We start from the raw sequence: 57,416 nt of genomic DNA on the forward strand, positions 1-57,416 counted from the left end.
TTCCTAAATAGCGGCAAGGCCAGTATTTGGGCAGCTCAATCGAGGGGAAGAGGTATAGAATCGCGGCGGGTGCTTGAGGCTATTTGTCTTGAGCATTGGCGAAAGGCAGATAGAGAAAAGCCCCAGATCGCTAAGCGTCCTGCAAGACGCTTAACACAACAATCTGAGGCCTTCACTATGAAGTCACATCATAACGATAGCCTCTTACCGACCTTCGGGTCAAGGAGAAGCCGGTTATGAAGGAGCACAAGGCGAGGATTATCGCCCTGATCGTCATCTGTATTACCGTCATTATGGCGGTGTTGGTCACAAGGAAGGATCTCTGCGAGATCCGAATTCGGACTGAGCAAACGGAGGTCGCTCTCTTCACAGCCTGTCAATCCGTTAAGTAAGAGCATCGGCGGGGAGCAATCCCCGCCACTCTTGATGTGGCCGAATATTCTCAACGCACCCAATTCTTTCACTAACTCACCAGCATCGCCTGTGCGCTATACAGCAAATCAAGATGGTCCCGGCATAGCGCCTCCAGCGACGTACGCGACTGATGGCTGGTCAGACTCAACGCCCCCCAGTACAGCCCTTCCCTGTCGGCCAGCGGCACGGCAATCACTAACATGCCAATTTCAAACTCCTGCTCGATGGTGGCGTACCCCTGACGACGAACCTGCGCGATGCGCTCCATTAATTGCGCGACGTCCGTCACCGTATAAGGCGTACGCTGCTCGCGGGTAATCCGCTGGAGTACCGCCTCGCATTCCGCTTCCGGCAACGATGCCAGCCACAGACGGCCCCCCGCCGTGCAATGCACCGGCACCCGCTCCCCCAGGCGCACAGAGGTCGAGTTAAATGGCGTATGTTTGCTGCGGGCGATATAGACCAGCTCGTTGTCATCAATGACCCCAACGGACGCATGTTCCTCGGTGCGGCTGGCGACATACTCAACGATCGGCCGCACCATGCGCGGGAACTGGGCAGAATCGACGTAAGCCTGGCCCAGACGGAGGTTTTTCGCCGTTAACCAGTAATAACGTCCGTCGGTCGCCAGATAACCATCATGTACCAGCGTCAGAAAAAAACGGCGGGCGGCGCTTTGCGTCAGCCCGCTCATTTTCGCCGCTTGCGGCACCGTTAAGCGCGGGTTTGCCTTTGAGAAGAGCTGGATTAGCGCCAGCCCCTTTTGCAACCCGACGATCAGGTCGCGTTGATGAATCTCGTTTTGCATAGTTGTTCACACTTTTGCAACATGGGGAGTCAATTACTGCGATTATCGCACTGTCGGTGCGATTAACAACCAACCTGTCCGAATTCTGCGTTGTCGCTCACCGCTTCCGTTGAAATACTCAAGCAACAGTTTGTTAACAAGCGAGGTGAGCTATGGTCAGCGGATTTACTCAGGTCGTCGCCGTAATCGGACATCCCATTACCCAGGTGAAATCACCGGAAAACTTTAACCACTACTTTGCCAGTCAGCATCTGGACAAGGTCATGATCCCTGTCGATATCGCGCCGGAAGCGGTTGCTGACTATCTGAACGCTCTGCGCGGCTGGCGCAACATGAGCGGCATTCTGGTTACCGTGCCCCATAAACAGCGCGTCGCTGGATTGCTGGATACCCTGACGCCCCGCGCCCGCCATCTGAATGCGGTTAACGTGGTGCGTAAGTTGGCGGACGGGCGTTTAGAAGGCGACATGCTGGATGGTGTCGGCTTCCAGCGCGCCGCACAGGCGCATGGATTCCAGCCTGCGGGCAAGCGCGCCCTGCTTTCCGGCTGTGGCGGCGTCGGTAGCGCCATCGCCTGGGGGCTATGTGAAGCGGGCATTCAAAGCCTGGCTCTCTACGATCGCGATGAGGCCAGCCGCCAGCGCCTGGAAAATCGCCTCGCCACCCACTTCCCAACCGTCCATCTCACCGCCCTGCCCGAATCACTGGCGGAGATCGATCTGCTGGTCAATGGTTCCCCGGCCGGCATGGCGGGCTTCGATCCGCTGCCGTTAGATCCGACGTTGCTTGAAACATTAACCGCCGCCACCCACGTCGCCGACGTCGTAACGGCCCCCGTCATCACCCCGCTACTGGCCTTCGCCAGCGAGCGCGGATGTCGCACGCAAACCGGCCCGGAAATGGCGCTGGCGCAGATGGAACTCATGGGGCAGTTCATCGGAGCTATGCCTTCATCGCATGAGGCCGCCGCATGAAAAGCTGGGATGTGATCGTCATCGGCAGCGGCGCGGCGGGGTTTGCCGCCGCCGTCACCGCCTGCTGCAAAGGGCTCTCCGTGGTAATGCTGGAAAAAGCGCCGCACTTTGGCGGCACTTCGGCGATTTCTGGCGGCGCGGTGTGGATTAACGACACCGATCAGGCCCGTGCGGCAGGAAAAAGCGGAGCGCCTGACGAGATGAAAACCTACCTGCGCACCATCATCGGTGAGGCCAATTATCGTCCTGAGATGGTTGATGCCTTCGTGAACGCAGGTCGCGAAGCGCTGGCTTTTCTCGAGCAGGAAGGCGCGGTGAAATATAGCCTGCGCCCGCTGTCGCCGGACTACTACCCGGATGAGCCCGGCGCGGTCGACGTAGGCCGCGCGCTGGAAGTGGTGGAATATGATGGTCGCGAGTTGGGCGAGCATTTCACCGCCTTACGCTCACCGCCGCCGGGAATGCTGCTGTTCGGCGGCATGATGGTTAATCGCGTCGATATTCAGCATTTCCTCGATATGCGCCGCTCGTGGCGCTCGTTCCGCCACTGCACAAAACTGTTGTTGCGCTATGGTCGCGATCGTCTGCGTCATCATCGTGGTACCCGTCTGGCGATGGGTAACGCGCTGATTGCCCGTATGGCCGTGCTGGCGCTGCGCAAAGGGTTGACGCTGGAACTGAACGTCACGGTGAAATCGTTAATTGAACAGAACGGCCGCGTGACCGGCGTGGAAATTGCGCGCGACGGTAAATCACTGGCCCTGCACGCTCGCCGCGGCGTCGTGCTGGCTGCCGGTGGTTTCGCCGCCGGACGTATAGCGCCGCAGTTCCGTCCCGCCACCCAGCAGCACTACACCATGTCGCCTGCCACAAACGACGGGGCAGCGTTTCAGCTGGGGCTGGGCGTAGATGCCCGCCAGGGTGCCGACCTGCCGTCGAACTTTTTCTGGGCGCCGGTTTCCGTACTGCGCCGTCCGGACGGCAGCGAGGAGCGTTTCCCGCATCTGGTCACCGACCGCGCCAAGCCGGGCGTGATTGCCGTCAACCAGCGCGGTGTGCGCTTCGTCAACGAATCCAACTCCTACCATCATTTCGCCAGCGCCATGCAGCAGCAGCCGGAGAATGCCCCCTGCTATCTGCTATGCGATGCCCAGGCGATGAAGCGCTATGGACTGGGGCTGGCGCGCCCGGCACCGGTCAACAACGACGCGCTGGTGAGCGCCGGTTATCTGCATCAGGCGCAGAGTCTGGGCGAACTGGCGCAGCAGTTAGGCCTTGACCCGCAGCAGCTTGAACACACCGTCGCCCGCTATAACCGCGACGCCGCCAACGGCAGCGATCCGCAATTTCACAAGGGTGGAAACAGCTATAACCGCGCCATGGGCGATGCGGCGCACAGCCCAAACCCTTGCAACGCGCCGCTATTAAGCGCGCCGTTTTATGCCATCAAACTCTTTACCGGCGATTTAGGCACCTCGCGCGGGCTGGTCACCACCGCCGACGCGCAGGTGATTAACCAGCAGGGTCAGCCTATCGATGGGCTCTATGCCGTCGGCAACGATATGGATTCGATGATGGCAGGCACCTATCCCGGCCCTGGCATTACCCTTGGCCCGGCGCTCACGTTTGGCTATCTGGCCGCCCTGCATATGACTCAGACCTCACCATACACTTCAGGAGAAACATCATGATCTACGAAAAACGTACTTACACCATCAATCCACTGAAGATGGCTGACTGGCTGGCGCTGTACAAAAGCGACGCCTACGCGGTGCAGACCGAGCATCTCGGCAAGCTGATTGGCTTCTTCTTCACCGAGATCGGCGTGGTGAATCAGGTCGTTCATATCTGGGCTTACGAAAGCCTGGACGACCGTCTGGTGCGCCGCGCGCGCATGGCGCAGGACGAGCGCTGGCTGACCTTTTCACGTAAAAATCGCGAGCTGGCAGCGGTTGAACGTCTGGAGTCGGTGCTGATGCGCCCGACCGATTTCTCTCCGCTGCAATAAGGAGTCGCGCATGAGCAGGCTCGTTGAGGTGGATATGCTGGTTATCGGCTCCGGCGCGGCGGGGCTGTCTGCCGCCGTAACCGCGGCGCTGCACGGCGCCCGGGTGCTGGTCGCCGAAAAAGAGTCGACGATTGGCGGCACCAGCGCCTGGTCCGGCGGCTGGCTGTGGATCCCGCAAAATCCGCTTGCCCGAGAAGAAGGCATTATCGAGGATGACGCGGCGCCGCTGGCCTATCTACAGGCCGAGATGGAGGGGCGTCCAGCCGATGCGCGTCTGCGGACTTTTTTGCGTTATGGGCCGGAGATGGTGGAATTTTTCCGTCGCCGTACCGCCGTGCAGTTCCTCTCCGGCAGCAAAATGCCGGACTTTCACAATAGCCGCGGCTCCGCCAACGGCGGTCGTTCGGTGACCGCCCAACCCTATGACGCTCGCGGGCTGGGCGACTGGCTGCACCGCCTGCGGCCGCCGCTGGAGACCATCAGCCTCGCCGGGATGGGCATCGCGGGAGGGACGGATATGGCGCACTTTTTTAACGCGACGCGTTCACCGCGTTCCGCGCTGTATGCCGCTCGACGCCTTGCCCGTCACGGCTGGCAGCGACTGCGTTACGGGCGTGGTCGTCATCTGGTGAACGGCAACGCGCTGGTGGCGCGCCTGCTACGTTCGGCGCTCGACGCCAACGTCCATTTTCAACTCAATGCGCCGGTGACGCGGTTATTACAGGACGCCAGCGGTGTCACTGGCGCCATTCTCTGTAGCGATGACGGCGAGATTCAGGTTAACGCTCGCGCGGTAGTGCTGGCCTGCGGCGGCTTTCCACATGACAAACAGCGCTTGGCCGAACAGGTGCCGCACGCGGCGCAGGGCTATGGTCACTTTTCCGCCGCGCCGCCGGGCAATCAGGGCGATGGCATTCGCCTTGGTGAAACCGTGGGCGGACAGTTTGACGATTCGCTTAAGCACCCGATGGCGTGGGCACCGGTCTCCCGCGTGTCACTGGCCAGTGGAATACAGCTGGCGTTTCCGCATCTTGTTGAACGTGCCAAGCCGGGGTTTATCGCGGTGCGCGATAACGGCAAACGCTTCGTCAATGAAGCCGACTCGTATCATGACTTTATCGCCGCGTTGCTCAAGGCGACGCCGGAGGGAGAAAAACCGACGGCCTGGCTGATCGCCGACAGCCGCGCGCTGCACCGCTACGGCCTTGGCCACGCGCGTCCGACACCGTTCCCGGTAAAAGCCTGGCTGCGTACCGGCTACCTGCAAAGCGGCAACACGCTGGCGGAGCTGGCACAAAAATGCGGCATCGACGGTTCAGCGCTCAGCGATACCGTCGCTCACTTCAACGGCTTCGCCCGTCAGGCTCGCGATGACGACTTCCAACGCGGCGCATCGGCCTACAACCTCGCGCAGGGCGACGCCCGCCACCAGCCTAGCCCGACGCTGGGTACGCTGGAACAGGCGCCGTATTACGCGGTGCGAATTCTTCCTGGCTCGCTGGGTTCCTTCAGCGGACTGAAAACCGATGAACAGGCGCGCGTGCTGGACGGAGAACAACAGCCGATCCCCGGATTATTTGCCGTGGGTAACGATATGTCGAGCGTGATGCAGGGGTTCTACCCCAGCGGCGGCATCACGCTTGGCCCTGCCATGACCTTTGGTTATCTGGTGGGAAAAAACCTGGCCGCAAACATAACATCTTAAAAAAATTACGCATTTAGCCAGGGAAAGGCGCCAAACATAACAAAAAATCTTACCTGCAACTGTACTGGAGTCTGTATGAATATGCGTTCCCTCTCGCTAGCAGCACTCACCGTGCTGGACGTTTCACCACCGGAACACGTGCGTATCGCCGCGCTCACCGGCTACAGCCACGTGGGCATTCGTCTGTTGCCCGCAACGCCTGATGACCCTGACTACGACATGCTCGGCGATACGCCGACGGTACGCGAAACCCTGGCCGCGCTACGCGATACCGGGATACGCGTTTCCGACGTGGAGATTGTGCGCCTGACGCCGGACTTCAACCTCGATGCGCTACGTCCGTTCCTCGAAACCGCCGCCCGGCTGGAGGCCCAGCAGGTGCTGGTGGCCGGCAATGACGATAACCTGCACCGCTGCGCGGACAACCTTGCCCGGCTGGCGCAGGCCGGAGAAGACTATGGCCTGACCATGAATCTGGAGCCGATGCCGTGGACCCATCTTCCCACGCTCGCCTCCGCGCAGAAGTTAATTGCCGCCAGCGGGCAGCACAACGTTGGCATCCTCGTCGATGCCATCCACTTCTGGCGCGCGGGTGAGTCACTGGATGCGTTGCGTGCGCTGGCGCCACAGCAGCTGAACTACATGCAGCTGTGCGATGCCCCGGCGCGAATACCCACAGACACCGGGGAACTGATTTACCAGGCCCGCTGCGCACGCCGGGTACCAGGCGAAGGCGAACTGGATTTGCGCGGCCTGCTGGCGGCATTACCGCCCACGCTGCCGGTTTCGCTGGAAGTCCCGCTGGACGGGGCTCAGGGAGCTTTACCAGCACAACAACGCGCAGCGCTGCTGTTTAACGCGGCACAATCCTTCCTGTAAACAGGAGTACGCTATGTCACAGACACAACGCCTGGATGTCAGAGAGTTAATCAATTCCAACCCGCTCAGCCGCTACCAGAAGCTGGTTATTTTCCTTGGTTTTTGCGTCATCGCGCTGGACGGTTTCGATATCGCCATCATGGGTTTTATCGCCCCCACGCTTAAACAAGAGTGGGGCGTCAGCAACCACGAGCTCGGCTTTGTCATCAGTACCGCGCTGATTGGCCTTGCGCTGGGCGCGCTTTTCTCCGGCCCGCTCGCAGATTGGCTGGGGCGCAAGAAAATCATCATCAACAGCGTCTTTTTCTTCGGTTTCTGGACCGTGGCGACGGCGTTTTCCCAGAACATTGAGCAGATGATCTTTTTCCGCTTTATGACCGGTCTGGGACTGGGCGCGGCAATGCCAAACATGAGCACGCTGGTGTCGGAATACGCGCCTGAGCGCAAACGCTCGTTTATCATCACCGTCATTTTCTGCGGTTTCACCTTCGGTGCCGCCATTGGTGGGTTTGCCGCATCATGGCTTATCCCGCAGTTCGGCTGGCACTCACTGATGGCGCTGGGCGGCATACTGCCGCTGCTGTTTGCCCCCATTCTTATCTGGAAACTGCCGGAGTCCGCGCGTTTTCTGGTGATCAAGCAGGCGCCTGCCGCGCGGATCCACGCCATCCTTCAGCGTTTCTACCCCGGCCAGGTAAGTGAAAACGTGCAATTTATTTTGCCGCAGCAGCCAATCAAAAGCAGCGCCATGCGCATTGTGCTGTCGCGCGAGTACCTGTTCGGTTCGCTGATGCTGTGGTTGGTCTATTTCATGGGGCTGTTCCTGGTCTATATCCTCGGCAGTTGGTTGCCAACACTGGTAAAAGAGATTGGCCTGACCGTCAGTCAGGCCGCAATCATGACCGCCATTTATCAGGCAGGCGGCACCGTTGGTTCGCTGTTTGCCGGCTGGCTGATGGATCGAATTGATCCGCATCGGGCGCTGGGCGTCATTTTCGCCGTGGGCGGATTATTCACCATGGCGATTGGCTACGCGGGGGTGAATTTCCCGCTGCTGTGCCTGCTGGCCTTCGTTAGCGGCGCGTGTCTGAACGGCGCGAATACCGGGATGAACGCCCTTTCCGCTCGCTTCTATCCCACGCAGGCCCGCGCCACCGGATCCAGTTGGATGCACGGCGTTGGCCGCATCGGCGCCATTCTTAGCGCCTTCGCGGGTGCAGAAATGCTGGCGCTGGGGCTCGATTTTAAATCGGTGTTCCTGATCCTCGGCATTCCGGCGGCATTGACCGTACTCGGTCTGGCCGCGAAAGGGTACTGGGCAGCAGGCCCAGTCGACGCTCGCTCATCTCTCCCTACCACGCTGCGGAGCCCATCATGAATCGTATTCGTCTTGCCGTGATTGGCGCTGGCGCCATCGGACGTAAACATATTGAGGTGATCAATCAAACGCCGCAGGCCGAGCTGGTCGCCCTGGCCGATCCGTCGCCACAAGCGCAGGCGCTGGCAAAATCACTCGGCGTAGCGTGGTATGCCGACATCAACGATATGTTGGATCAGGCCAGACCGCAGGGCGTGATTAACGCAACGCCGAACACTCTGCACGTGCCGTGCGCCATTGCCTGCGTGGAGCGGGGGATCCCGGTGCTGGTTGAGAAACCGGTCGCCGAGTCTCCGGAGCGCGCGCGAGAACTGGTGGATGCGGCGACGAGGCACGGCGTCCCGGTGCTGGTCGGCCATCACCGTCGGCACAATGCGCTGACGGCGGCGGCAAAGTCGCTTATCGATAGCGGCGAACTGGGGCAGATTGTTGCCGTTTCGGCGCACTGGATCCTGCAAAAACCGGACGACTACTTCGATGTCGCCTGGCGACGGGAACCGGGAGCCGGACCGCTGCTGGTGAATCTGGTGCACGATATCGATCTGTTGCGTTATCTGCTGGGGGAGATTGACGATGTGCAGGCGATGACCAGCAACGCCGGGCGCGGCTTCGCCAACGAAGACAGCGCGGTGGTCAACCTGCGCTTCGCCTGCGGCGCGCTGGGCAGCGCGGTGCTGAGCGACTGTGGCGTCAGCCCGTGGAGCTGGGAGATGAACTCGGCAGAGAACGCAGTCTACGCGCATACCGCGGAAAACTGCTATCTGATTTCCGGCAGCAAGGGGGCGCTGGCGATTCCGCAGATGCGCTGGTGGCGCTACGGCGAGCAGAGCGGTTGGCACGCTCCGCTGTTGCAGGAGACGCTGGCCGTCGAGCCCATCGACCCGTTTATTTTGCAGCTGCGTCATTTCCTGCAGGTGATTCGTGGTGAGGCAACGCCAATCATTGATGCGGCAGATGCGTTACGCTCGCTGGAAGTGATCGACGCGATCCGCCAGCAGGCGGCCTGATCGGAGACTGACCCGGCGGTTTCAGGCCGCCGGGTTATCACTTATGCTGCTATTCCGCACAAATGATTCAATAATGTAATATTTGTTAATTAACCCTCTGTTTACCCTTCTCTCTCCCCGCACTACACTACTCCCAGCTTTTATATAGAGGTGGGAATGAACGATTACAAAATGACGCCGGGTGAGTTACGCGCCACCTGGGGTTTAGGGACCGTATTTTCTTTGCGTATGCTCGGTATGTTTATGGTCCTTCCGGTTCTGACCACATACGGCATGGCATTGCAGGGCGCCAGCGAGGCGTTGATTGGCCTGGCGATTGGCATTTATGGTCTGGCACAGGCGGTGTTTCAGATTCCCTTCGGGCTGATTTCGGACCGCGTTGGCCGCAAACCGCTGATCGTCGGTGGACTGGCGATTTTTGTTCTGGGCAGCGTGATTGCCGCGATGTCCGACTCCATCTGGGGGATTATTCTTGGCCGTGCCTTACAAGGCTCCGGGGCGATTGCCGCTGCGGTGATGGCGCTGCTTTCCGACCTCACCCGCGAACAAAACCGCACCAAAGCGATGGCGTTTATCGGCGTCAGCTTCGGCGTAACCTTCGCCATTGCAATGGTGCTGGGGCCGATTATCACGCATAAACTCGGTTTGCACGCGCTGTTCTGGATGATTGCCGGGCTGGCAACGCTGGGGATTCTGCTCACGCTGTGGGTGGTGCCGGACAGTAAAAATCACGTGCTCAACCGCGAGTCCGGCATGGTCAAAGGTTGCTTCAGCCAGGTGCTGATGGAGCCCAGGCTGCTGAAGCTCAACTTCGGCATCATGTGTCTACACATCCTGCTGATGTCCACCTTCGTCGCTCTGCCGGGGCAGTTAGAGTCGGCGGGTTTTCCGGCCGCTGAGCACTGGAAAATCTATCTGGTGACTATGGTGGTGTCGTTCATCGCGGTGGTGCCGTTTATCATCTACGCGGAAGTGAAGCGCCGCATGAAGCGCGTGTTCGTGCTGTGCATTGCCCTGCTGCTGATTGCTGAAATCGTGCTCTGGGGGTCCGGAAACTATTTCTGGGAACTGGTGGCGGGCGTGCAGATTTTCTTCCTCGCCTTTAACCTGATGGAAGCGCTGCTGCCGTCGCTTATCAGCAAAGAGGCGCCAGCGGGCTATAAAGGCACGGCAATGGGGATTTATTCCACCAGTCAGTTCCTGGGCGTCGCCATCGGCGGTTCGCTCGGCGGCTGGATTGACGGCCTGTTTGATTCACAAACGGTGTTCCTCGCCGGCGCGCTGCTGGCGACGGTCTGGCTGCTGGTCTCCATGACCATGCAGGAACCACAGTACGTCAGCAGCCTGCGTGTCGAGATCCCAAAAGACGTTGCCGCGGACGATGCGCTACGTGAACGCCTGCTGGCGACGGACGGGGTGAAAGAGGTGCTGGTGGTGGCTGATGAGCACTCGGCCTACGTGAAAATCGACAGCAAAGTCACTAACCGCTTTGAAGTCGAACAGGTGATTGCCGCCCATTAAGCGGCATCGGCCCACACGGTGGTGTGGGCCGTACTTTCGCCGTTAGTCGCGGAAGTTTTTAAACTGGAACGGCTGGCCGAGATCGCCACCACGCACCAGCGCCATTACCGACTGTAAATCATCGCGAGATTTCCCGGTCACACGAATCTCTTCGCCCTGAATTTGCGCCTGCACCTTCAGCTTACTGTCTTTAATCAGCTTGACGATTTTCTTCTGCACCGCGCTTTCGATGCCCTGCTTCAGCTTAGCTTCGACAAACCAGGTCTTACCGCTGTGGACAAACTCTTCCGGCACATCGAGAGATGCGCCTTCAATGCCGCGCTTCAGCAGCTTGGCGCGCAGAATATCCAGCAGCTGGTTCACCTGGAAATCAGACTCGCTCAGCACCTTAATGGTTTTATTGGCTTCATTCAGCTCAATTTTCGCTTCTACACCGCGAAAATCGAAACGCGATTCAACCTCACGGGCCGCGTTATCCACACCGTTGCGCGCTTCCTGAAGATCAACTTCAGAGACAATATCGAAAGATGGCATCTTTTCCCCTCCCTTAGTTTCTTTTGCGTTGCATAATACCTGCAACGCGGCATAACTCAACTTGTTATCCCCGGAAGCTCAGTGGATAGCGCTATACTCACACTCATTCGGGTCATCAGCGTGAAGTATGACATACCAGCAGCATCTGGTGTGGTAAGGAGGATGTTTGAAAATAACAGTATTGGGATGTGGCGCGCTGGGTCAGCTATGGATGACGGCGCTCTACAAAAAAGGATTTGAAGTACAAGGATGGCTACGTGTACCTCAGCCCTACTGTAGCGTCAATCTGATAGAGCTGGACGGCAGTGAGTTTAACCAATCGTTGACGGCCAACGATCCTGATTTTCTGGCGCAAAGCGATTTATTGCTGGTCACACTCAAGGCCTGGCAAGTCTCCGATGCGGTCAGAGCCCTGGCGTCACGTCTCCCGCAAACTACGCCTATTTTGTTGATTCATAACGGTATGGGAACATTGCTGGAGCTGAACGACCTCAAGCAGCCGATTCTGCTTGGTGCCACCACGCAGGCCGCACGGCGCGACGGGAACGTGATCATTCACGTGGCCAACGGTACCACCCATATCGGCCCGGCTAAACGCTACGACGCCGACTACAGCCAGCTGGCGGAAACCCTGCAAAACGTCCTGCCGGACGTGGCCTGGCACGATAATATTCACTCCGCCATGTGGCGAAAACTGGCGGTCAACTGCGTGATTAATCCGCTTACCGCGCTGATGAACTGCCCGAACGGCGATCTGCGCGGCCATCAGGAGCAAATTGCCCTTATCTGTGAAGAGGTTGCGCAGACCATGACGCGGGAAGGATTTCATACCTCTCCAGAAAGTCTGTTATTTTATGTGAACCAGGTGATTGACCTGACAGCAGAAAATATCTCATCGATGCTGCAGGACATTCGCGCGCTGCGCCATACGGAAATCGACTACATTACCGGTTTTCTGCTCAAGCGCGCGCGTGCGCACGGCATCCCCGTGCCGGAAAATACCCGCCTGTATGAACTGGTCAAACGTAAGGAGAGTGAATATGAGCGCGTCGGCACTGATTTGCCTCGCTCCTGGTAGTGAAGAAATGGAAGCCGTCACCACTATCGATTTATTAGTGCGTGGCGGTATTCAGGTCACCACCGCCAGCGTCGCCAGCGACGGCAACCTGACGATTACCTGCTCGCGCGGCGTGAAGCTGCTGGCCGACGCCCCGCTGGTGGAAGTGGCGGACGGCGATTTCGATATCATTATCCTGCCTGGCGGCATTAAGGGCGCGGAGTGCTTTCGCGACAGCCCGCTGCTGGTCGAAACGGTGAGGCAGTTTCATCTCTCCGGGCGTATTGTTGCCGCTATCTGTGCGGCAGCGGCGACCGTCCTCGTGCCGCATGATATTTTCCCCATCGGCAATATGACCGGCTTCCCGGCGCTGAAAGATCAAATCCCGCCAGAGCAGTGGATGGATAAACGCGTCGCGTGGGATCCGCGCGTCAATCTCCTCACCAGCCAGGGACCAGGAACATCAATAGATTTTGGCCTGAAGATTATTGACCTGCTGGTCGGGCGCGAAAAGGCGTATGAAGTGGCGTCGCAGTTGGTAATGGCTGCGGGCATCTATAATTACTACGAAGCTTAATCAGCGGTCTGCCCGGCGGGCCGTCCTTTCGCCCCAACCGTGAGGGTTCGTAGTATGTCTGAACACGCGACCGATACCCGCGACTTATCCATTTCTCGTCTTCTGAACGCGCCCAGAGCCTTACTCTGGCGCGCCTGGACTCACCCGGAGCTGCTCAGCCAATGGTGGTGCCCCAAGCCCTGGACCACCGAGGTGCTCGCCTTTGACCTGCGCCCCGGCGGCAAATTTCATACGCTAATGCGCGGGCCTGATGGTGAAAGCAGCGATAATCCAGGCTGTTTTCTGGAAATCGTTCCGCAAGAAAGGTTGGTGATGACGACGATGCTGACCGCCGACTGGCGTCCGGCCACAACGCCGTTTGCCATGACAGTCATCGTCACCTTTGCCGATGAAGGCAGCGGCTGCCGCTATACCGCGCGGGTTCTGCATCCGGATGATGCTACGCGCGAACAGCATGAACAGATGGGGTTTTACGAAGGCTGGAATATCGTGATTACCCAGCTGGAAGCATTCGCCAATACGCTCAAGTAGCGCATTTGTCAGGCTGATATAAAAAACCCGGCCAGGCCGGGTTTTTCTTTTCGTTACGGACGATAAACCTTCACGTTTTCAAAGCCCTGCTCGCGCAGATACAGCGCCTGCAGGCGGCTCATCACGCCGCGCTCGCACCACAGCAGATAGGTTTTGCTGCGATCAAGGTCGCCAAACTGGGTGCTGAGTTTATAGAACGGCAGCGAAGCCACTTCTACGCCCTCTACTTTCAGCGGTTTGTCATCCTGCTCATCAACGGAGCGGATATCAAGAATCACGTCGTTGGCGCTAAAGCCGCTGACGGTTTCCACTTCCACCACCTCTTGCTGGGTCTGCTGGGCGATTTCGCGGATATCGACGTTGTTCGCTTCCGCCACCACTTTGTCGAGGATCGCAAAGTCGAAGTTCTCTTCTTCCGCTTCGATTTTCGCCTTCACCGCTTTGATGGTCGGGCTTTTTGAGATCACACCGCAGTATTCCGGCATGGTACGGGCAAAATCTTCGGTACCGATTTCACGCGCCAGATTGATGATGTGCTCTTTATCGTGCGAAATCAGCGGACGCAGAATCAGGGTGTCGGACACGTTGTCGATCAGACGCAGGTTGGTCAGCGTCTGGCTGGACACCTGGCCGAGCGCTTCGCCGGTCACCAGCGCCTGCACGCCGTAGCGTTCAGCCACTTTCGACGCCGCACGCACCATCATACGCTTGAGCACCACGCCCATCTGGCCGTCGTCGACTTTCTCGAGAATTTCGCCCACTACCGGTTCGAAGTTGATCGCCACAAAACGCACGCGATGCGAACTGCCGAAGCGGTTCCACAGGTAGTGCGCGACCTGACGAACGCCGATTTCATGCGCCGCGCCGCCAAGGTTAAAGAAGCAGTAGTGTACGCGGCAGCCGCGACGCATCAGCATATAGCTGGAAACGCCGGAATCGAAACCACCGGAGATCAGCGACAGCACGTCTTCCTGGGTGCCAATCGGGAAACCGCCAATACCTTCATAACGCCCTTTTACCAGCAGCAAACGATCGTTCTCAATTTCGAGATTGACGGTCACGTCCGGGTCGGTCAGCTTCACGCGCGCCGTTTCAATATGCTGGTTCAGACCACCGCCCACGTAACGCTCCACCTCAATGGAGGTGAATTCGTGCTTACCGCGGCGTTTTACGCGCACGCAGAAGGTTTTGTTTTCCAGCGCTTCGCGCCACAGTGGCAGCGTCTGCTCGAAAATATCGTGCAGGGAGGTGAACGGCACGTCTTCCACTTCGAGGATATGGTGAATCCCCGGAATACGCGTCAGCGCGTCGCGGATAACCAGACGCTGGTTCTCATCTTTTGCGCGAACTTCGATGTGATCCCAGTGACGAACGACGGCGAGCGTTTCATCGTAGTGTTTAAGAACGTTACGAATGTTCCCGGTTAAAATTTTAATAAAGCGCAAACGCACAGATTGGCTTTTGATGGTGATTTCCGGGAACAATTTAATGATAAACTTCATGGCGGCAATGGTTCGTTGGCAAGCCCGACGGGCTTTGAGCAAAAAGATGTATCGCAGCGTACCAGCGGTCGCTACGTCCAGGAGGCGGAGTATATCATCATCCCGCTGACCATTGCGTGTTATTTGCTTCACACTCAGACTCCGTTACCATAGACGCAGTCGCGACATAACAAGAGCCAAACATTCACTATGCCAAAGAAAAATGCAGCCCCGGCCAGTTTCGAAACCGCGTTAACCGAGCTGGAGCAAATAGTTAATCGTCTGGAAAGCGGTTCTCTGCCGCTGGAAGAGGCGCTGAACGAATTCGAACGCGGCGTGCAGCTGGCACGTCAGGGGCAGAGCAAACTGCAGCAGGCGGAACAACGCATGCAGATTCTGTTGGCCGATAATGAAGATTCTCCCTTAACACCTTTCACGCCGGACGCTGAATAAATGGATTTTTCGCAACAGCTGGATGCCTGCGTCACTCAGGCGAACGACGCGCTGCGCCGTTTTATCGCGCCGCTGCCGTTTCAGAACACTCCACTGGTCGAGGCGATGCAATATGGCGCACTCTTAGGCGGTAAACGCCTGCGCCCATTCCTGGTGTATGCCACCGGGCAGATGTTCGGCGTCAGCGTCGCCACGCTGGATGCGCCCGCGGCGGCGGTGGAGTGCATTCACGCCTATTCGCTGATGCACGACGACTTGCCGGCGATGGACGACGACGACCTGCGTCGCGGCCAGCCGACCTGCCATATTAAATTTGGCGAGGCGAGCGCAATTCTGGCCGGTGACGCGCTGCAAACGCTGGCGTTTTCTATACTCAGTGATGCGCCGATGGATAAGGTCTCCGACCGCGATCGCCTGGCGATGCTCTCCGAGCTGGCAACCGCTAGCGGCGTGGCGGGCATGTGCGGTGGTCAGGCGCTGGATCTGGAAGCCGAAGGGCAACAGGTTAATCTGGAAATGCTGGAACGCATTCATCGCCACAAAACCGGCGCGTTGATTCGTGCTGCCGTGCGCCTGGGGGCGCTCAGCGCGGGTGAACAGGGGCGTCAGGCGCTGCCGCTGCTGGACAAATACGCCGAAAGCATCGGTCTGGCATTCCAGGTTCAGGATGACATTCTGGATGTGGTGGGGGATACTGCGACCCTCGGAAAGCGCCAGGGTGCCGACCAGCAGCTCGGCAAGAGCACCTATCCGGCACTACTGGGCCTTGAGCAAGCCCGGACCAAAGCCAGTGACCTCATCGCTGAGGCTCGCCAGTCGCTAGAGCAACTGGCCGCACAATCACTGGATACCACAGCACTGGAAGCGCTAGCGAACTACATCATCCTGCGCGACAAATAAACAATAAATGAGTCTCAGATGAGTTTTGATATTGCCAAATACCCGACCCTGGCGCTGGTCGATTCCACTCAGGAGTTGCGCCTGCTGCCAAAAGAGAGCCTGCCGAAGCTGTGTGACGAGCTACGTCGTTACCTGCTCGACAGCGTGAGCCGTTCCAGCGGACACTTCGCCTCCGGGCTTGGCACGGTGGAGCTCACCGTGGCGCTGCACTACGTCTATAACACGCCGTTCGACCAGCTTATCTGGGACGTCGGCCATCAGGCCTACCCGCACAAAATTCTGACCGGCCGTCGCGACAAGATTGGCACCATCCGCCAGAAAGGCGGCCTGCATCCGTTCCCATGGCGCGGTGAGAGCGAATACGACGTGCTGAGCGTCGGCCACTCTTCCACCTCCATTTCCGCCGGTATTGGCATCGCGGTCGCGGCAGGCAGAGAGAACAAACAGCGTCGTACCGTCTGCGTGATTGGCGATGGCGCCATTACCGCCGGGATGGCGTTTGAAGCGATGAACCACGCAGGTGATATCAAGCCGGATATGCTGGTGGTGCTGAACGACAACGAAATGTCGATTTCCGAGAACGTCGGCGCGCTGAACAACCATCTGGCGCAGTTGCTCTCCGGAAAACTCTACTCCTCGCTGCGCGAAGGCGGCAAAAAAGTCTTCTCCGGCGTGCCGCCGATTAAAGAGCTGCTCAAGCGTACCGAAGAACATATCAAAGGCATGGTGGTGCCGGGCACGCTGTTTGAAGAGCTGGGCTTTAACTATATCGGGCCGGTGGACGGCCACGACGTGCTGGGGCTGGTCAATACGCTGAAAAACATGCGCGACCTGAAAGGCCCGCAGTTCCTGCATATTATGACCAAGAAAGGTCGCGGCTATGAGCCCGCAGAGAAGGACCCGATTACCTTCCACGCGGTGCCGAAATTTGACCACACCAGCGGTAAGCTGCCAAAAAGCAGCGGCGGCCGGCCGTCATACTCCAAAATCTTCGGCGACTGGCTGTGTGAAACCGCAGCCAAAGACAGCAAGCTGATGGCGGTTACCCCCGCGATGCGCGAAGGCTCCGGTATGGTCGAGTTTTCGAAAAAGTATCCGGATCAATACTTTGACGTGGCGATCGCCGAGCAGCATGCGGTCACCTTCGCCGCCGGGCTGGCGATTGGCGGCAACAAACCTGTCGTAGCGATCTACTCCACTTTCCTGCAGCGCGCCTACGATCAGGTGATTCACGACGTGGCGATTCAGAAGCTGCCGGTCCTGTTTGCGATCGACCGTGCAGGCATCGTTGGCGCCGACGGGCAGACGCACCAGGGGGCGTTCGATCTCTCCTATCTGCGTTGCATCCCGGACATGGTTATCATGACGCCGAGCGATGAAAACGAGTGCCGCCAGATGCTGTATACCGGCTATCACTACGGCGACGGCCCAAGCGCGGTGCGCTATCCGCGCGGTTGCGGTACCGGCGCGGAGCTAAAACCGCTGGAGAAACTGCCGCTGGGTAAAGGGCTGGTGAAGCGTGAGGGCGAAAAGCTGGCGATCCTCAACTTCGGTACCCTGCTCGCGCAGGCTGAAGTGGTCGCCGCGAAGCTGAACGCCACCCTTGTCGACATGCGCTTTGTGAAGCCGCTGGATGAAAGCCTGATTCTGGAAATGGCCGCGCGCCACGAATCGCTGGTGACGCTGGAAGAAAACGCCATTATGGGCGGCGCGGGCAGCGGCGTGAACGAAGTGCTGATGGCGCATCGCAAACCGGTGCCGGTGCTCAATATCGGCCTGCCTGATTTCTTTATTCCTCAAGGTACTCAGGAAGAGATGCACGCCGAGCTTGGCCTCGACGCGGCGGGCATCGAAGCGAAGATCGCGGCCTGGCTAGCATAATCCTCCCCACGGCTCCTGCTATGCTTAAAGGTAAACCTCTTACCCGCTAGCAGGAGCTGAATCATGCAATACGATACGTTAGGACACACCGGCCTTCGGGTCTCTCGTCTTTGTCTGGGCTGTATGACGTTTGGCGAGCCGGATCGGGGTAAACACGCCTGGACGCTACCGGAAGACAGCAGCCGCCCGATTATTCAGCGCGCGCTGGAAGGCGGTATTAACTTTTTCGACACCGCCAACAGCTACTCTGACGGCAGCAGCGAAGAGATTGTTGGCCGCGCGCTGCGCGACTTCGCCCGCCGCGAGGACGTGGTGGTCGCCACCAAGGTCTACCATCAGGTTGGCGATCTTGAAGAAGGTCTCTCCCGCGCGCAAATTCTCCGCTCGATAGACGACAGTCTCCGCCGCCTCGGCATGGAGTACGTCGACCTGCTGCAAATCCACCGCTGGGACTACCGCACCCCAATTGAAGAGACGCTTTCAGCGCTGGACGAGGTGGTGAAATCCGGTAAAGCGCGCTTTATTGGCGCGTCTTCCATGCATGCCCGTCAGTTCGCCCACGCGCTGGCGCTACAGAAGGCCAACGGCTGGGCGCCATTTGTCACCATGCAGGATCACTACAACCTGATTTACCGGGAAGAAGAGCGCGATATGCTGCCGCTGTGCGCGCAGGAAGGCGTGGCGGTGATCCCATGGAGCCCGCTGGCGCGCGGACGCCTGACGCGACCGTGGGGTGAAACCACCGCACGGCTGGTGTCCGATGAGTTTGGTAAAAGCCTTTATAGCACTACCGAAGAGAACGATGAGCAGATTGCCGGTGAACTGGAACGCGTGGCCGAAGAGGTCGAGGCTAGCCGGGCGCAAACGGCGCTGGCGTGGCTGTTGAGCAAACCGGGCGTAGCGGCGCCGATTATCGGCGCATCGCGCGAGGATCAGTTGGATGAATTGTTGAACGCGGTAGATATTACGCTGACGCCAGAACAGATTGCGTCGATGGAAGCGCCGTATCAGCCGCATCCGGTGGTCGGGTTTAAGTAAGGTGCAAGGATTCCCCTCACCCTAACCCTCTTCCCAAAGGGGCGAGGGGACTGTACGGTGCTGGTTTTTGACTATACCCAGCCGCACTGACTCGGTTTTCACCCTCTCCCTTCCAGGGAGAGGGCCGGGGTGAGGGTCATGCCCTCACAGGACGTGATGTCCCACCACATACAATATCGCGGCCGAAATGACCCCAGCGACGATGTCGTCGATCATAATCCCCATCCCGCCGTGGACGTTACGGTCAAACCAGCGGATCGGCCAGGGTTTCCACATATCAAAAATACGGAATACTACGAACCCCGCCAGCACCCATTGCCAGGTCATCGCCGGGATCGCCATCAGGGTAATCCACATCCCGATAAACTCATCCCACACGATACTGCCGTGATCGTGGGTGCCCATATCCCGCGCCGTGCGGCGGCAAATATAGACCCCAATACAGATACCGAACATCACCACCAGCGAATAAATTTGCAGCGGCAAAAACGTCAGCAGATACCAGAACGGAATGGCGGCAATCGAGCCCATCGTTCCCGGCACGATCGGGCTTAAGCCGCTGCCAAAGCCCGTTGCCAGCAGGTGCCACGGGTTGCGCAAGTTCAGGCGGCTTTTTGCGATATCATTCTTAGCCAAAGTGATCGTACCCCTTCCAGTCCAGCGTCACCGCCTTCCCATCTTGTGTGAAATGCATGCCTTCAACATCGGCGCTAATCTGCCCAATGCAGGTAAACGGTGTCCCCAGTTGGCCCAGCGCCACTTCCAGCGCGCCGCGATTCAGCTCCGGCACGGTAAAGCAGAGTTCATAATCTTCACCGCCGGAAAGCGCCCAGCGGCAGGCTTGCTCTGTGGAGACATGGCGCTTCAGCGCTTCAGAATACGGCATGGCATCCAAGTCGATCCGCGCGCCGAGACCGCCGCTTGCCTTAAGGATATGCCCCAAATCGGAAATCAGCCCGTCGGAAAGATCGATTGCTGAACTGGCCAGATCGCGCAGCGCCTGCCCTTGCAGCACGCGCGGCGTTGGGCGCAGGTGACGCTGACGCAGATACGCCGCGTCTTCAAGGTTATCAATCACCAGTTGGTTGAGGATCAGCGCCAGCCCGGCGGCGCTATCCCCCGGCGTGCCGGTGACATAGATCCAGTCGCCCGGCTTCGCGCCCGAGCGCTTCAGCGCCCTGCCAACGGGTACGTAACCGTGAATACCCAGCGTCATTGACAGCGGCCCTTTGGTGGTGTCGCCGCCAATCAGCTGCATATCGTAGTAGCTTAACTGGTCAAACAGGCTGTCGCTGAACGCCTGCAGCCACTCTTCATCAACCGCGGGCAGGGTCAGCGCCAGCGTCAGCCACGCCGGATCCGCGCCCATTGCCGCGAGATCGCTCACGTTCACCGCCAGCGCTTTATAGGCCAGATCGGCCGGGTCGATATCAGGGAGAAAATGGTTGCCCGCCACCAGCGTGTCGGTGCTGATAGCCAGCGTCTGTTTTTCGGGAATATTGAGTAACGCGCAGTCGTCGCCGATTCCGGTGTCGACATCGAGACGGGCGTTTCGTACTCGGTCAAAATAACGGGCAATCAGGGAAAATTCGCCGCATGCCATACGTTATGCCTCAGCAGAAGGATAAAACAAGGCCGGGGGGATGGCGTTAAGCCACCCGCGCACCGGCCTGGAGATTACTTTTTGTGGGGACGAATAGCAGGAGCGGCTTTATCCAGCACGCCGTTGACAAACTTGTGGCTGTCTTCAGCGCCGAAGGTTTTCGCCAGCTCGATGGCTTCGTTGATGGCCACTTTGTACGGCACATCGTCACGTTTTGACAGTTCAAACAGTGCAATACGCAGTACGGCTTTTTCCACCTGGCCCAGCTCGTCGAGCAGACGGGACAGGTATGGCTTCATCAATCCGTCGAGGTACGCGCTGTTAGTCGCCACCCCGGACAGCAGTTCACGGAAGTACAGGACGTCAACGTCTTTCACGTCTTGTTCCGCCAGGAACTGGTATTCAACATCGGCGATGTCGTTCTGGGACAACTGCCAGGAGTAAAGCGCCTGGACGGCACACTCACGGGCGCGGCGACGAGCAGCAGGTTTCACGGATTTCCCCTTACAAAAATCAGGCCTTGATGGCTTTCAATACATTAATCATTTCAAGCGCGGTCAGTGCAGCTTCTGCACCTTTGTTACCGGCTTTTGTGCCAGCGCGTTCGATGGCTTGTTCAATACTTTCGGTGGTCAGAACACCAAAGGCTACCGGGATTTCGCTGTCCTGAGCGACGTGCGCCAGGCCATTGCTTGCCCCGCCAGCAACATATTCGAAGTGAGCAGTACCGCCACGGATAACCGTACCCAGCGCGATCACCGCATCGTATTTACCGGTTTTCGCCAGTGCGCCAGCCGCCAGAGGCAGTTCATAAGCACCTGGAACCCAAACAACGGTGATGTTTTCATCTTTAACCTGACCAATGCGCTTCAGGGCGTCGATAGCACCTTCCAGCAGGCTGTCATTGATAAAGTTGTTGAAACGCGCGATGGTGATGGCGACGCGAGCGTCCGGGGTAGCAACGTTAGCTTCAATAATGTTCATACTCTTCCTTTGGGTTCATTTGCCCCGCAGGGGGGCGGATTTTATCATAATATTCTGGGCGCTGCTTCCTCTAATTCGGAAAGCCTCACGCAGTCGTTAAATGCAGGCAGACATCCGGCCCAACCTGGCGTATCTCCTTGAATTTGAAATGGGGGGCGTCAGCCAGTTTCTCAAGCCCCGGCAGCACACATAATCCGCGCGCATCACTTCCTAACAGTTTAGGCGCGATATAGACGATAAGCTCGTCCACCAGCCCCGCCTGAATCAGCGCGCCGGCAAGCGTTGGCCCCGCCTCCACCCAGATGCTGTTAATCTGCTGTTTACCCAGTTGCATCATCAGCAGCACCAGATCGAGATGGCCGTTATGCTCCGGCACTTTCAGCGTCTGCACGCCTTCCGGCCAGACGCGGGTATCGTCTTCGGTACGCGCAAAGAGCGTTTCGCCCGGCTGATGCACGATGCGATGCTCCGGCGTCACGCGATTGCCGCTATCAATCACAATGCGCAGCGGCTGACGCAGATTTTCCTGCGGGTAGTTCGCCTGTGTTTCTGCGCTCAGTTCATCCCAGCGCACGGTCAGCGCCGGGTCGTCGGCCAGCACCGTGGCGCTGCTGGTTAAAATAGCGTGGCTTTCGGCGCGCAGGCGCTGCACATCGCGACGCGCCTGTGGCGAGGTGATCCACTGGCTTTCACCGCTGGCCATTGCCGTACGCCCATCGAGCGATGCTCCGAGTTTGAGCTGTACGTATGGAAAACCGGTACGCATCCGCTTGAGGAAGCCTTTGTTCAACGCTTCGGCCTCACTCATCATCAGCCCATGGCTGACTTCAATACCCGCCTGCTGTAAACGATACAGGCCGCGCCCCGCAACCTGCGGATTCGGGTCCTGCATAGCGGCAACCACGCGCGAGACACCCGCGGCAATTAACGCATCGCAGCACGGCGGCGTACGGCCATGGTGGCTGCACGGTTCCAGCGTTACGTAGGCCGTTGCGCCTTTGGCCTTTTCACCCGCCATGCGCAGCGCGTGCACTTCGGCGTGCGGTTCACCGGCGCGATAGTGAAAACCTTCACCGACGATTTCGCCCTGATTGACAATCACGCAGCCGACGCGTGGGTTGGGATGGGTGGTAAAGCGCCCGCGCGCCGCCAGTTTAAGCGCGCGCGCCATGTACATTTCATCGTGCATAGCTTAGTCCTGTAAGCGGGCGATCTCTTCGCCAAACTCTTTGATATCTTCAAAGCTGCGGTAGACAGAGGCAAAGCGAATATAGGCAACTTTATCCAGCTTTTTCAGCTGTTCCATCACCAGATTCCCCAGCAGTTTGCTCGGCACTTCGCGCTCGCCGGTGGCGCGCAGGTGCGATTTAATATGGTTAATCGCCATTTCTACGTCATCGGCGCTCACCGGGCGCTTTTCCAGCGCTCTCAGCATACCGCTGCGCAGTTTGTCTTCATTAAACGGTTCGCGCACGTCATTGCTTTTTACCACGCGCGGCATCACCAGCTCCGCGACCTCAAAGGTCGTGAAGCGTTCGTTGCACACCAGGCATTGCCGACGGCGGCGAACGGAGGAACCTTCTCCCACAAGACGGGAGTCAATCACTTTAGTGTCTACGGCGAAACAGAATGGGCAGTGCATACGACGTCCTGACGATGAGGGTGAGTGTAATGAAATCTATTTTACCCTGAACTGCGAAGACAACAAAGGCGGCATGTTTTTGAGACAATGGATCGATGCCATCAGCTCTATTGCACGCTACCATTGCGTTATCCCGAAGAGAAGGAACAGACAGAATGACAAGACGTTACCTAAGAATTGCCCTACTGGGAAGCCTCGTCAGCCTGAGCGCCTGCGCGCAGCAGTCAGAAGTGAAACAAATGCATCAAAGCATTAGCGCGCTGAGCAGCGAGATGACGCAGCTTAACAAAGAAACGGTGAAAATCACTCAGCAAAATGCGCTGAACGCCAAATCGACGAAGGGCGCGTATCTGCTGCCGGGGGCCAATACCCCTGCCCGTCTGAATAGCCAGATAGGCACGTTGCGCATGTCATTGCGTAACGTTGCCGCCAACGCTCAAGGGACGGCGCTTACGTTGCGCATCTCCGGTGAGTCCAACGATCCGCTTCCGGCTTTCACCGGCACCGTGGAATGGGGACAGATCCAGGGCACCACCGAGCAGTATCAGGAAGTGAACGTGCAAAATCAGCTGTTCTCCGCCCCGGCCAGCGTGCTGGCGCCAAGCGACGTCGATATTCCGCTGCAGCTTAACGGCGTCACGCCGGAGCAACTGGGCTTTGTCCGCATCCACGACGTTCAGCCCGCCAACGCGCAGTAATCTCGCTAATCGGCACTGTGACATGCAGTGCCGCCCTTCCCCCTATGCTCCCTCTATTGACCACATTTCCTGTATGTAAACATTTGCAATAATTCACCCCATCAGTACAATCGCCGCGTCTAAACTACGCAAACGTGAACGCAATCGATTACGCGTTTGAAAAATGTGTGAAGTGTGACTGATTTTCGTGAGCAAGGATTCATATAATAGGCTCGCAGAAACACGAAACATTTAGAAAAACTTCGGTGATAAAAATCACTCTCTTTCGAATTTTTTTATTAGTGGCATAAATATGAAAAAAACATTACTGGCAGCCGGTGCCGCGCTGGCGCTCTCCGCATCTTTCACTGCTAACGCAGCAGGCGACTCTCAGCCGCAGTATGTCTCTGACTGGTGGCACCAGAGCGTAAACGTGGTAGGCAGCTATCACACCCGCTTCTCTCCGAAGCTGAACAATGACGTCTACCTCGAGTATGAAGCGTTTGCGAAGAAAGATTGGTTAGACTTCTATGGCTACATCGATATTCCGAAGACCTTCGACTGGGGTAACGGTAACGATAAAGGCGTCTGGTCTGACGGTTCCCCGATGTTTATGGAAATCGAACCACGCTTCTCTATTGATAAGCTGACCGGCGCAGACCTGAGCTTCGGCCCGTTCAAAGAGTGGTACTTCGCGAACAACTACATCTACGATATGGGTGACAACAAAGCCAGCCGCCAGAGCACCTGGTATATGGGTCTGGGTACCGATATCGATACCGGCCTGCCGATGGGCCTGTCTCTGAACGTGTATGCGAAATATCAGTGGCAGAACTACGGTGCCGCGAACGAAAACGAGTGGGATGGCTACCGCTTCAAAGTGAAATACTTTGTGCCAATCAGCGATCTGTGGGGCGGTAAGCTGAGCTACATCGGTTTCACCAACTTCGACTGGGGTTCAGATCTCGGCGACGAACCAAACCGCACCAGCAACTCCATCGCCTCCAGCCACATTCTGGCGCTGAACTACGATCACTGGCACTACTCTGTCGTTGCCCGTTACTTCCATAACGGCGGCCAGTGGCAAGGTGGTTCGAAAATGAACTGGGGCGAAGGCGATTTCAACGGTCAATCGACCGGTTGGGGTGGCTACCTGGTTGTGGGTTACAACTTCTAAGTTTTGCCTTACCGCACAGCTATGCTGTGCGGTAAGTTTTTCCACGCACGCTCGGTCAATAATATTACTTCGCTTTTATATATCCCTCATAAATACAAAACAAATTAAAATAAATACATTTAATGAATTAAATTCACGCCCTTAATATATAAAAACCACTCAAACGCATATCCGATCACGCTTTTATTCAAACAACATCACCAGCTTGTGATCTATTTATCAATCCACATTAATGCAAATGGGAAAACGTTTTCTCTCTCCATATACTAAACCCGTCTACAAATACGGAAAGAGCATGACCATAACGCATAACGACAGAAAAAAACTCACAATTAAAGACATTGCTCACGCTGCCGGAGTGAGTATTAGCACCGTATCGAAAGTAATAAACAGCACAGGTTCAATCAGTCACATAACAAAAGAAAGAGTTTTATCCGTTATTAATGAATTCGATTACAGGCCTAATGAAATTGCACGTGCACTGCATCAAAAGAAAACATATACCATCGGCTTGTTATCAACAGATGATTACGGACGCTTCAGCTTACCTGTTTTAAAGGGTATTGAGAATGCCTTACTTGAAGCGCAGATTTCGGTATTTCTTTGTAACGCCAGCGGTTCGCCTCAGGAATTAAAGCGACACGTTGATTTACTGCTGGCAAAGCGCGTCGACGGTATTATCGTCACCGCAGCCAAAACGGATACCCGCGATCCGCTGCCGTTAAAGAAACACGATACGCCGGTGGTGTATGTCTATACCAACGTCGACGATGACAACGAACTCTGCGTTCTGCCTGACGATTTCGGCGCTGGCGCTCTGGCCTGTCGTCATTTAATCGACCAGGGCAGCCAGAATATCGTGCAGATCGCCGGTCCGGCATATTATCTGGCGGTGCAGCAGCGCCATGAGGGCTACCGACAGGAGATGAGCAAAGAGGGGTTGATCGTCAGAGCGCCTGAATATGGTTCCTGGACATCAGCACATGGTTATCGTGCAATGCAATCTATTCTTGCGCGGCACCCTGAAATTGACGGTGTTATTGCTGGCAATGATTTAATTGGACACGGTGTTTTACAGGCGCTCTATGAATATGGGAAATCAGTTCCTGATAATGTCGCCGTGATCGGCTTTGATAACTGGCAGGTTATTACCGAATTATGTCGCCCGAAACTAAGCAGTATTGATTTTTGCCTGACGGAATTAGGCCGCGTCGCCGGCCAATGCTTAATAAAGAAAATAGATGGACACGATCTCAGGGGGAAAATTGCCGTCCCCTGTTTTTTACAACGCGGAGAATCAAGTTGTCGTTATTCTCAAAATTAATAAGAATGAGGTGTTTATGTTGTCTAAATTTATACATACCACCGTGGCTGCCTGTATTATATCCACATCACTCAGTGGATTAGCGCAAGCCAGAGAGACCATTACCTTCTGGGGCCGCTCGAATCAAACATCACTGGAACTGCTGGTTGATGCTTACAACAAGTCGCAGGATAAAGTTGACATTAAGCTAAATATGATTCCCGGCGAGTCGATGATGACCAAGCTCAGCGCTTCTATTGCCGCCGACAGCTCACCAGACCTTGTTTCACTCGATGTCTCCTTTCTTCCCCAGCTTAATGGCGCGGAACAGCTCACTGACCTCACCGACATTCTTGGCAATCGAGATTACGTGAAGCAGCTTAGCGGTTCGCTGAAAACCATCGGGGTTTATAAAGAGCGGCTGTACGGCATTCCTTTCTCTGCTGAATCATCGCTTCTGTTTTACAACAAAAAGATTTTCCGCCTCGCCGGACTGGATCCGGAAAGACCGCCAGAAACGCTACAGGAATTACGCGAATACGCCGAAAAAATCACCCAGTTAGGCGACGGATACTACGGCTTTGCTATTCCCGGCACCTGCTCCGGTTGCCTGGCCTTTACATTCCTCCCTTATATGTGGGCCAACGGCGGAGACCTGTTTGCCAAAGAAGGCGCCGAATCGATTGTCATTTCCGAGAGTAATAAAAGGACGCTGGCATTCTTCCACCAGATGTACAAAGACGGCTTAATGTCCCCACTCTCCAAAGCAGACAGTTCACTTAACGACGGATTTGCCACAGGCAAAATCGGCATGGTTGGCACTGGCGCGTTTACCTTTAAGGTTTTCAACGATAACTATCCCAACCTTGAATACGGCGTAGGCTACTATCCTGGAGAGAAAAAAGGCGATTGGGCCTCGTTCGCGGGCGGCGACGCGCTGGCGATTCCGCTGGGCAGCAAACACCAGAAGGAGGCCATCGCCTTTATCGACTGGGCGATGTCAAAAGAGACCCAGATTGAGCTACTGGCGAAGAATGGCTTTGTTCCCACCCGCATCGATGCCAGCGATAACCGCTACAATCGCGAGGACAGCCGTTTTCTGCTAGCGACAAAAGCCCTGGCAAAAGGCCGCTCCGTCTACCTCCCCGCATTTAACGAAGCCATTAGCGCTCCCAGCAGTCCTTTTCTGACCTTAATACAGAAATCGGTATTCGAGGGGGATATTGATAACGCCCTTAAAACGGCCGATCAGAAGTTTAAGCAGATTATTAAGATGTCGCAGGAATAATCTAAATCAATACCTTATGCCCTAAATCCCGTTGGAAATATCTCTACGGGATTTATGTAAGCGCTTACATCACTAACATCATGAGGTGTTTATGGTTTCGAGAAAAATTATTTCCACCGTTTCAATATGCGCTTTCAGCATCATGTTTAGCTGCGCGCTTCAGGCCAAAGAAGTGGTTAATTTTTGGGGCCGCAGTGAGCAATCATCGCTGCCCATGCTGGTCAATGAGTTTAATAAATCCCAGGATAAGATCACGGTAAAACTGAATGAAATTCCGAATATTCAGATGCTGACAAAACTGAGCGCAGCGGTCGCCGTGAACAATCCCCCTGACCTGGTATCAATTGATCTGGTCTACTTTCCAGAACTTAACCGCTCCGAGCAGCTCATCGATCTCACGGATAAAATCGGCACGATGGATTACGTGAGCCAGTTGAGCGACGCGCTAAAGGCCATCGGCAGCTACAACGGTAAATTTTACGCCGTCCCTTTTGCTGCGGAATCCTCCCTGCTTTTTTATAACAAGACGCTTTTCCGCGAAGCCGGATTAGATCCCAATCGTCCACCAGAAACGCTGGGAGAACTGCGCGAATATTCAGAAAAAATCCGTGCGCTGGGCAAAGATTATTATGGCTTCGCCATTCCAGGAACCAGCTCCGGCGGACTCGCCTTTACCTTCACCCCCTACTTTTGGGCGAACGGCGGGGATATTATTTCTGCCGATGGTCAAAAGTCCGTGGTCAACTCTGAAAACAATAAACGAACGCTCACCTTCTTCCACAATTTGTACAAAGATGGGCTCATGTCGCCGCTCTCCCGCACCGACTCCGCACTTAACGACGCGTTCAGTTCAGGAAAAGTGGCGATGGTGGGCTCCGGCGCTTTTACCTTTAAAGTCTTTAAAGATAATTACCCTAACCTCGACTATGGCGTCACCTATTTCCCTGGCGAGGAAAAAGGCAATTGGGCTTCCTTTACCGGCGGCGATGCTTTTGCTCTACCGGTGGGAAGCAAGCATCAACAGGCCGCTATCGATTTCATTAACTGGACGCTATCCAAACAGACGCAAATTGAGTTGATGGCAAAGAACGGCTACGTGCCCACGCGTATGGACGCCAGCGATAACCCCTATAGCCAGCAGGACCCCAAATATCTTCTGGCCAACAAAGCGCTGGCAAAAGGGCATACCCCTTTTCTGGTCCCCTACAATGAGACCTTCAATGCCATCAATAGTCCTTATCTAACCATGATCCAGAAAGCCGTTTTTGAAGGGAAAATTGATGAAGCCCTGAAAACAGCGGATCAGAAAATGAATCAGATTATAAAAATGTCGGAAGAGTAAGCGAGCTTACTGTCTGAATGAATACATTAATTAAACATTCTGCCGTAATGGCGGTTGGCAGAATGTTGACTGAGGCATCTGGAATGTTTGCTAAAACTCAACAACCGCAAGTGCAGTTTACTCACCAGACAGCATTGCCGGTATTCAGGAAAAATAACCGAAAGGGATATTTAGGTTTTTTATTCATCCTCCCCGTACTGGTCATTGTGGTGTTCTTTTTCATTACACCATTAATCATGACCGCATGGATGTCATTTTTTAAATGGCCGATGTTTGGCAAAACAAAATTCATTGGATGGATTAATTACACGAATATTCTCCAGGATGATGTCTTCTGGCATGCCCTGAAGTTTACGTTTATCTATGCGATCATTATGACTCCGCTTATTTTCATCTTTTCGATGATTCTCGCCTCGCTGGTAAAAGATAGTCATAAACCGGGCGTTTCCCTCTTTCGCAGCGTCTATTTTTTACCCACGGTCATTGGATTTGGCACAGCCAGTATTTTGTGGAAGTGGCTGCTGGATGTTCGCTTTGGCCTACTCAACCACCTTGCTGTCTCATTGCACCTGGTTGATTCGCCAATTATGTATCAGGACTCACTAAGCCAGGGCTTTATGGTCGTCGTGAGCATGGTGCTCTGGAAGACGCTGGGCTTCAATATGATCCTGCTACTGGTTGGCCTGCAGGGCATCAGCAAAGATATCTACCAAGCTGCACAGGTCGACGGCGCCGTTGGCTGGCGACGGTTACGCTATATCACCCTGCCGTTAATGCGGCGGACCTTTATGCTGACGCTGATTCTCTCCGTCTCCGGATCGCTGCTGGCTTTCGATCAGTTCTACATCATCACTAACGGCGGGCCAATGGATCAAACCATAACCAGCGTGTTCTACATCTATAACAACTCATTTATTAATGGCCGCCTGGGCTACGGCGCTGCGCTCTCCATTATTCAGCTGTTTATTCTGATGGTGATTAGTGTTCTGCAAATCTGGTTATTACGCGACAAAGAAGGACGGGCATAGAATGAACGGAGATGTCGTCTTACACATCAAGAGAAAACAAAACGGGCTGGTGACGTTTTTCTTTTACGCTATTCACGGCTGTTTACTTATCGTCTTTCTCTATCCGCTGCTGTGCGTTGCGCTGGCGTCACTAAAACCCGCAGCCGATTTAGTATTGATGCCGCCCAAGTGGTGGCCCTCAATTTTCACGCTTGATAACTTCAATAAGATGTTATTTTCTAATGACAATATGTCCCGGGCGATTATGCTATCGGGTATTGTCTCCTTTCTGACGGTTATCGGTACGGTCATTCTGTCGACGCTGGCCGGGTATGGTTTTTCCCGATTTACCTTCCGGGGGAAAAATGTTTTCTTTGTGCTGATCTTATTAACCATGATGATTCCCTCGCAGCCGATCCTGACGCCGCTGTTTATCATCATTACCAAAATGGGTCTGCAAAATAATATTTTCGGTCTGGTATTGGTCTATATCACCTTCCAGCTACCGTTCAGTATCTTTATGATGCGTAACACGTTTGACAGCATCCCAAAAGAAATTGATGAAGCCGCAGAGCTGGACGGTTGCTCGCCGTTAAAAATTCTCTTTCGGGTCATGCCGCGGATGGTTTCACCGGGGATTGTTACCGTTATCGTGACGACCTTTATTGCCGCATGGAATGAATTTCTCGTCGCGCTAATATTTATGACCGACTCCGATAATTACACCATGCCCATTTTATTGCTGATGACCAGCGCCGGTAAATACGGCACCGTCGATTGGGGATTACTCCAATCCTGTACCGTATTTGCAATGCTACCGTGCATTCTTATTTTTCTGTTTCTACAAAAGCATTATGTCAGTGGTTTAACCAGCGGTGCGACGAAAGGTTAATGGCTCACGCCCTCTACTTTAAAAGGATATTTCGCATGAAGTTAAGTACTGTCTCAGCTATTCCGGGCACGCTATCATTTATCCCTCCCGGAAAAATCCTTCCTCAAGGCTGGCTGAAGCGCCAGCTGACGCTTCAGGCCCAAGGGCTATCCGGGCAACTGGAGGATATCTGGCCGGATGTCGGCGCGAACAGCGGCTGGCTTGGCGGCAGCGGTGAAAGCTGGGAACGCGGGCCCTACTACCTCGATGGCTTGCTGCCGCTCGCCTATTGCCTGCAGGATCGGTCGCTGATCGAACAGAGCCAGAAATGGGTAGAGTGGATGCTGAATAGCCAGGATAACGACGGCTGGTTTGGCCCACAAAACAACGTCGACTGGTGGCCGAGAATGGTGGCGCTGAAGGTACTAACCCAGTACGCCGACGCCACTGGTGACGCTCGCGTACTGCCCTTTATCCAGCGCTATTGCCACTATCAACTTCGGCATTTGCCCACACGTCCCCTGAGCGACTGGGGCAAAGCGCGCGCCGCCGACAATGTGCTGTCAGTGCTGTGGGCGTGGAAACAGCTACCAGAAGATGACTTGCTCCCTCAGCTGGCGAAAGTGTTGTTAGCACAAGGGGATAACTGGCCTGATTTTATTCTCCATCGGCTTCCTACCGGCCCGGTGACCTACTTCTCTCACCTCACTCATGTGGTTAACGTCGCCATGGGGATGAAATATTCCGCCATGCAGGACGACACACAGCAGCAGCGTCTGCGCCTGGAGGAAATTAAGCGCTGCTTCGCCGAGCTGGACATCTATCACGGCCAGCCGCAGGGAATATTTTCCGGTGATGAATTTCTGGCGGGCACGGCCCCGGAGCAGGGTGTTGAGCTTTGCGCTATCGTTGAACTGATGTTCTCGCTGGAAAATATGCTGCGCATTTATGGTGATGCGCAACTGGCCGAACGGCTGGAGCGTGTCGCTTTCAACGCCCTTCCAGCTGGCGTCAGCGCCGATATGATGTCGCATCAGTACCACCAGCAACCTAACCAGATTGCTGCCAGCATCGCGCCCCGTAACTGGACCTACAGCGGCGATGACTGCAACATCTTCGGCCTGGAGCCGAACTTTGGCTGCTGCACCGCTAACTTCCATCAGGGCTGGCCAAAATTTTGCAATAGCCTGTTTATGCAGGATGAAGCGAACAACCTCGCCAGTATGGTCTACGCACCTTGCCGCGTCACTACCGACGCATGGGACGTCTGCGTGCAGACCGACTATCCGTTCAACACCGATCTGACCTTTACCGTAAATCATGCGCCGACGGGCGACAAGACGCTGTGGCTACGTATTCCCCAATGGAGTACCGGCTCAGCCATTACGGTAAACGGCGAACCCCTGAGCTATGGCGATGGCAAAGGCTATTTTGCGCTCACCCGTGAATGGCGGGCCGGTGATGTTGTCACCCTGACCTTTGAACGCCAGGTTCGCACGGAAAGACGTATTCATAACGCCGTTAGCGTTTACTACGGCCCGCTGCTGATGGCGCTGACGCCCGGTGAAATCTGGCGGCCTATCCCTGGCGGCTCGCCCAGCGGTGACTGGGAATTGCAGCCGAAGAAAGAGTGGAACTACGCGCTGGATATTCATCCTCATCAGGGCGCCGTCGTCCGTGAGCTACAGCTTCATGCTTCCGGAGAGCAGCCGTTCGCGCTGAAGTCCGCGCCGATCAAGCTTCGCCTTAGCGCTTACCGTTTGCCGACATGGAAGGTCGTCGATAATTCCGCGGGGCCGATGCCCAACAGCCCGGCGCACGCCGCCCTGAGCGTGCAGTCCTCGGTGCTGCTGGTTCCATACGGCTGCGCGCGGTTGCGTATCGCGCAGTTTCCGTGGCTGGACGGCCGTGAAAAACAGACTGACGTAGCGTAAGGACAAAACCATGGCAACAATAAGACTGGAGTCCGTCTACAAAGCCTATTCGGCAAAACAAGTAGTCATCAATAACATCAATCTAACCATCCAACAGGGCGAATTCTGCGTCATTGTTGGGCCTTCCGGCTGCGGAAAATCCACGCTATTGAGGATGATCGCCGGGCTGGAAGAGATCTCCGCCGGTGAGTTATACATCGACGATAAACGCATGACCGAAGTGCCTTCTTCTGAACGAGGTATCGCCATGGTATTCCAGAACTATGCGCTCTACCCGCATATGACGGTGGAAGAAAACATGGGCTTCGCGTTAAAAATGGCGAAGATGCCGGAAGACGAGGTGAAACGCCAGGTCGCGGCGGCGGCGAAATCACTGCAACTGGAAGCGCTCCTGACTCGCCGTCCCGCCGCGCTTTCCGGCGGACAACGCCAGCGCGTAGCGATTGGCCGCGCTATTGTCCGCAAGCCCGGCGCCTTCCTGTTTGACGAACCGCTCTCCAACCTTGACGCCGGGCTACGCGCGCAAATGCGTCTCGAAATTGGCCGTCTGCACCGCGATTTTGAAAATGTCGCCACGGTCTACGTCACCCATGACCAGATTGAAGCCATGACCCTGGCGGACAAAATCGTGCTGCTCAACAGCGGTGATAGCGTAAACCGGTACGGTAGCGTCGCACAGATTGGCTCGCCAATGGAGCTCTACGAACAGCCGAGAAACAAGTTTACCGCCAGCTTTATCGGCTCACCGCAGATGAATTTTTTAGCGGCCCAGGTCGTCAAAGTTCGCGCAGACTCGGTGAGTGTCAGGCTGGAAAGCGGAGAAATACTGGCTATTAACGTTGACGGCGGGCAGCTTTCAGTTAGTGAAAACGTCACAGTCGGTATCCGTCCGGAGCATCTGCTGCCGGCAGACGGCAATGAGGAGAATCTCCTGCAACGCCGTATCCAGTTTATCGAGCAGCTCGGCGATGCGACCTGCCTTTATCTGGAGGGCGAACTGACCTGTAAACTCAATGGTTACCATCATCACCCTCGTGGCAGCATGATTCATTTGCAGCTGCCAGCACACCGCTGCCACTTGTTCGATCGCCATGAACAGGCATGTCCACGCCTGCCCTCACAGGGAACAACTCAGCCATGAATATTGAAAATCGGGAGTTTATTCAGCAATGCTGCGAGCAGGTGCGCCAGCAGATGGGCAGCAACACCATTGCAGCAACGCTCAGGCATGCCCTGACGAACACGCTTGATACCACGCTACAGCGCGGCGATCGCGGCGTGTTTGTCATCACTGGCGATATTCCGGCGATGTGGCTGCGGGACTCCGCCTGCCAGATGCGCCCCTACCTGCTTTTCTGTCAGCAACACCCGGAACTGCAGGCAATGATTGCTGGCGTAATCCAGCAACAGATGCACTTTATTACTCTCGATCCTTATGCCAACGCCTTCAATCGCTATCCGGATTCAACGGGCCATCAGAGCGATCTAACCCACATGCAGCCGCAGATCTGGGAACGTAAATACGAGGTAGACTCGCTGTGTTATCCGCTACAGCTTGCATGGCTATTCTGGAAAATCACCGGGATAACGAGCCACTTTACGGACACCTTTACCCGCGCCTGCTCGCTGGTTCTCAATCAATGGGAAATCGAGCAGCACCATCATAGCCGCTCCCCCTACCGCTTTGAGCGCCCACACCCGCCGGCCCCAACGGACACTCTGGGCTATGAAGGAAAAGGCGCGCCGGTCAGCTATACCGGCATGACCTGGTCCGGTTTTCGCCCCAGTGACGATGCTTGCGACTGGGGGTATCTGGTGCCCGCTAATTTTTTCGCCTCGGTCGTGCTGGATTACCTGGCGGAGATTGCACGCGAAGTACTGAACAATCGCCGCCTCGAACGTCGGGCCACCGCGTTGAGATCAGCCATTGAGGAGGGGATAGAAAAACACGCGGTCGTTCATCATCCTGATTACGGTGAAATCTATTGCTATGAAACGGACGGCGCCGGGCATTACCTGTTGATGGACGATGCGAACGTGCCTTCCCTGCTTTCACTGCCGCTGCTGGGCGCGATCGCCAACGAGCATCCGCGCTATCTGAATACCCGAAGGTTTATTCTCAGCGGCGATAACCCCTATTTTCACCGCGGACGTTTCGCGCAGGGTGTTGGCAGCCCACATACGCCTACAGGATTCATCTGGCCGATTGCGCTGGCGGTACAGGGGCTCACCGCCCGCGATCCGGCGGAAAAACTCGCCATGATCCAGATGATGACGGCAACCGACGCGGGGAGCGGATTAATGCATGAATCGTTCGATCCCGACAATCCCGCTCGCTTTACCCGCCCCTGGTTCTCATGGGCCAATGCCATGTTCTGCGAGCTGGTGCTGGACTACTGCGGCCTGTCTATAAGCAAACTGATTTCCAACAAGGAATAGTCTATGCCTGTTATTGTTAAAAATCCTCTGGTTGACGGCTGGTATGCCGACCCGGAAATTCGCTTCTATGAAAATCAGTACTGGATATACGTCACTCGCTCCATCACCGACTATCAGATGCAGCGCAACATTGACGCCTTTTCTTCCCCCGATCTCGTTCACTGGCAAAAGCATGAAGGCATCATCCAGATGGACGATTTTCCGTGGATCTGGCGCGCGGTCTGGGCACCGACGATCGTCGAAAAAGACGGAAAGTATTTCTTAATATTCGCCTCAAACGACATCCAAAGTGATGAAGAGGAAGGAGGGCTTGAAATCGCCGTCGCTGATACTCCGGCAGGCCCGTTCCGCGCGTTACTGGAAAAGCCGTTAGTTGGCCGTTTTATTCATGGCGCACAGCCCATCGACGCCCATCTCTTTACCGATGACGATGGCAAAATTTATCTCTACTACGGCGGCTGGCGGCACTGTAACGTTGCGCAGATGAATTCACAAATGAACGGCTTCATCCCCTTTGATAACGGCGAGATGTTCCGCGAAATCATTATTCCTGGTTACGTTGAAGCCCCCTGTATGATTAAGCGTCGCGGGCGCTACCATTTTATGTGGTCAGAAGGTAACTGGACGGACGGCAGCTATCGAGTCGTCACCGCCGATAGCAATTCTCCCTTTACCTTTAATGGCCCGAAAAGAACTATCCTTGCGGCGCAGGCTCTGGCAGACGGTCCGGGCCACCATAGCTGTATTGCGCTTAACGATAACGATGAATGGCTCATTGCCTACCATCGACGTATTCCTGGAGACAGTGAGGCCGGCCATCGAATGTTATGCCTGGATAAAATGGTTTTTGAAGAGGACCAGATACAGCCAGTGCTGATGACCGAAGCAATGTCTCTTTAAATTCGCAAAAAAGGCCAGAGGTCACCCTCTGGCCCGTTTCGGGCGCATGCTGCCATGCAGCGGTGAGTCGCGCCCACTACGCATTACTTCCTGTTATGCCACCAGCCTAAAAACAGGCTTGTTGCAATACCGACCAGCGTTGGTGCTGCCAGGTCATGCCAGAAAGCCATACTCAACTCCGTGAGCGTCATCGTGCCGCCTTGGTTGCAATGGCAACGGTTCGCGGCTATCCTCAACTTGTCTAGGGTCAAGTTAGCCCCCGTTATGTTGCCGGTGTATACCGAACAATGTGCGGGGGTTTTCTCTTTCCAGCGACAAGGCCACCGGGGATCAAGCCCCCGCAACATTGCGCCTCACCGGGTAAACCCGGCTTGTCGCTAATTCTACGCCTCTCGCTGTTATCCGCATGACTTTAAAACGAAAAAATCCCGACCTTGCGATCGGGATTCTAGTGACGATGTATGCGTTACAAGCGCCCAGCGCTTATTTCTTTTTATTCAGCATCGCTTTCAGGTCAGCAAACGGGTTATAGGTCGCTTCACCGACGTCTTTCTGTGCATCTTCCCCGGCAACCACCGTCGAACCATATTGGTCCGCCTCGGTATATTTTGAGTGCTCGTGATCGTGGCAAAACAGGCACAGCAACTCCCAGTTGCTACCGTCTTCCGGGTTATTGGTATGGTCGTGATCCATATGATGGACCGTCAGTTCACGCAGGTTGGAGTAGACGAACTCACGCGAGCAACGCCCGCAGACCCACGGAAACAGTTTCAGCGCTTTTTCACGGTAGCCGCTTTCCAGCCGCACGTAGTTTTTAGGGATGATAGCCATAATAACCCGGTATGTAGTAATAAAAGTAAGGGAATGTCCCAGTCTAAAGGCGCAATAAAAAAGCCGCAACACCCTACGGCGTTACGGCTTTTATCAGCACCTGATAGCGTCAGCTTACGGCAGAATGGACGGCTGATCCGCCCCTTCCTTCTCAACCTTCTGCTGCAACATGTGCTCGCGCTTCATACCCAGCTTCAGCGCCAGCGCCGATGCCACGTAGATAGACGAAGCGGTACCGATGGAGACACCGATCAGCATCGTCAGCGAGAAGCCTTCCAGTACCGGACCACCGAAGAGGTACAGCATCAGAATAACCACTAACGTCGTACCGGAGGTAATCAACGTACGGTGCAGCGTCTGGGTCAGCGACACGTTAAAGATTTCGTAAGGCGTCCCGCGACGAATTTTGCGGAAGTTTTCACGAATACGGTCCGATACCACGATACTATCGTTGAGCGAGTAACCGATGACCGACATCAACGACGCGACGATCGTCAGGTCAATCTCGATATGGAACAACGACAGAATCCCTAAGGTGATGATCACGTCGTGCGCCAGCGCAATAACCACGCCCGCCGCCAGTCGCCACTCAAAGCGGAAACCAACGTACACCAGGATGGAGATCAGCGCCACCAGCAGCGCCATCGCACCGGTTTGCGCCAAATCGGCCCCCACGCTTGGCCCCACGAATTCGATACGTTTCACAGCGGCGTTCTGGTTGGTGGATTCGTTAATCACACTCAGCACCTTACTACCCAGTACCTGCCCGCCGTCTGCGCCTTCAGTCGGCGGCATACGTACCATAATGTCGTGGCTGCTGCCGAAGTTCTGCAGCAGCGGGTCAACAAAGCCCGCTTTCTCCAGCGCATCGCGCATCACGTCCATATCCGCCGGTTTTTCCAGCGTAATCTCAATGACCGTACCACCGGTGAAATCGAGACCCCAGTTAAACCCGCGCACGCCCATAATCACGATGGCCGCGATCAGCAGAAAACCTGAAATGCCGAAAGCCCAGTAGTCCCAGCGCATAAAGTCCCAGACTTTACGGCCGTGGTTCAATTGTTCAACAGTATATTCCTGTGCCACAACGCACTCCTCAGATTGACAGCTTGTTGATGCGTTTGCCGCCATACAACAGGTTTACGATGGCACGCGTACCGACAATCGCGGTAAACATCGACGTCGCTACACCGATACCGGTAGTAATTGCGAACCCTTTAATGGCCCCGGTACCGACGGCATACAGGATCAGGACTTTAATCAGCGTCGTAATGTTCGCATCAAAGATGGAGCTAAACGCGCCGGCATAGCCTTCGTTGATCGCCTGCTGCACCGAACGCCCGTTGCTCAACTCTTCTTTGATACGTTCGTTGATCAGAACGTTCGCATCGACCGCCACCGCAAGGGTTAACACAATCCCCGCAATCCCCGGCATACTCAACGTCGCGCCCGGAAGCAGCGACATAATGCCGACAATCAGCACCAGGTTTGCAATCAGCGCGCTGGTCGCAATCAGGCCGAACTTCTTATAGAAGAAGATCATGAACAGGATAGACACCACCAGACCGGCCAGACACGCTTCCAGGCCCTGCTTGATGTTCTGCATACCCAAGGTTGGACCAATGGTACGTTCTTCGACGATCTGAATTGGCGCAATCAACGCACCCGCGCGCAGCAGCAGCGACAGCTGACGTGCTTCGTTCGGGTTGCCAATACCGGTAATACGGAAGCTGTTACCCAGACGAGACTGGATATTGGCGATGTTAATCACCTCTTCCTGTTTCACCAGCACCGCACGACCGTTCGCGTCTTTCTTACCGCTGTCTTTGTACTCCACAAACAGGGTCGCCATCGGCTTGCCGATATTGTCCTTGGTGAAGTTAGACATGATGTTGCCACCCGCGCTATCCAGCGAGATGTTCACCTGCGGCTGGTTGTATTCATCCTGGCTGGAAGTGGAGTCGGTGATATGGTCACCGGTCAAAATCACACGTTTGTACAGCACAACCGGCTGACCTTCACGCGTGTTTTTCACCTCAGAGTCCCCAGGAATACGGCCAGAAGCAGCGGCAGCCTGATCGACGTTGGTGTTCACCAGACGGAATTCCAGGGTCGCCGTCGCGCCGAGAATTTCTTTCGCGCGAGCGGTATCCTGGATACCCGGCAGCTCAACCACGATGCGGTCAGCGCCCTGGCGTTGAACCACCGGCTCAGCCACGCCCAGTTGGTTAACACGGTTACGCAGAATGTTGATGTTCTGCTGAACCGCATATTCGCGTGCTTCACTCAGACGTGCGTCGGTCATAACCGCGCGCAGCGCCGTGCTGCCCTGGCTGGTGATAACCATATCGCGGTGACGCGGGGTCAGATAAGCGATAGCCTGATCGCGCGCGTTAGCATCGCGGAACGTGATGCTCAGACCATAGTTATCTTCTTTGCGTACGTTGGAATACGGAATGTTTTTCTCACGCAGATCGCTGCGCAGACTGTCGATATTTTGTTCCTGCAATTTGCCCAACGCGGTGTCCATATCCACTTCCATCAGGAAGTGAACGCCGCCACGCAGGTCAAGACCGAGCTTCATTGGCTCTGCTTTAATCGCAGCCAGCCAGCGCGGTGTTGCCGGAGCAAGGTTAAGCGCCACGACATATTTGTCACCCAGCACGCCCATCAGCGCTTCACGCGCGCGCAACTGGATGTCGGTGGTGTCGAAGCGCGCAAGAATAGCGCCCTCTTCCAGTGCCACAGACTTAGCGGTAATTTTTTCTTCTTGTAACGTTTTCTGGACCTGGATCAGCGTTTGCTCACTGGCGGCGACGCCGCGCACGCCAGTGATTTGAACGGCCGGATCCTCACCATACAGGTTGGGAAGCGCATACAGCAGACCGACGACAATCACGACGATCAGCATGACATACTTCCACAAAGGATAACGGTTTAACACGGCAGTTCCCTTTGGGAAAACGGAATATTACAGCGCCTTCATGGTGCCTTTCGGCAGAACGGCAGCTACGAAGTCACGTTTGATAACCACTTCAGTGGTGTCGTTCAGCGCGATAGCAATGTAGCCAGTTTCCGCTACTTTGGTTACACGACCGACCAGGCCACCGTTGGTCAGGACTTCATCGCCTTTTGCGATGGAGTTCATCAGGTTCTTGTGCTCTTTGGTGCGCTTTTGCTGTGGACGCAGGATCATGAAGTAGAAAATCAGACCAAATACCACCAGCATCAGAATCAGAGACATCGGGCTGCCCTGCGCCGGAGCACCTGTTGCCGCTACCGCATCAGAAATAAAAAAGCTCATTAAATTTCCCTCATTATTAAAATTAATCAACGTTCAAAGGTGGAACGGGTCGCCCCTGACGTTGGTAAAAATCGGTCACGAAGCTCTCTAATTTACCCTCTTCAATAGCCTTGCGTAAACCAGCCATTAAGCGCTGATAGTAGCGAAGATTATGAATGGTATTGAGGCGCGCGCCCAATATTTCGTTGCAACGGTCAAGATGATGCAAGTATGCACGCGAATAATTGCGACAGGTGTAGCAATCACACTCAGCGTCGAGCGGGCTCGTGTCGCTTTTATGCTTAGCATTGCGGATTTTTACCACGCCGTCGGTCACGAACAGATGACCATTACGGGCGTTACGCGTTGGCATAACGCAGTCAAACATGTCGATACCACGACGTACGCCTTCAACCAGATCTTCCGGTTTGCCAACGCCCATCAGGTAGCGCGGTTTGTCAGCAGGGATCTGCGGGCAAACGTGCTCCAGGATGCGGTGCATGTCTTCTTTCGGCTCACCGACCGCCAAACCGCCGACAGCGTAGCCATCAAAGCCTATCTCTACCAGACCTTTAACAGAGATATCGCGTAAATCTTCGTAAACGCTACCCTGAATGATGCCAAACAGCGCATTTTTATTACCGAGGCCATCAAAGCGGTCGCGGCTGCGTTTTGCCCAGCGCAGCGACATCTCCATGGAGCGCTTCGCGTAGTCCCAGTCCGCCGGGTACGGTGTACATTCGTCGAAGATCATCACGATATCGGATCCGAGATCGTACTGAATCTCCATGGATTTTTCCGGATCGAGGAAAATCGGATCGCCATTGATCGGGTTGCGGAAGTGTACGCCCTGCTCGGTGATCTTACGGATATCGCCCAGGCTGAAGACCTGGAAACCGCCGGAATCGGTGAGAATCGGTCCTTTCCACTGCATGAAATCGTGCAGGTCGCCGTGCAGCTTCATGATTTCCTGACCCGGGCGCAGCCACAGGTGGAACGTGTTGCCGAGAATAATCTGCGCGCCGGTGGCTTCAACTTCTTCCGGCGTCATGCCTTTCACGGTGCCGTAGGTACCGACAGGCATAAAAGCTGGCGTTTCCACTACGCCACGATCAAAAACCAGGCGGCCGCGGCGAGCGCGACCGTCTGTGGTGTCCAGTTCAAATTTCATCTTAACTCCTGCGTCAGAAAAACAGTCCGACGTTTTAAATACTCATGTCGCGGATTTATTCCCCGACACGCTCAGAAATAGCCTGCGGATTGTACGTGATAAACATGGCGTCGCCGTAACTAAAAAAGCGATATTTTTGTTCTACAGCAGCCTTATAGGCATTCATGGTGTGCTGATAGCCGGCAAAAGCGGAAACCAGCATAATCAACGTCGATTCCGGCAGGTGGAAGTTGGTGACCAGCGCATCAATCACCTGGTATTGATAGCCCGGGAAAATAAAGATCTGCGTATCGCCAAAGAACGGGGCAATCAGTTCATCTTTTGCCGCCTGCGCCGCGCTTTCCAGCGAGCGTACGGAGGTGGTGCCGACCGCAATCACGCGGTTGCCGCGCGCTTTCGCCGCCAGCACGGCGTCAACCACCTCTTGCGGCACTTCGGCGTATTCGGAGTGCATGATGTGATCTTCAATGCTGTCCACGCGCACCGGCTGGAAAGTACCTGCGCCCACGTGCAGGGTCACAAAGGCCATTTCGATGCCTTTCTCGCGCAGTTTCGCCAGCAGCGGTTCGTCAAAGTGCAGACCCGCCGTCGGTGCCGCAACCGCACCAGGCTTTTCGCTATACACGGTCTGATACAGCTCGCGGTCGGCATCTTCGTCCGGACGATCGATGTACGGCGGCAGCGGCATGTGGCCGATCGCATTCAGAATATCCAGCACGCTACGCTCGTCGTCGAACTCGACTTCAAACAGCGCGTCGTGGCGCGCGACCATCGTCGCTTTAATGCTCTCGTCGTCGCCCAGCAGCAGCTCGGCGCCCGGCTTCGGCGCTTTAGAGGCGCGAATATGTGCCAGAATACGTTTATCATCCAGCATACGCTCGACCAGCACTTCAATCTTGCCGCCGCTGGCTTTACGGCCAAACAGGCGCGCCGGGATCACGCGGGTGTTGTTAAAGACCAGCAGATCGCCAGGGTTGAGCTTGTCGAGCAAATCGGTGAAAGTACCGTGCGTCAGCGCGCCCGTCGGCCCGTCCAGCGACAGCAAGCGACAGCTGCTACGCTCGGCTTGTGGATAGTGGGCAATCAGGGATTCAGGTAGTTCAAAGGAGAAATCGGCAACGCGCATGACTGTGACTCTGGGCTTAATAATGAGGCGGGTAGTCTAGTGCCGGGGCGTCGTCCCTGCAACCCTTACCCCTCTGGATAAACGTTTAACAATGAATTTTCTCGCTCACCTGCATCTCGCACACCTCGCCGACAGCTCGCTGTCGGGCAATCTGCTGGCCGATTTTGTGCGCGGCAACCCGCAGCAGGACTATCCGGCCGCCATTGTTGACGGTATTCATCTGCATCGCCGCATCGACGTGATGACCGACAATCTGCCGCAGGTGAAAGAGGCCCGCGAGTGGTTTCGTCCCGAGACGCGCCGGGTCGCGCCAATCACCCTTGACGTGATGTGGGATCACTTTCTCTCCCGCCACTGGGCGCAAATTTCGCCCGATATCGCCCTGCCCGATTTTGTTCGCTATGCCCATGAGCAGGTCATCACTATTCTGCCCCAGGCTCCGGCGCGCTTTATTACCCTGAACGAGCACCTGTGGTCGGAACGCTGGCTTGAGCGCTATGGCGAGATGGCGTTTATCCAGCGCGTGCTGAACGGCATGGCCAGCCGCCGGCCTAAACTCGATGCGCTACGTGATTCATGGCACGATCTCGATGCCCACTATGCCGCCCTGGAGACCCGCTTCTGGCAGTTTTATCCGCAAATGATGCGCCAGGCGAAAAACAAAGCGCTGTAGGCCTTGCGCTCTGGCCGGGAAGCGCTATTCTTAAAAACTTGGAAAAATAAATTATTGATAGGTAAAACCTAATCAATTAATCGTCAAAGCCTTTTTGTATTAGCCGCTTACCCTCCCTATACTGGCCCGCGTTGCGTTCCATTAACCTTATAAATTCAAAGGAGAACCCCATGGTTCTGGTTACTCGTCAAGCGCCTGACTTCACCGCAGCTGCGGTACTGGGCAACGGTGAAATCGTTGAGAAATTCAATTTCAAACAGCACACCCAGGGTAAAGCCACCGTTCTGTTCTTCTGGCCGATGGACTTCACCTTCGTCTGCCCGTCTGAGCTGATCGCCTTCGACAAACGTTACGAAGAGTTCCAGAAGCGCGGCGTTGAAGTGGTTGGCGTCTCCTTTGACTCCGAATTCGTTCACAACGCATGGCGTAACACCCCGGTCGACAAAGGCGGCATCGGTGCAGTGAAATACGCAATGGTTGCTGACGTTAAGCGCGAAATCCAGAAAGCTTACGGTATCGAACACCCGGACGAAGGCGTTGCGCTGCGCGGATCCTTCCTGATCGACGCTAACGGTGTTGTTCGCCACCAGGTGGTTAACGACCTGCCGCTGGGCCGTAACATCGACGAAATGCTGCGTATGGTTGATGCGCTGCAGTTCCACGAGCAGCACGGCGAAGTGTGCCCGGCGCAGTGGGAAAAAGGGAAAGAAGGCATGAACGCTTCTCCGGACGGCGTGGCTAAATACCTGAGCGAGAACGTCTCCAGCCTGTAATCGGCTCGCGTTCTGCTAAAAAGGCTCGCATTTTGCGAGCCTTTTTTGTTATCGAAAGATTAGAACGAGAAGCAGGAACAGCCCAGCGCGCCCCAGAAGGCGCGGTCATCAGATACCGGCACGCCGGATTTACGCGCCAGATCGTGCTGATGCCCATGAACGCCGCAGCTGCCGCAGCACTGGTGCATCTGCACTACCGCGCCGATATGATCGGAGCCCGGAGGCGCTGAACGGTAGTGCCCCGGCACTTTGACCACCGGTGACCACTCCGGCAGCACCGGAATGGGCGGCGGCGCCAGCGGGGTAAAGTGCCCGGCGGCGTACACCACGCGGCCATCGACAATCGTCATTACTGACTCAATCCCCTTAATCTCCTCTTCCGGTACGCTGAAGTAATCCTTCGACAACGCCACCAGATCTGCCAGTTGCCCGGCGGCTATACGACCTTTTTTGCCCTGCTCGCTGGAGAACCAGGCGCTACCCGCCGTCCACAGCTCCAGCGCCACGTCGCGCGGCAGGCGATTTTCGTCGTCGTACATCGCCAACCCGCCCACGGTTCGCCCGGATACCAGCCAGTACAGCGCCGTCCACGGGTTATAGCTCGCCACACGCGTCGCATCGGTACCGAGACCAACCGGCACCTCCATCTCCAGCATCTTCACCACCGGCGGCGTGTGTTTCACCGCGTCTTTCCCGTAGCGATCGACAAAGTATTCTCCCTGGAAAGCCATCCGGTGCTGCACCGCAATGCCGCCCCCCAGCGCTTTCACTCGTTCGATATTACGTTCGGTAATGGTCTCTGCGTGGTCAAAGAACCAGTGCAGACCGTTAAACGGAATTTCGCGGTTCACTTTTTCAAACACATCGAGCATGCGGCTGATGGATTCATCATAGGTGGCATGCAGGCGGAACGGCCAGCGGTGCTCAACCAGATGACGCACCACGCGTTCCAGCTCTTCTTCCATCCCTGGCGGCAGATCCGGACGCGGCTGCAGGAAGTCTTCAAAATCGGCTGCCGAAAATACCAGCATCTCCCCCGCCCCGTTGGCACGATAAAAATCAGTACCCTGCCCCGGCTTGAGCATATCGGTCCAGCGCTCAAAGTCGTCCAGCTCCTGCTTCGGACGCTGAGTAAACAGGTTGTAGGCGATACGAATAGTCATCTGCTTGTTAGCATGCAGCTGTTCGATAATTTCGTAATCTTCCGGGTAGTTCTGGAAACCGCCGCCCGCGTCGATGGCGCTGGTCAGGCCCAGCCGGTTGAGTTCGCGCATAAACTGGCGGGTAGAGTTCACCTGCTGTTCCAGCGGCAGCTTCGGCCCTTTCGCCAGCGTGGCGTAAAGGATCATGGCGTTTGGTTTGGCGATTAGCATCCCGGTAGGGTTGCCGTTGTTATCGCGAACGATCTCGCCGCCCGCCGGTGCCGGCGTCTCTTTGGTATAGCCGACAGCTTTCAGCGCCGCGCGGTTGAGCAACGCGCGATCGTAGAGGTGCAGCACAAACACCGGCGTATCCGGCGCGGCTTCGTTCAGCTCTTCCAGCGTCGGCATGCGGCGTTCGGCGAACTGGAACTCGCTCCAGCCGCCGACAACGCGCACCCACTGCGGCGACGGCGTACGGTCGGCCTGCTCTTTCAGCATCCGCAGCGCATCCGCCAGCGACGGCACGCCTTCCCAGCGCAGTTCAAGATTGTAGTTCAGACCGCCGCGAATCAAGTGCAGGTGCGAGTCGTTAAGCCCTGGCACCACGGTGTGGCCATGAAGGTCGATAATCTGCGTGCCTTCGCCCGCATAAGACAACATCTGCGCGTCGCTACCGACAGCGAGGATTTTGCCATCGGCGATCGCCACTGCTTCGGCGCGCGGCCGTTGCGGGTCCAGAGTATGAATCTGCCCCTGAGTTAAAATCAGTGTGGCTGTTTGTGACATAACGTTCTCCTTGGCCAGCTCAGGCTTTTTTTAGCCAGCCGGCAAACAGGCGGGTCACGATGGGCATCCAGAACCAGACCACCAGCGCGACCACACAGGCATCGTTGAGAAAATGCAGCAACAAGGTTCCCTTTAACGAGGGCAGCAGCGCGCCGGTAATGGCGGGCACCAGGTTAGTACTGGGGAAAATCACCAGCAGCGTTATCAGAAACTGTTTCCAGCGTTTCGGCTGGCGCACGTGCGCTGCGGGCGGCGTAAACCAGAAGGCGGGTTCGGTACGAATTTCAGTGTGATCGCCTTCGCCGAGCAATGGCGCAATCTCATTAACCAGCTGGCGACGGACGTCAGACTGAGTCCAGGCGTAAAGATGCTCGAGGGTGTCAAAGCGAATAATAATATTCCACGCCGTCTGCCCGTCGACCGGGCGAATCACGTTCGCGCCCAGGTGGCCGGGGTAGCTCGCCGCCACGGGCATAATTTCGCCCAGCCAGGCTTCATATTGTGCGACGTGTTCAGGGCGAATGGCGTGAGTAATCACCAGCGTGACGTGCTTTTGCGTCATGACGATAGGTTCCTTGCGCTGACCAACCGACGGGGAGAGACCCCGTCGGCATCCTCACCTTAGGCTTTACGTTCAGGTGCGCCATGCACCATGGTGTAGGCGTAATCCACGCCCATCCCGTAAGCGCCGCTGTGTTCACGTACCAGATCCATGACCGCGTCGTAGGTCTCTTTGCGCGACCAGTCGCGCTGGTACTCGAGCAGAACCTGCTGCCAGGTTACCGGCACTGCGCCAGCCTGTACCATGCGGTCAATTGAACGCTCATGAGCGTCAACGGAGGTACCGCCAGAAGTGTCGGTCACCACATAGACTTCATAGCCAGCTTCCAGCGCCATCAGGGCCGGGAAGGTCAGGCAAACTTCAGTCCACAGCGCGGAAATGATCAGCTTTTTACGCCCGGTGGCTTCCACCGCTTTAACAAACGCAGCGTCTTCCCAGGAGTTCATGGAGGTTCGTTCGATAGGCTTTACATCAGGGTGTACAGCAAGCAATTCAGGCCAAATGTAGCCACTGAAACTTTTGGTTTCCACGGAAGTATAAATAACCGGAACATTAAATATTTTCCCGGCTTTCGCTAACGCTACGGTATTATTTTTCAGCGTTTGACGATCGATATTTGCCACGCCAAAAGACATTTGCGGCTGATGGTCAATAAAAATAAGAGTAGAGTTTTGAGGGTCAATCAGTTCCCGAATAGACATAACACACCTTCTTAATCAATAAGTTAAAAGGCAACGGTCTTACACTGCCGTCAGCAGCAGGATCCTGAATCAGAAAGCCTGTTGAGTATAGCGGGAAATTTCTAACAAGTTATTAAAGAAAACTTACCATCCTGTGACGGTATTATTTTCTTATTACGATGAATCTCATTCATGAATCAAAAAAATGCGCAGGTTTCATCTAATTTATTCACTAGCATTGTTTTTCCCTATTCGTTACAACTGAGTAGTTTATTTTTCAGGATATTTTTTTCTTATGCGCATTAATCTCGACGTCTTACTGATCCTTGACGCTATCGACAAACACGGTACCTTCGCCGCGGCGGCGGAATCACTGTTTAAAACACCCGCTGCCCTGAGTTATATGATCCAGAAGCTGGAAAGCGATCTGAGTATCGAACTGCTCGATCGCTCCGGGCATCGGGCAAAATTCACCGATACCGGACGTATGGTGCTGGAAAAGGGACGGCTCCTGCTGAATGCGGCAAAAGATCTGGAAAAACAGGCGCTGCAGCTGAGTGCGGGCTGGGAGAAGGAGCTGGCGATTGCGCTGGATGACTCGTTTCCTTTTGCCTCCCTACTGCCGCACATCGAAGCCTTTTATGCGCTGAACAGGCAAACACGCCTCAATTTCACCCACCATACGCTGGCCGGTTCCTGGGAAGAGCTGACGCATAACGGCGCAGATATCATACTCGGCGCCATCAACGAGCCGCCGACATCTGCGGCCTGGTCCTACCATATGCTCGGCACGCTGGACAATGTTTTCGTCGTTTCCCCCAATCACCCGCTTGCCACGGTGCCGGAAGACTTAACCAATGAACAACTGTGCCTGCACCGCGCGGTGATCATCAGCGACAGTGCACGCTATTGCCACCCACTGCAAACCAATCTGATGGACGAGCAGCCGCAAATTCGTGTTGACGATTTTAATAGCAAGGTGATGCTGCTTCGCGCCGGCATCGGCTGTGGTTTTCTCCCCCGACATATCGCCAGCCCGTGGCTTAGCACCGGCGAGCTGGTCGAAAAATCGGTTATCTCTTTCCGTCAGAAGGATGTTGCCTATATGGCATGGCGTAACGGTAGCGATGGCTTAGCTCAGCGCTGGTGGCGGGAAACCCTGCTGGCCAGCGCTGAGATTGCTCGCCTGTATCAATGAGCGGTCCACACCGTGGCGGAAATTGCCGGGAGAGACAGCGTGGCATAAGCCTGTTGCCCTTCCCCTTCCCGGCGCTTCCACTCCCCCACAGCAAGCAGCGGCGATATCGGCAGCGTCACCTCACAGGATTCCCCGCGGTTAATCGCCACCAGCACACGTTCCGCGCCCAATACGCGCAGGAACACCACCACATCGCCTTCGGCGTACAGCACCTGGCATCCACCGTGGCGCAGGGCCGGTGTCGCTTTACGCAACGCGGCTAAGCGCTGATACAGCGCCAGCAGCGTTTGGTCCTGCAGGCTTTCATTCCATGGGAACGGCTTGCGGCAGAAGGGATCGTTATTACCATCCAGACCCACTTCATCACCGTAATAGATACACGGCACGCCGGGCCAGCAGAACAACCACACCACCGCCAGCGGCAGACGCGCCACGTCACGACCGAGCAGCGATTTAAAGCGCGCGGTATCGTGGCTATCAAGCTGGTTAAACATGCGCAACTGCTGCTGATGGGACAGCCCGGCGCGGTAATCCTCCATCCACGCCATGCAGGTTTGCGCATCGATTTTCTGCGGGTCGTATGAAATATCGGTGTTGGCAAGGAACCCCCACAGCGGAAAGGTAAAGCCGCGGTAGTTCATCGCCGAATCTTCCGCATCCTGCTGCAACCACTGCCGCGCATCACCGAAGTGCTCACCGAAGACGAAGGCATCCGGGCGTGCCGCTTTCGCCGACTGCGTTATCGCCGCAACGTGCTTGAGGTTGTTCTTCGCTCCCCCTGCTTCGCCGAGCATATGCACCACATCCAGCCGCCAGCCGTCCATGCTCCACGGCGCTTTCAGCCAGTGACGCACAATGCTGTCCTCGCCGCCGTAGATTTCGTCAATCAACGTTGATGACTGATAGTCGAGCTTCGGGAGGCTGGAATAGCCTAACCAATCCAGCGCCTTGCCTTCGGCAGAGAAACTGTAGCGATCCCGCCACGGAGAGCTCGCATCATGGCACGCGCCGTTGTCGCCGCGGTGATGTCGGTCGAACCAGGCATGTGTGTCGCCGCTGTGGTTGAAGACGCCGTCGAGTATCAGCCGCATGCCTTCACGCTGCGTGTTGTGCCGCAGGCGCAGCAGCGCATCGTTACCGCCAAACTGCGGATCCACTTCGCGGTAATTTTCGGTATCGTACTTGTGCACGCTCGGCGCGGTGAAGACCGGGTTCAGGTACAACGCGGTTACGCCCAAGGCCTTGAGGTACGGTAGCTTCTCGCTGATACCGTCAAGATCGCCGCCGTAGAAGGTCGAGCCGCCGGCTTCGGCGGTCAATGGTTCATCCCAGTCGCGCAGGATAATGTCGTGCCCGGCGGCATGATGATGATAGACCTTGTCCTGCTGCTCGCTGCGCTTCTGGCTACGCGCGAAACGGTCGGGGAAGATCTGGTAGAAAATCTGCTCGCTTACCCACTGCGGGCTGTCGTCCGGGCAATCATAGGCAAAGAGTTCCAGCTTCGCTGGCGGGAAGGCGCTCAAACCTTTTGGCGCGAACCATAATTGGCGGTCACTCCACAACAGCTTAAACGCATAGCGACGGCGCGGCTGGCCCTCGTGCAGCGCGATTTCTGCACGCCACTGCACAACATCAACTACAGGCGATTTACCGCGACGGTGCATGGGCACCGTTGTCTCTTCGTTGTCCACTTCCGCGCGCATCGTCACCCGCTGCGGAAGGTCATCGCCGCGCAGCCACAGCGTGATAATCAGTTTATCCTGCCGCTGCTTAATAAAGGGCGCAACCGGAAGGTGCCAGGCGTTTAACATCATCTATCCCCTATCATCAAAATGAGCACACCTTGCCATACGTCCCTGCCCCTCTAATCCTCTTTCACACTTTTTTGTAGGGAGGAGGACGGGGGCGCAGATTGCACAGACAAAAAACCCGGCGCAAGGCCGGGTTTAACAACGTTCGCGATGATTAGCGACGGCGGCGGGTTTTAAACATCCACCCCACCAGCAGCAGGATAATCCACGCAAAACCAACGTACAGCGAGATGCGCGTATCCGGGTGATAGCCAATCAGGCCGATGATAAAGACCAGGAATACCAGCCCCACAATCGTGGTGGCGACGCCGCCCGGTACCTTAAACTTCAACGCCTTCACTTCATCTGCCGACAGGCGGCGACGGAACGCCACCTGCGACAGCAGGATCATAATCCACACCCACACGGTGGCGAAGGTGGCCAGCGACGCGATCACCAGGAAGACGTTTTCCGGCATGATGTAGTTCAGGTACACCGCAAACAGCAGCGCGATGGTCATCACCATCACCGTCACCCACGGAATACCGCGGCGCGAGGTTTTGGCAAACACCTTCGGCGCGCTGCCCTGCTCGGCCATGCCGTGCAGCATACGGCCTACGCCGAACACGTCGGAGTTAATCGCCGACAGCGACGCCGTCAGCACCACAAAGTTAAGAATACTGGCCGCGAAGGTAATCCCCATATGCTGGAAAGTCAGCACAAACGGGCTGCCGTCGGTACCCACCTGGTTCCACGGGTAGATGGACATAATCACGAACAGCGTACCCACGTAGAACACCAGAATACGCATCGGCACCGAGTTGATGGCGCGCGGAATGGATTTCTCCGGGTCTTTTGCTTCCCCGGCGGTAATACCGATAATCTCGATACCGCCGTAGGCGAACATCACCATCTGCAGTGACATCACCATGCCGAGCCAACCGTTGCTGAAGAAGCCGCCGTTGCTCCACAGGTTATGAATACCCGTAGGCTGCCCACCGTTGCCGATGCCCCAGATAATGATGCCAAAACCGGCCACAATCATGATGATAATAGTGGCGACCTTGAAGAAGGAGAACCAGAACTCCAGCTCGCCAAATACCTTCACGCTCATCAGGTTAATGGCGCAGATAATCAGCACCACGCTGAGCACCCAGATCCAGTGCGGCACCGCCGGGAACCAGACGCCCATATAAATGCCGAACGCGGTGACGTCGGCAATGGCGACAATCAAAATCTCAAAGCAGTAGGTCCAGCCGGTAATATAGCCCGCCAGTGGGCCGAGGTTTTCCTGCGCATAGCGGGAAAACGAGCTGGCCGACGGGTTATGCACCGACATCTCGCCCAGTGCACGCATAATGATATAAGCGGCCACGCCGCCGATAATATAGGCCAGCAGCACGCTTGGCCCGGCCATCTTGATGGCGTCGGCGGAGCCGTAAAACAGCCCCGTACCAATTGCCGATCCGAGGGCCATAAAGCGAATGTGTCGGGTGCTTAACCCGCGCTTCAGCTTGTTGTTTTCCATCGTTTCCAGTGCCATGTCATACCCATCATCCCCGCGTCACCGCGAACGACTTAGGTGAAAGTACCCAAAATAAAAAACCACGGAACATCACGTTCCGTGGTTAAAACACCTGACTCTGCGACGCGAATTAATGCGCGCTTGATGTCACCTGACGACCCGCCATACGGTCCCAGACAATCGCCAGAACCGCCATAACGACCGTCGGCATCAGCCATGCCAGACCCTGCTCGGCCAGCGGCAGACGAGCGGCCCACCCCGGCAGCACGTCTGCGAACGCAGAGGCTTTAATCCCGTCAAGGATACCAAAAACAAGGCTGATGAACATCGGTGGTGCAATAACGCGGCCCGAATTATGCCACCAATTACGCGTAAAGCTGAGTACTACAAGTGCGATACACGGTGGATAGATGGCCGTCAGCACCGGAATCGAAATCTGAATCAGATGGCTCAGCCCCAGATTTGATACCGCCATTGAGAACAAACCAAGGATAAACACCAGCGTACGGTAGGAGAACGGCAGGTACTGAGCAAAGAACTCGGCACAAGCGCAGGTCAGGCCAACCGCGGTCACCAGACAGGCGATGAAGATCAGCGCCGCCAGCAGGAAGCTCCCGGCACCACCGAAAGTGTGCTGAACGTAAGCATGCAGAATGGCCGCGCCGTTGGCGTTCTGATCGACCAGAATCGCGCTGTCAGAACCCAGGCGGAACAGCGCCAGATACAGCAGCGTCAAGCCGACGCCGGCCATCAGGCCAGCCCAGATAGTGTAGCGAGTCAGTAAACGCGCTTCCGTCACACCGCGAGAACGCGCGGCATTGACGATAACAATCCCGAAGACCATCGCGCCAAGCGTATCCATGGTCAGGTAACCGTTGACGAAACCATTAGAAAACGCGGCGGTTTCATAGGCATCCAACGCATGGCTGATCGGGCCAGCGGGCCAGATAACCGCAGCAACGGCCAGCACAATCAGCGCCAGAATTTTCAGCGGCGCCAGGAAGTTGCCGACGGTATCGAGCAGCTTGCCCGGATACAGCGAGACCAGAATCACCAGCGCAAAATAGATAAGGCTATAGATAAACAGCGGCAGCTCACCGCTACCGGTCAGCGGCGCAATACCAATTTCAAACGAGACGGTCGCGGTACGCGGCGTAGCAAACAGCGGCCCAACCGCCAGGTAGCAGACGGTGGCAAGCAGCACGCCCGCCACTTTGCCGATTGGCGTGCTCAGGCTATCAACGCCGCCGCCCACTTTTGCGAGCGCGACCACGGTAAGCACCGGAAGACCCACAGCAGTAATCAGAAAGCCAATCGCCGCGGTCCAGACGTGAGGACCGGCCTGCAGACCAACCATAGGAGGAAAAATGATGTTACCTGCGCCAACAAACAACGCAAAGGTCATAAAGCCCAGAGCGATGATGTCACGCGATTTTAATTGATGGGTCATATGTAACTACTGCCTGTGGATGTGGTGTTGTAAAACAAATTTATCGCAATGGATTCAGCGGAATGATACAGAGCAAACCAACGATAAACTCAGAGGGATATGCTCCCTTCACGGAGTAAATAAGAATAGTTTTTTGATTTACCGCGTATATACAGTCTGTTTACGACCGTATGGGGGCCAATTTAAACGCTTATAACGTTTTAAAGCAACACGGGATCGCAAAACCAGATGATTATATTGATACTCAATTAATGGCCAGACTTATTAACTGGATTTAAGAAAAACATCCGGCTAATCATGCGAACAAAAAACAACCAGACGTTCGTTAATCAGGCAGCGTTTCCTTGACTGCAAAGCAAACAGACCAGCCGGGGCTGGTCTGTGGAAAGTTAAGATGACAAGCTGGCGATCAGTCGCTGTTTTTGGCAATTAAACGTTCCGGCAGCAGGAAGCTAAAGCACGATCCCTTGCCGACTTCACTGCTAATCTCCAGGCGACTGTCGTGGTGGCTGACGGCATGTTTCACAATCGCTAACCCCAGCCCACTGCCGCCGGTCTGCCTGGAGCGCGCTTTATCCACGCGATAAAAGCGTTCGGTCAGCCTTGGCAGATGCTCTGGCGCGATACCTGGCCCGTTATCTTCGACGCTAAACAGCGCCCCGTGCGGCGCACGCTGCCAGCGCACCGTAATCAACGTGCCTTCCGGCGTATGATTGACGGCGTTATAGACCAGATTCGACATCGCGCTACGCAGTTGATCCTCATTGCCCAGCACCTTCAGCGTTTCATCCACTTCAAAGCGGAACTGATGCTTCTGCTGGCTCAGCGTCTGCGCTTCACGCTCGACCACGCGCAGCATCATCGGTACGTCGATTTTTTCATTCAGCGCGAGCGTCGGCGAGGCTTCAATCTTCGACAACGTTAACAGCTGCCTGACCAACCCTTCCATGCGCTGGGTCTGCTCGCGCATGGTGTGCAGCGCTTTTTCGCGCACGTTCCCTTCCAGCACCTGCTCGTGCATCATCTCCAGGTAACCTTGCAGCACGGTGAGCGGCGTACGTAACTCGTGGCTAACGTTGGCGAAGAAATTCCGCCGAGCCCCTTCCAACTGGTGCATCTGCGTCACGTCGCGCGCCACCATCAGCAGCTGACGGTCGGTATACGGCATAATGCGGATTTCCAGATGGCGACCGTTATTCAGCACCAGATGCAGCGGCTTGAGAAAATCGCGCTTTTTGAGGTGTTGGGTAAATTCGGGGTAACGCAGCAGGTTGAGGATGTTCTGCCCGCTATCGTCGGGCCAGCGAAGCCCCAGCAGCTGCTGGGCGAGGCCATTACACCAGAAGATCGCCCCTTCTTCCGTGGTCAACACTACGGCGTCTGGCAGCGACTCGGCGCCGCTACGAAAGCGTTTAATCAGATTTCCCAGCTCGCGGCGACGTTTTTTATTACGCAACTGCATCTGGTTAAGCCCGTACAGCAGCGGCTCCCAGCTGCCGCGACCCGGCGGCGGCGTCATACTTCTATCGACCCACAGCCACCACGACAAACGCAACAGATTCCAGAAATGCCAGATCAGCAGGCCGGTCACTGCCGCCAGTAAAAACCACGGCAGATAACCAAAAATCAGTCCCAGTACGACAGCCGGGAGACAACATAATAGCAGCTCCAGGGCCAGCCTTTTCCATGACAGCCGTTCCAGCACGCGTCACTCTCCTGTCAAAAATTAGAATCGGGCGGAGAAACGATAGCCCGTGCCGCGAACGGTTTGCACCATACGATCGTGGCCGCTGTGCTCCAGCGCCTTACGCAAACGACGAATGTGAACGTCGACGGTGCGGTCTTCCACATACACGTTAGTGCCCCAGACGTGGTTCAGCAGCTGTTCTCGGCTGTACACGCGCTCCGGGTGAGTCATAAAGAAGTGTAATAGCTTAAATTCAGTCGGCCCCATATCGAGGGGATTTTCACCGGTCATCACGCGATGGGAAGTGGGGTCGAGGCTCAGGCCCTGCATCTCGATCACCTCTTCCACCGCCATCGGGGAAATACGCCGCATCACGGCTTTAATGCGCGCGACCAGCTCTTTCGGCGAGAATGGCTTAGTAATGTAATCATCCGCGCCCGTCTCCAGGCCGCGCACTCGATCTTCCTCTTCACCGCGGGCGGTTAGCATCACCACCGGAATATCGCGGGTTAAGGCTTCACGTTTGATATGCTTAATAAATTGCAGCCCCGAACCGCCCGGTAACATCCAGTCGAGCAGAATAAGGTCGGGCCAGGGTTCATTCAGTTTACTCACTGCGGTATCGTAATCTTCCGCTTCTACTGGCTGAAAACCGTTTTGTTCCAGCACGAAACAGACCATTTCGCGGATTGGCGCTTCATCTTCAACGACCAGAATACGTCTTGCCATTATTTGCCCTGTTTTTAGACATCAGTATTATATACGGCGTCATTATGCGTCAGATTTATGACAGTTTTATGATAAACATGACCGTTTGATGATCGCGCTTAACCGTTTATGACACGCGCCATACGCGCTCATCGACCCCAGCGTAGGTGAATGTTTATAATCAACTTTACGTCACTTCTTACGGAATCGCTATGCGCATTATCCATACCTCGGACTGGCACCTCGGCCAGAACTTCTACAGCAAGAGCCGCGCGGCCGAACACGATGCCTTTCTGCGCTGGCTGCTGACCACCGCCGAGGCGGAGCGCGTAGACGCGATTATCGTCGCGGGCGACATCTTCGATACCGGTTCGCCGCCAAGCTATGCGCGCGAGCTGTATAACCGGTTTGTGGTCAATCTTCAGCAAACGGGCTGCCATCTGGTAGTGCTGGCGGGCAACCATGACTCGGTGGCGACACTTAACGAATCGCGCGATATTCTGTCATTCCTCAACACCACGGTGATTGCCAACGCCGGCCATGCGCCGTTTATTCTGAATCAGCGCGACGGCACGCCCGGCGCAGTGTTCTGCCCGGTGCCGTTTCTGCGTCCGCGCGACATCATCACCAGCCAGGCGGGGCTTTCTGGCAATGAAAAAGTACGTCAGGTACTGGAAAGCATCACTGATTACTATCAGCAGCAGTATCAACAGGCCTGCGAGCTACGCGACAACCTGACGCTGCCGATTATCGCCAGCGGCCATCTGACCACCGTCGGCGCCAGCAAAAGCGATGCGGTGCGCGATATCTATATTGGCACGCTGGATGCTTTCCCGGCGCAGAATTTCCCACCGGCCGATTACATCGCGCTGGGGCATATTCACCGGGCGCAGAAAATCGGCGGCAGCGAGCATATCCGCTACAGCGGCTCGCCTCTCCCGTTAAGCTTTGACGAAACCGGCAAAGCGAAAAGCGTGAATCTGGTGACCTTTAGCGACGGCAAGCTGGCGGAAGTGACCCCGCTAACCGTCCCCATCACGCAGGCGCTGGCGGTGATCAAGGGCGATTTCGACAGCATCAGCGCCCAGCTCGCGGCGTGGGAGAAAACCGATACCGAGGCCACCACGTGGCTCGATATCGAAATCACCAGCGACGAATATCTGCATGACATTCAACGTAAAATCCAGGCCATCACCGACGATCTACCGGTCGAGGTCCTGCTGGTGCGCCGCAGCCGCGAGCAGCGCCAGCGCATTCTGGAAAGTCAGACGCGTGAGACCCTGAGCGAGCTGAGTATTGAAGAGGTATTCCAACGCCGCCTGGCGCTGGAAACACTTGAGGAACCGCAGCAGCAACGCCTGCAAACGCTGTTCAACGAAACGCTAAACAGCCTTGGCGAGGAACAACAACCATGAAAATTCTCAGCCTGCGCCTGAAAAACCTCAACTCGCTCAAAGGCGAGTGGAAAATCGACTTCACCCAGGAGCCTTTCGCCAGCAACGGTCTGTTCGCCATCACCGGCCCGACCGGCGCGGGCAAAACCACCCTGCTCGACGCTATTTGCCTGGCGCTGTACCACGAGACACCGCGCCTTAATACCGTTTCGCAGTCACAAAATGACCTGATGACCCGCGACACCGCCGAGTGTCTGGCGGAAGTCGAGTTTGAAGTACAGGGTATTGCCTATCGCGCCTTCTGGAGCCAGAACCGCGCGCGCA

Annotated in this window: 56 protein-coding genes (1 of these 56 running past the window's edge); 32 read left to right on the top strand and 24 right to left on the bottom strand. The window is 55.9% G+C overall.

Annotated features, from left to right (window positions below; all coding sequences use genetic code 11):
- Positions 1-236: 236 nt before the first annotated feature.
- Positions 237-392: a Hok/Gef family protein gene (locus tag ACW14G_RS04150; protein ID WP_419058279.1), complete on the top strand. Its 156-nt coding sequence runs from the start codon at positions 237-239 to the stop codon at positions 390-392.
- Positions 393-463: 71 nt separating this feature from the next.
- On the opposite strand, the gene ACW14G_RS04155 is transcribed toward ACW14G_RS04150, so the two are convergent.
- Positions 464-1,222: an IclR family transcriptional regulator domain-containing protein gene (locus ACW14G_RS04155; protein WP_163445924.1), complete on the bottom strand. Its 759-nt coding sequence runs from the start codon at positions 1,220-1,222 to the stop codon at positions 464-466.
- Between the two features lie 152 nt (positions 1,223-1,374).
- Here ACW14G_RS04155 and ACW14G_RS04160 point away from each other — a divergent pair, with 152 nt between their 5' ends.
- The 8 genes from ACW14G_RS04160 to ACW14G_RS04195 all read left to right on the top strand — a co-directional run bounded on the left by ACW14G_RS04160 (position 1,375) and on the right by ACW14G_RS04195 (position 10,694).
- On the top strand, positions 1,375-2,196 hold the full coding sequence (locus ACW14G_RS04160; RefSeq protein WP_249022218.1) for a shikimate dehydrogenase family protein: 822 nt from the start codon (positions 1,375-1,377) through the stop codon (positions 2,194-2,196).
- Positions 2,193-3,887 (top strand): FAD-dependent oxidoreductase, encoded by a 1,695-nt coding sequence (locus ACW14G_RS04165; protein WP_249022219.1) that lies wholly within the window; start codon positions 2,193-2,195, stop codon positions 3,885-3,887. The genes ACW14G_RS04160 and ACW14G_RS04165 overlap by 4 nt, the downstream gene beginning before the upstream one ends.
- Positions 3,884-4,204 carry an NIPSNAP family protein gene (locus ACW14G_RS04170; RefSeq protein WP_064547897.1) on the top strand — a complete coding sequence of 107 codons (321 nt, stop codon included), beginning with the start codon at positions 3,884-3,886 and terminating at the stop codon, positions 4,202-4,204. Before ACW14G_RS04165 ends, ACW14G_RS04170 begins: the two co-directional genes overlap by 4 nt.
- A 10-nt stretch (positions 4,205-4,214) precedes the next feature.
- Complete coding sequence (locus ACW14G_RS04175; RefSeq protein WP_249022220.1) at positions 4,215-5,909, top strand: FAD-dependent oxidoreductase; 1,695 nt, start codon at positions 4,215-4,217, stop codon at positions 5,907-5,909.
- Positions 5,910-5,984: 75 nt separating this feature from the next.
- Positions 5,985-6,788 carry a sugar phosphate isomerase/epimerase family protein gene (locus ACW14G_RS04180; protein ID WP_249022221.1) on the top strand — a complete coding sequence of 268 codons (804 nt, stop codon included), beginning with the start codon at positions 5,985-5,987 and terminating at the stop codon, positions 6,786-6,788.
- A gap of 13 nt (positions 6,789-6,801) precedes the next feature.
- Positions 6,802-8,166, top strand: a complete 1,365-nt coding sequence (locus ACW14G_RS04185) for an MFS transporter (RefSeq protein WP_167576501.1) — start codon at positions 6,802-6,804, stop codon at positions 8,164-8,166.
- A complete protein-coding gene (locus tag ACW14G_RS04190) occupies positions 8,163-9,173 on the top strand; it encodes a Gfo/Idh/MocA family protein (RefSeq protein WP_191091010.1) in 1,011 nt (336 codons plus the stop codon). Before ACW14G_RS04185 ends, ACW14G_RS04190 begins: the two co-directional genes overlap by 4 nt.
- Positions 9,174-9,329: 156 nt before the next feature.
- Entirely contained in the window at positions 9,330-10,694 is a 1,365-nt protein-coding gene (locus tag ACW14G_RS04195; RefSeq protein ID WP_249022222.1) for an MFS transporter, read from the top strand.
- Positions 10,695-10,736: 42 nt separating this feature from the next.
- On the opposite strand, the gene ACW14G_RS04200 is transcribed toward ACW14G_RS04195, so the two are convergent.
- Complete coding sequence (locus ACW14G_RS04200; protein ID WP_064547885.1) at positions 10,737-11,228, bottom strand: YajQ family cyclic di-GMP-binding protein; 492 nt, start codon at positions 11,226-11,228, stop codon at positions 10,737-10,739.
- Positions 11,229-11,394: 166 nt separating this feature from the next.
- On the opposite strand from ACW14G_RS04200, the gene panE reads away from it, so the two are divergent.
- The 3 genes from panE to ACW14G_RS04215 are packed head-to-tail and all read left to right on the top strand — an operon-like array spanning position 11,395 to position 13,393.
- Complete coding sequence (gene panE / locus ACW14G_RS04205) at positions 11,395-12,306, top strand: 2-dehydropantoate 2-reductase (RefSeq protein ID WP_163445916.1); 912 nt, start codon at positions 11,395-11,397, stop codon at positions 12,304-12,306.
- Positions 12,269-12,862 carry a protein deglycase YajL gene (yajL, locus tag ACW14G_RS04210; protein ID WP_249022223.1) on the top strand — a complete coding sequence of 198 codons (594 nt, stop codon included), beginning with the start codon at positions 12,269-12,271 and terminating at the stop codon, positions 12,860-12,862. The genes panE and yajL overlap by 38 nt, the downstream gene beginning before the upstream one ends.
- Before the next feature lie 54 nt (positions 12,863-12,916).
- Positions 12,917-13,393, top strand: coding sequence for an SRPBCC family protein (locus tag ACW14G_RS04215; protein WP_249022224.1), 477 nt, complete (start codon positions 12,917-12,919; stop codon positions 13,391-13,393).
- A 53-nt stretch (positions 13,394-13,446) separates the two neighbouring features.
- Here the strand turns inward: ACW14G_RS04215 and thiI are convergent, their stop codons facing one another.
- Positions 13,447-14,895, bottom strand: coding sequence for a tRNA uracil 4-sulfurtransferase ThiI (gene thiI / locus ACW14G_RS04220; RefSeq protein WP_064547879.1), 1,449 nt, complete (start codon positions 14,893-14,895; stop codon positions 13,447-13,449).
- A gap of 189 nt (positions 14,896-15,084) precedes the next feature.
- Between thiI and xseB the strand changes: the two genes are divergently transcribed.
- From xseB to ACW14G_RS04240, 4 genes are all read left to right on the top strand, one after another.
- Positions 15,085-15,327, top strand: coding sequence for an exodeoxyribonuclease VII small subunit (gene xseB, locus ACW14G_RS04225; protein ID WP_455648489.1), 243 nt, complete (start codon positions 15,085-15,087; stop codon positions 15,325-15,327).
- The gene (gene ispA, locus ACW14G_RS04230) at positions 15,328-16,227 is read left to right on the top strand and encodes a (2E,6E)-farnesyl diphosphate synthase (RefSeq protein ID WP_163445912.1); all 900 of its coding nucleotides are present in this window, start codon (positions 15,328-15,330) and stop codon (positions 16,225-16,227) included.
- 18 nt (positions 16,228-16,245) lie between these two features.
- Positions 16,246-18,108: a 1-deoxy-D-xylulose-5-phosphate synthase gene (gene dxs, locus ACW14G_RS04235; RefSeq protein ID WP_249022225.1), complete on the top strand. Its 1,863-nt coding sequence runs from the start codon at positions 16,246-16,248 to the stop codon at positions 18,106-18,108.
- A gap of 63 nt (positions 18,109-18,171) precedes the next feature.
- A complete protein-coding gene (locus tag ACW14G_RS04240; protein ID WP_167576508.1) occupies positions 18,172-19,146 on the top strand; it encodes an aldo/keto reductase in 975 nt (324 codons plus the stop codon).
- A 144-nt stretch (positions 19,147-19,290) separates the two neighbouring features.
- On the opposite strand, the gene pgpA is transcribed toward ACW14G_RS04240, so the two are convergent.
- The 6 genes from pgpA to nrdR form a co-directional block, all read right to left on the bottom strand.
- The gene (gene pgpA, locus ACW14G_RS04245; RefSeq protein WP_223804031.1) at positions 19,291-19,782 is read right to left on the bottom strand and encodes a phosphatidylglycerophosphatase A; all 492 of its coding nucleotides are present in this window, start codon (positions 19,780-19,782) and stop codon (positions 19,291-19,293) included.
- Positions 19,775-20,749, bottom strand: coding sequence for a thiamine-phosphate kinase (gene thiL / locus ACW14G_RS04250; RefSeq protein ID WP_249022226.1), 975 nt, complete (start codon positions 20,747-20,749; stop codon positions 19,775-19,777). Before thiL ends, pgpA begins: the two co-directional genes overlap by 8 nt.
- Before the next feature lie 74 nt (positions 20,750-20,823).
- Positions 20,824-21,243, bottom strand: a complete 420-nt coding sequence (gene nusB, locus ACW14G_RS04255) for a transcription antitermination factor NusB (RefSeq protein WP_064547866.1) — start codon at positions 21,241-21,243, stop codon at positions 20,824-20,826.
- Positions 21,244-21,262: 19 nt separating this feature from the next.
- Positions 21,263-21,733, bottom strand: coding sequence for a 6,7-dimethyl-8-ribityllumazine synthase (ribH, locus tag ACW14G_RS04260; protein WP_001021161.1), 471 nt, complete (start codon positions 21,731-21,733; stop codon positions 21,263-21,265).
- 85 nt (positions 21,734-21,818) lie between these two features.
- Positions 21,819-22,922, bottom strand: coding sequence for a bifunctional diaminohydroxyphosphoribosylaminopyrimidine deaminase/5-amino-6-(5-phosphoribosylamino)uracil reductase RibD (ribD, locus tag ACW14G_RS04265; RefSeq protein ID WP_249022227.1), 1,104 nt, complete (start codon positions 22,920-22,922; stop codon positions 21,819-21,821).
- 3 nt (positions 22,923-22,925) lie between these two features.
- Positions 22,926-23,375, bottom strand: coding sequence for a transcriptional regulator NrdR (gene nrdR, locus ACW14G_RS04270; RefSeq protein ID WP_061282153.1), 450 nt, complete (start codon positions 23,373-23,375; stop codon positions 22,926-22,928).
- A 155-nt stretch (positions 23,376-23,530) separates the two neighbouring features.
- Here nrdR and ACW14G_RS04275 point away from each other — a divergent pair, with 155 nt between their 5' ends.
- The 11 genes from ACW14G_RS04275 to ACW14G_RS04325 all read left to right on the top strand — a co-directional run bounded on the left by ACW14G_RS04275 (position 23,531) and on the right by ACW14G_RS04325 (position 36,313).
- The gene (locus ACW14G_RS04275) at positions 23,531-24,073 is read left to right on the top strand and encodes a SadB/YajI family lipoprotein (protein WP_223804029.1); all 543 of its coding nucleotides are present in this window, start codon (positions 23,531-23,533) and stop codon (positions 24,071-24,073) included.
- A 292-nt stretch (positions 24,074-24,365) separates the two neighbouring features.
- Entirely contained in the window at positions 24,366-25,229 is an 864-nt protein-coding gene (locus tag ACW14G_RS04280) for a nucleoside-specific channel-forming protein Tsx (RefSeq protein WP_163445906.1), read from the top strand.
- 295 nt (positions 25,230-25,524) lie between these two features.
- The gene (locus ACW14G_RS04285; protein ID WP_249022228.1) at positions 25,525-26,553 is read left to right on the top strand and encodes a LacI family DNA-binding transcriptional regulator; all 1,029 of its coding nucleotides are present in this window, start codon (positions 25,525-25,527) and stop codon (positions 26,551-26,553) included.
- Positions 26,554-26,569: 16 nt separating this feature from the next.
- Positions 26,570-27,820, top strand: coding sequence for an ABC transporter substrate-binding protein (locus ACW14G_RS04290; protein WP_167576518.1), 1,251 nt, complete (start codon positions 26,570-26,572; stop codon positions 27,818-27,820).
- A 91-nt stretch (positions 27,821-27,911) separates the two neighbouring features.
- Entirely contained in the window at positions 27,912-29,162 is a 1,251-nt protein-coding gene (locus ACW14G_RS04295) for an ABC transporter substrate-binding protein (protein WP_249022229.1), read from the top strand.
- Positions 29,163-29,179: 17 nt separating this feature from the next.
- Positions 29,180-30,190: a carbohydrate ABC transporter permease gene (locus ACW14G_RS04300; RefSeq protein ID WP_249022230.1), complete on the top strand. Its 1,011-nt coding sequence runs from the start codon at positions 29,180-29,182 to the stop codon at positions 30,188-30,190.
- A gap of 1 nt (position 30,191) precedes the next feature.
- Positions 30,192-31,061 (top strand): carbohydrate ABC transporter permease, encoded by an 870-nt coding sequence (locus ACW14G_RS04305; RefSeq protein WP_223804026.1) that lies wholly within the window; start codon positions 30,192-30,194, stop codon positions 31,059-31,061.
- A gap of 35 nt (positions 31,062-31,096) precedes the next feature.
- Positions 31,097-32,974: a beta-L-arabinofuranosidase domain-containing protein gene (locus ACW14G_RS04310; RefSeq protein ID WP_249022232.1), complete on the top strand. Its 1,878-nt coding sequence runs from the start codon at positions 31,097-31,099 to the stop codon at positions 32,972-32,974.
- A gap of 10 nt (positions 32,975-32,984) precedes the next feature.
- On the top strand, positions 32,985-34,115 hold the full coding sequence (locus ACW14G_RS04315; RefSeq protein ID WP_249022233.1) for an ABC transporter ATP-binding protein: 1,131 nt from the start codon (positions 32,985-32,987) through the stop codon (positions 34,113-34,115).
- On the top strand, positions 34,112-35,413 hold the full coding sequence (locus ACW14G_RS04320) for a glycoside hydrolase family 125 protein (RefSeq protein ID WP_249022234.1): 1,302 nt from the start codon (positions 34,112-34,114) through the stop codon (positions 35,411-35,413). The genes ACW14G_RS04315 and ACW14G_RS04320 overlap by 4 nt, the downstream gene beginning before the upstream one ends.
- A gap of 3 nt (positions 35,414-35,416) precedes the next feature.
- Positions 35,417-36,313 (top strand): glycoside hydrolase family 43 protein, encoded by an 897-nt coding sequence (locus ACW14G_RS04325; RefSeq protein WP_249022235.1) that lies wholly within the window; start codon positions 35,417-35,419, stop codon positions 36,311-36,313.
- 83 nt (positions 36,314-36,396) lie between these two features.
- On the opposite strand, the gene ACW14G_RS04330 is transcribed toward ACW14G_RS04325, so the two are convergent.
- The 7 genes from ACW14G_RS04330 to queA form a co-directional block, all read right to left on the bottom strand.
- Positions 36,397-36,504, bottom strand: a complete 108-nt coding sequence (locus ACW14G_RS04330; protein ID WP_163445896.1) for a type I toxin-antitoxin system toxin Ldr family protein — start codon at positions 36,502-36,504, stop codon at positions 36,397-36,399.
- Positions 36,505-36,796: 292 nt separating this feature from the next.
- Positions 36,797-37,144: an HNH nuclease YajD gene (gene yajD / locus ACW14G_RS04335; protein ID WP_035895149.1), complete on the bottom strand. Its 348-nt coding sequence runs from the start codon at positions 37,142-37,144 to the stop codon at positions 36,797-36,799.
- A 114-nt stretch (positions 37,145-37,258) separates the two neighbouring features.
- Positions 37,259-38,230, bottom strand: a complete 972-nt coding sequence (gene secF / locus ACW14G_RS04340) for a protein translocase subunit SecF (RefSeq protein ID WP_455648491.1) — start codon at positions 38,228-38,230, stop codon at positions 37,259-37,261.
- Positions 38,231-38,240: 10 nt separating this feature from the next.
- Positions 38,241-40,088, bottom strand: coding sequence for a protein translocase subunit SecD (secD, locus tag ACW14G_RS04345; RefSeq protein WP_074398825.1), 1,848 nt, complete (start codon positions 40,086-40,088; stop codon positions 38,241-38,243).
- A gap of 27 nt (positions 40,089-40,115) precedes the next feature.
- Complete coding sequence (gene yajC / locus ACW14G_RS04350) at positions 40,116-40,448, bottom strand: preprotein translocase subunit YajC (protein ID WP_002890398.1); 333 nt, start codon at positions 40,446-40,448, stop codon at positions 40,116-40,118.
- 22 nt (positions 40,449-40,470) lie between these two features.
- Positions 40,471-41,598: a tRNA guanosine(34) transglycosylase Tgt gene (gene tgt / locus ACW14G_RS04355; protein ID WP_012133574.1), complete on the bottom strand. Its 1,128-nt coding sequence runs from the start codon at positions 41,596-41,598 to the stop codon at positions 40,471-40,473.
- 55 nt (positions 41,599-41,653) lie between these two features.
- The gene (gene queA, locus ACW14G_RS04360; protein ID WP_202216351.1) at positions 41,654-42,724 is read right to left on the bottom strand and encodes a tRNA preQ1(34) S-adenosylmethionine ribosyltransferase-isomerase QueA; all 1,071 of its coding nucleotides are present in this window, start codon (positions 42,722-42,724) and stop codon (positions 41,654-41,656) included.
- A 91-nt stretch (positions 42,725-42,815) separates the two neighbouring features.
- On the opposite strand from queA, the gene acpH reads away from it, so the two are divergent.
- Positions 42,816-43,397, top strand: coding sequence for an ACP phosphodiesterase (gene acpH, locus ACW14G_RS04365; protein ID WP_064547851.1), 582 nt, complete (start codon positions 42,816-42,818; stop codon positions 43,395-43,397).
- 170 nt (positions 43,398-43,567) lie between these two features.
- Complete coding sequence (locus ACW14G_RS04370) at positions 43,568-44,170, top strand: peroxiredoxin (protein WP_064547849.1); 603 nt, start codon at positions 43,568-43,570, stop codon at positions 44,168-44,170.
- A 59-nt stretch (positions 44,171-44,229) separates the two neighbouring features.
- Here the strand turns inward: ACW14G_RS04370 and ACW14G_RS04375 are convergent, their stop codons facing one another.
- The 3 genes from ACW14G_RS04375 to ACW14G_RS04385 are packed head-to-tail and all read right to left on the bottom strand — an operon-like array spanning position 44,230 to position 47,361.
- A complete protein-coding gene (locus tag ACW14G_RS04375; protein ID WP_249022238.1) occupies positions 44,230-46,098 on the bottom strand; it encodes an amidohydrolase in 1,869 nt (622 codons plus the stop codon).
- Between the two features lie 19 nt (positions 46,099-46,117).
- Entirely contained in the window at positions 46,118-46,660 is a 543-nt protein-coding gene (locus tag ACW14G_RS04380) for an antibiotic biosynthesis monooxygenase (protein ID WP_065357845.1), read from the bottom strand.
- Positions 46,661-46,719: 59 nt separating this feature from the next.
- Entirely contained in the window at positions 46,720-47,361 is a 642-nt protein-coding gene (locus ACW14G_RS04385; protein ID WP_003021513.1) for a hydrolase, read from the bottom strand.
- 274 nt (positions 47,362-47,635) lie between these two features.
- On the opposite strand from ACW14G_RS04385, the gene ACW14G_RS04390 reads away from it, so the two are divergent.
- Positions 47,636-48,538 carry a LysR family transcriptional regulator gene (locus ACW14G_RS04390; RefSeq protein ID WP_249022239.1) on the top strand — a complete coding sequence of 301 codons (903 nt, stop codon included), beginning with the start codon at positions 47,636-47,638 and terminating at the stop codon, positions 48,536-48,538.
- On the opposite strand, the gene malZ is transcribed toward ACW14G_RS04390, so the two are convergent.
- The 5 genes from malZ to phoB form a co-directional block, all read right to left on the bottom strand.
- Positions 48,532-50,349: a maltodextrin glucosidase gene (malZ, locus tag ACW14G_RS04395; protein ID WP_249023357.1), complete on the bottom strand. Its 1,818-nt coding sequence runs from the start codon at positions 50,347-50,349 to the stop codon at positions 48,532-48,534. The genes ACW14G_RS04390 and malZ overlap by 7 nt on opposite strands.
- Positions 50,350-50,503: 154 nt before the next feature.
- Positions 50,504-51,856: a proline-specific permease ProY gene (proY, locus tag ACW14G_RS04400; protein WP_249023358.1), complete on the bottom strand. Its 1,353-nt coding sequence runs from the start codon at positions 51,854-51,856 to the stop codon at positions 50,504-50,506.
- Between the two features lie 127 nt (positions 51,857-51,983).
- Positions 51,984-53,303, bottom strand: a complete 1,320-nt coding sequence (gene brnQ, locus ACW14G_RS04405) for a branched-chain amino acid transporter carrier protein BrnQ (RefSeq protein ID WP_064547843.1) — start codon at positions 53,301-53,303, stop codon at positions 51,984-51,986.
- Between the two features lie 409 nt (positions 53,304-53,712).
- Positions 53,713-55,008, bottom strand: a complete 1,296-nt coding sequence (gene phoR, locus ACW14G_RS04410) for a phosphate regulon sensor histidine kinase PhoR (protein WP_163445890.1) — start codon at positions 55,006-55,008, stop codon at positions 53,713-53,715.
- 21 nt (positions 55,009-55,029) lie between these two features.
- Entirely contained in the window at positions 55,030-55,719 is a 690-nt protein-coding gene (gene phoB, locus ACW14G_RS04415; protein ID WP_035895131.1) for a phosphate response regulator transcription factor PhoB, read from the bottom strand.
- Between the two features lie 191 nt (positions 55,720-55,910).
- Here phoB and sbcD point away from each other — a divergent pair, with 191 nt between their 5' ends.
- Together sbcD and sbcC are read left to right on the top strand one after the other, a co-directional pair.
- The gene (gene sbcD / locus ACW14G_RS04420) at positions 55,911-57,113 is read left to right on the top strand and encodes an exonuclease subunit SbcD (protein WP_223804017.1); all 1,203 of its coding nucleotides are present in this window, start codon (positions 55,911-55,913) and stop codon (positions 57,111-57,113) included.
- Positions 57,110-57,416 carry the 5' end (the start) of an exonuclease subunit SbcC gene (gene sbcC / locus ACW14G_RS04425; protein WP_249022240.1) on the top strand. It continues 2,834 nt past the right edge of the window, so 307 of the gene's 3,141 nt are visible here — the first part of the coding sequence; it begins with the start codon at positions 57,110-57,112; its stop codon lies off the right edge, out of view. The genes sbcD and sbcC overlap by 4 nt, the downstream gene beginning before the upstream one ends.

This window comes from Kluyvera sp., assembly GCF_965301105.1.

Excerpts from the sequence above, each read along its gene's own strand:
- ACW14G_RS04150 (WP_419058279.1), top strand. The coding sequence starts at position 237 with ATGAAGGAGCACAAGGCGAGGATTATCGCCCTGATCGTCATCTGTATT.
- ACW14G_RS04155 (WP_163445924.1), bottom strand. The coding sequence starts at position 1,222 with ATGCAAAACGAGATTCATCAACGCGACCTGATCGTCGGGTTGCAAAAG.
- ACW14G_RS04160 (WP_249022218.1), top strand. The coding sequence starts at position 1,375 with ATGGTCAGCGGATTTACTCAGGTCGTCGCCGTAATCGGACATCCCATT.
- ACW14G_RS04165 (WP_249022219.1), top strand. The coding sequence starts at position 2,193 with ATGAAAAGCTGGGATGTGATCGTCATCGGCAGCGGCGCGGCGGGGTTT.
- ACW14G_RS04170 (WP_064547897.1), top strand. The coding sequence starts at position 3,884 with ATGATCTACGAAAAACGTACTTACACCATCAATCCACTGAAGATGGCT.
- ACW14G_RS04175 (WP_249022220.1), top strand. The coding sequence starts at position 4,215 with ATGAGCAGGCTCGTTGAGGTGGATATGCTGGTTATCGGCTCCGGCGCG.
- ACW14G_RS04180 (WP_249022221.1), top strand. The coding sequence starts at position 5,985 with ATGAATATGCGTTCCCTCTCGCTAGCAGCACTCACCGTGCTGGACGTT.
- ACW14G_RS04185 (WP_167576501.1), top strand. The coding sequence starts at position 6,802 with ATGTCACAGACACAACGCCTGGATGTCAGAGAGTTAATCAATTCCAAC.
- ACW14G_RS04190 (WP_191091010.1), top strand. The coding sequence starts at position 8,163 with ATGAATCGTATTCGTCTTGCCGTGATTGGCGCTGGCGCCATCGGACGT.
- ACW14G_RS04195 (WP_249022222.1), top strand. The coding sequence starts at position 9,330 with ATGAACGATTACAAAATGACGCCGGGTGAGTTACGCGCCACCTGGGGT.
- ACW14G_RS04200 (WP_064547885.1), bottom strand. The coding sequence starts at position 11,228 with ATGCCATCTTTCGATATTGTCTCTGAAGTTGATCTTCAGGAAGCGCGC.
- yajL (WP_249022223.1), top strand. The coding sequence starts at position 12,269 with ATGAGCGCGTCGGCACTGATTTGCCTCGCTCCTGGTAGTGAAGAAATG.
- ACW14G_RS04215 (WP_249022224.1), top strand. The coding sequence starts at position 12,917 with ATGTCTGAACACGCGACCGATACCCGCGACTTATCCATTTCTCGTCTT.
- thiI (WP_064547879.1), bottom strand. The coding sequence starts at position 14,895 with ATGAAGTTTATCATTAAATTGTTCCCGGAAATCACCATCAAAAGCCAA.
- xseB (WP_455648489.1), top strand. The coding sequence starts at position 15,085 with ATGCCAAAGAAAAATGCAGCCCCGGCCAGTTTCGAAACCGCGTTAACC.
- ispA (WP_163445912.1), top strand. The coding sequence starts at position 15,328 with ATGGATTTTTCGCAACAGCTGGATGCCTGCGTCACTCAGGCGAACGAC.
- dxs (WP_249022225.1), top strand. The coding sequence starts at position 16,246 with ATGAGTTTTGATATTGCCAAATACCCGACCCTGGCGCTGGTCGATTCC.
- ACW14G_RS04240 (WP_167576508.1), top strand. The coding sequence starts at position 18,172 with ATGCAATACGATACGTTAGGACACACCGGCCTTCGGGTCTCTCGTCTT.
- thiL (WP_249022226.1), bottom strand. The coding sequence starts at position 20,749 with ATGGCATGCGGCGAATTTTCCCTGATTGCCCGTTATTTTGACCGAGTA.
- ribH (WP_001021161.1), bottom strand. The coding sequence starts at position 21,733 with ATGAACATTATTGAAGCTAACGTTGCTACCCCGGACGCTCGCGTCGCC.
- ribD (WP_249022227.1), bottom strand. The coding sequence starts at position 22,922 with ATGCACGATGAAATGTACATGGCGCGCGCGCTTAAACTGGCGGCGCGC.
- nrdR (WP_061282153.1), bottom strand. The coding sequence starts at position 23,375 with ATGCACTGCCCATTCTGTTTCGCCGTAGACACTAAAGTGATTGACTCC.
- ACW14G_RS04275 (WP_223804029.1), top strand. The coding sequence starts at position 23,531 with ATGACAAGACGTTACCTAAGAATTGCCCTACTGGGAAGCCTCGTCAGC.
- ACW14G_RS04280 (WP_163445906.1), top strand. The coding sequence starts at position 24,366 with ATGAAAAAAACATTACTGGCAGCCGGTGCCGCGCTGGCGCTCTCCGCA.
- ACW14G_RS04285 (WP_249022228.1), top strand. The coding sequence starts at position 25,525 with ATGACCATAACGCATAACGACAGAAAAAAACTCACAATTAAAGACATT.
- ACW14G_RS04290 (WP_167576518.1), top strand. The coding sequence starts at position 26,570 with ATGTTGTCTAAATTTATACATACCACCGTGGCTGCCTGTATTATATCC.
- ACW14G_RS04295 (WP_249022229.1), top strand. The coding sequence starts at position 27,912 with ATGGTTTCGAGAAAAATTATTTCCACCGTTTCAATATGCGCTTTCAGC.
- ACW14G_RS04300 (WP_249022230.1), top strand. The coding sequence starts at position 29,180 with ATGAATACATTAATTAAACATTCTGCCGTAATGGCGGTTGGCAGAATG.
- ACW14G_RS04305 (WP_223804026.1), top strand. The coding sequence starts at position 30,192 with ATGAACGGAGATGTCGTCTTACACATCAAGAGAAAACAAAACGGGCTG.
- ACW14G_RS04310 (WP_249022232.1), top strand. The coding sequence starts at position 31,097 with ATGAAGTTAAGTACTGTCTCAGCTATTCCGGGCACGCTATCATTTATC.
- ACW14G_RS04315 (WP_249022233.1), top strand. The coding sequence starts at position 32,985 with ATGGCAACAATAAGACTGGAGTCCGTCTACAAAGCCTATTCGGCAAAA.
- ACW14G_RS04320 (WP_249022234.1), top strand. The coding sequence starts at position 34,112 with ATGAATATTGAAAATCGGGAGTTTATTCAGCAATGCTGCGAGCAGGTG.
- ACW14G_RS04325 (WP_249022235.1), top strand. The coding sequence starts at position 35,417 with ATGCCTGTTATTGTTAAAAATCCTCTGGTTGACGGCTGGTATGCCGAC.
- ACW14G_RS04330 (WP_163445896.1), bottom strand. The coding sequence starts at position 36,504 with ATGACGCTCACGGAGTTGAGTATGGCTTTCTGGCATGACCTGGCAGCA.
- yajD (WP_035895149.1), bottom strand. The coding sequence starts at position 37,144 with ATGGCTATCATCCCTAAAAACTACGTGCGGCTGGAAAGCGGCTACCGT.
- yajC (WP_002890398.1), bottom strand. The coding sequence starts at position 40,448 with ATGAGCTTTTTTATTTCTGATGCGGTAGCGGCAACAGGTGCTCCGGCG.
- tgt (WP_012133574.1), bottom strand. The coding sequence starts at position 41,598 with ATGAAATTTGAACTGGACACCACAGACGGTCGCGCTCGCCGCGGCCGC.
- queA (WP_202216351.1), bottom strand. The coding sequence starts at position 42,724 with ATGCGCGTTGCCGATTTCTCCTTTGAACTACCTGAATCCCTGATTGCC.
- acpH (WP_064547851.1), top strand. The coding sequence starts at position 42,816 with ATGAATTTTCTCGCTCACCTGCATCTCGCACACCTCGCCGACAGCTCG.
- ACW14G_RS04370 (WP_064547849.1), top strand. The coding sequence starts at position 43,568 with ATGGTTCTGGTTACTCGTCAAGCGCCTGACTTCACCGCAGCTGCGGTA.
- ACW14G_RS04375 (WP_249022238.1), bottom strand. The coding sequence starts at position 46,098 with ATGTCACAAACAGCCACACTGATTTTAACTCAGGGGCAGATTCATACT.
- ACW14G_RS04380 (WP_065357845.1), bottom strand. The coding sequence starts at position 46,660 with ATGACGCAAAAGCACGTCACGCTGGTGATTACTCACGCCATTCGCCCT.
- ACW14G_RS04385 (WP_003021513.1), bottom strand. The coding sequence starts at position 47,361 with ATGTCTATTCGGGAACTGATTGACCCTCAAAACTCTACTCTTATTTTT.
- ACW14G_RS04390 (WP_249022239.1), top strand. The coding sequence starts at position 47,636 with ATGCGCATTAATCTCGACGTCTTACTGATCCTTGACGCTATCGACAAA.
- malZ (WP_249023357.1), bottom strand. The coding sequence starts at position 50,349 with ATGTTAAACGCCTGGCACCTTCCGGTTGCGCCCTTTATTAAGCAGCGG.
- proY (WP_249023358.1), bottom strand. The coding sequence starts at position 51,856 with ATGGAAAACAACAAGCTGAAGCGCGGGTTAAGCACCCGACACATTCGC.
- brnQ (WP_064547843.1), bottom strand. The coding sequence starts at position 53,303 with ATGACCCATCAATTAAAATCGCGTGACATCATCGCTCTGGGCTTTATG.
- phoB (WP_035895131.1), bottom strand. The coding sequence starts at position 55,719 with ATGGCAAGACGTATTCTGGTCGTTGAAGATGAAGCGCCAATCCGCGAA.
- sbcD (WP_223804017.1), top strand. The coding sequence starts at position 55,911 with ATGCGCATTATCCATACCTCGGACTGGCACCTCGGCCAGAACTTCTAC.